Genomic DNA, 57,311 nt, shown 5'->3' on the forward strand with positions numbered 1-57,311 from the left:
TGACATTCGATTTCAATCCAAAGGAATCTCAACCGGCCGACAAACGTCGACCGACGAGGATAATTTGGCATTGACTTAGTGCACGCTGTTGAGTTCTCAAGGATCGGGCGCACCTGACCTCGCGCTTCGCAGCGCTCGCCACAGGGCCTTCCTTCCGGCCACCTGCGCCGGCGCTCCCGAGAGAGTCATCGTCGCGGAGGTGATCCGCTTCCCGCTCCCCCGCGCATCGGAACGGCGAGCCGTTCTGGCTGAGGTGGAGGGGGTCTGTTTCCGCTTGGGGCCCGGGAGGCTTCTCGCTCTCCCGCCCGCTTGGGGCAACGAGTAGATACATTACGGGCGAGCAGGGCATCCGCCAAATCGGAGTCGCCTCGGGCGTGTCGCGCCGCGTTCCCCCTCCAGGGGGTTGCGCCGGCCGGCCCGCGTCGAGACGAGAACGGGCCCGGCGCGCTCGCACCGGGCCCGTATCCGCCACCCGGGTCGTCGGGCGGGCAGCGTCTCAGTAGCGGTAGTGGTCGACCTTGTAGGGGCCGGCGACCTCGACGCCGATGTAGGCGGCCTGGCGCGGCGTGAGCTCGGTCAGCTTCACGCCGAGCGCCTCGAGGTGCAGGCGCGCCACCTTCTCGTCGAGCGCCTTCGGCAGCACGTGCACGCCGAGCGGGTAGGCATCGCGGTTCGTGTGCAGCTCGAGCTGCGCGAGCACCTGGTTGGTGAACGAGGCGCTCATGACGAAGCTCGGGTGGCCCGTCGCGTTGCCGAGGTTCATGAGGCGCCCCTCGCTCAGCACGAGGATCGAGCGGCCGTTCGGCAGGCGCCACTCGTGCACCTGCGGTTTGATCTCGATCTTCTCGGCCCCCGGCAGCGACTCGAGGCCCGCCATGTCGATCTCGTTGTCGAAGTGGCCGACGTTCGCCACGATCGCGAGGTGCTTGAGGCGCTGGAGGTGCTCGACCGTCACGACCGACTCGTTGCCGGTCGCCGTCACGAGGATGTCGATCTGGTCGATGACGTCGTCGAGCCGCGCGACCTGGAAGCCATCCATGGCCGCTTGCAGCGCGTTGATGGGGTCGATCTCGGAGACGATCACCCGCGCGCCCTGGCCGCGCAGAGCATCCGCGCTGCCCTTGCCCACGTCGCCGTAGCCGCACACGAAGACGGTCTTGCCGCCCATGAGCACGTCGGTCGCACGGTTGAGGCCGTCGGGCAGCGAGTGGCGGATTCCGTACTTGTTGTCGAACTTCGACTTCGTCACCGAGTCGTTGACGTTGATCGCCGGGAAGAGGAGCTTACCGTCGCGGTGCAGCTCGTAGAGGCGGTGCACGCCCGTCGTGGTCTCCTCCGTGACGCCGAGGATGCCCTGGCCGATGCGCGTGTAGCGCTGCGGGTCGCTGGCGAGGGATGCCCGGAGCACGTCGAGGATGACGCGCCACTCCGCGCTGTCGCCGGGCTGGGCATCCGGCACCGCGCCCGCCGCCTCGAACTCGGTGCCCTTGTGCACCAGGAGGGTGGCGTCGCCGCCGTCGTCGAGGATCATCGTCGGGCCGTCGTGACCGGTGGAGGACCAGTCGAAGATCTGCTGGGTGGCCCACCAGTACTCCTCGAGCGTCTCGCCCTTCCAGGCGAATACGGGCGTGCCCTCGGGCTTCTCGGGCGTGCCCGTGGCGCCGACGACGACCGCGGCCGCGGCCTCGTCCTGCGTCGAGAAGATGTTGCAGCTCGCCCAGCGCACCTCCGCGCCGAGCGCCCGCAGGGTCTCGATGAGCACCGCCGTCTGCACCGTCATGTGCAGCGAGCCGGCGATGCGCGCGCCCTTGAGCGGCTGGTGCGGCCCGAACTCCTCGCGCAGGGCCATGAGGCCCGGCATCTCGTGCTCGGCGAGGCGCAGCTGGTGGCGCCCGGCCTCGGCGAGCGCGAGGTCGCGGACCTTGAACTGCACGCCGTTGCGCTCGTCGACGGCGAAGGGGGATGCGGGGGCGCTCACGGGCGCGCCGGTCTCGATGGCCATGCGGCCATTCTCGCAGGCCGCGGCGCGTGGGCGCTGGGCGCGAGCCGAGCGATGCGGCTGGCGTAGCGCGGAGCGCGCTACGCGCGGATCAGCGCGAGCACCTCGTCGCGGATCGCCGCCATGACCTCGGGCGTCTGCGCCTCGGCGTTGAGGCGCAGCAGCGGCTCGGTGTTCGAGGGGCGCACGTTGAACCAGAACCAGCCGGCCTCGACGCTGCCCGTGAAGGTGAGGCCGTCGAGCTCGTCGGTCTCGGCGCGACCGGCGAAGGCCTCAACGATGCGCGTGTAGGCCGCGGGCACATCCGACACCGTGGAGTTGATCTCGCCGCTCGCGGCGTACGGGGTGTAGCGCGCGGCGAGAGCCGAGAGCGGGCCGTCGAACGCGCCGAACTGCGACAGCAGGTGCATCGCCGCAAGCATCCCGTTATCGGCGCCCCAGAAGTCGCGGAAGTAGTAGTGCGCCGAGTGCTCGCCGCCGAAGATGGCGCCCGTCTCGCGCATGCGGTCCTTGATGAGCGAGTGGCCGACGTGCGTGCGCACGGCGATGGCGCCCGCCGCCTCGATCGTCTCGGGCACGATGCGCGAGGTGATGAGGTTGTGGATGACGTGGATGTCGCCGGTCTCGCCGGCGGCGCGCACGCGCTCGATCTCGCGCTGCGCCACGATCGCGGCCACGGCGCTCGGCGTGACGGGCTGCCCGAGCTCGTCGACGACGAAGCAGCGGTCGGCGTCGCCGTCGAAGGCGAGCCCCAGGTCAGCGCCGTGCTCGACGACGGCGCGCTGCAGGTCGACGAGGTTCGCCGGCTCGAGCGGGTTGGCCTCGTGGTTCGGGAAGGTGCCGTCGAGCTCGAAGTAGAGCGGGATGACCTCGATGGGGAGCGCGGGCAGGCCGGCTGCGTTGCCGAGGACCGCTGGCACGGTCATCCCTCCCATGCCGTTGCCGGCGTCGACGACCACCCGCAGCGGGCGGATGGCCGAGAGGTCGACGAGCGAGCGCAGGTAGGCGGCGTAATCGGCGAGCACGTCGCGCTCGGTGTAGCCGCCCGGCTCCGCGACGGCCGGGATGGAACCGGCCTCGAGGTAGGCCTGCGCGCGGTCGCGGATGCCCGCGAGTCCGGTGGCGAGGCTGATGCCCTGCGCGCCCGCGCGCGAGAACTTGATGCCGTTGTAGGTCGCGGGGTTGTGGCTCGCCGTGAACATCGCGGCGGGGGCGTCGAAGCGGCCGGAGGCGAAGTACGACTCGTCGGTCGAACACAGCCCGAGGTTGACGACGTGGGCGCCGCGCGCCTGGGCTCCCCGGGCGAAGGCGGCCACGAAGCGCGGCGAGGAGTCGCGCATGTCGTGCCCGACCATGACCTCGATGCCGGCCGCGCCGATCTCGTCGACGAAGCCCGCGCCGAGCGCCTCGACCACCTCGTCGGTGAGCTGGGAGCCGACGAGCCCCCGGACGTCGTAGGCCTTGATGAACGCGCTGAGATCGGGTGCGGAGGTCACGCCTCCACCGTACCGGCGCGGCCGGGCACCGCCGGGCCGTCAGTGCGGGTCAGCCGACCTCGCCGAGCGCCGAGTAGCGCACGACCTGCCAGCCCTGCGGCGCCGACAGGCGCTCGGAGTGCCGCTCGCACAGGTCGTAGCTGTGCGGCTCGGGCCGGGCGCTGAGGGGCCCGAGCACGGCCATCGAGTCGGCGTAGACGTACGTCAGGGTCGCCACGGCGGCCTCGCCGCACGCGACCTTGCTGCACCCTCGAGAGCTCATCATCCACAGCATAGGGCGGGCATAGGCTTGGCCCATGCCGTTCGCCTCGCGTCGCCCGCGCTCGTACGCGAGCCCGCCGGCGCTGCCGAGCGCTCGCTCGCGGGCCCGGCACGGTCGAGACGGCCGCTCCCCCGTGACCGGCCCCGACCTGCCGCTCGTGCACACGCGCCTCGACCAGTTCGAGGCGACCGTGCAGGCGACCGCCGACTACCTGCAGGATCTCTGGCCCGACGAGCTCGCCGACCTGCGCATCGAGGTGCTGCCGATGCCCGATCAGCCGCCGAGCGTCAACGGCGTCGCCCGGTGGCGGGTGCTGCCGCAGCTGAAGCTCGTCGTGCTGTACCGCATCCCCATCGAGCGCATGAGCCGCCTGCACAAGGAGGACGACTGGCACCGTCGGCTCATGGTCGAGTCATGCGTCTTCCGCGCCGTCGGCGAGCTCATCGGCAAGGACCCGTGGGATCTCGCGCCCGACCGCTTCCGGCACTGGTAGCGAGCCCGCGCGGCTCTGCGCCGCGCGCTACGGGTAGACGGTGATGGGGCGCGGGGCGGCGACCGGCGGCAGGATGCGCGAAGAGGCGAGCCCCGCATCCGTGCGATAGGTGACGCTCGCGTGCACCCCTCCGCTCACGGTGAGCACGGGCGCCGAGCCCCCCGGCACGGGCAGGCTCGTGCGCGAGCGGGCGGGCACCTCGACAGTCTGCCCGTCGATCGTGACGGTCGCGCCCTCGTCGGGGGCGACGAGGTGCAGGGTCGCGCCCGAGCCCGGTGCGATGGCGGCGAGGATGTCGCCGTCGGTCTCCGCGAGCGCGGGTGCCGCGCTGAACCAGGCGGTGTCGACGCCGTCGGCCGCGGCGACCGACGTGCGCGCCGCGGCCACGATCGGCGCGGTGGCGTCGACGATGATGCTGTACTCGCCGTCGGCGAGCTCGCTCAGGGCCAGGTCGACGACCGCACCCGCATCGATGCTCGCCGTCAATGCCGCCCCCTCGCCGCCCGCCTCGGGCAGGATGCTCACGGTGATCTCCGCGCCCTCGTCACCGGGCGCGAGCACCCGCAGCACGGGGGCGAAGTCGACTGCGCCGAAGCTCGCCGTGGCCTCGGCGAGCGCCTGCGCGTCGGCGATCGGGGCCGCCGGGATGACGACGCGCTCGGCGGGCGCCGTCACGGGCGTGACGACGTCGAGACCCGCGGGCTCGAGGCCGACGATCGTCGACTGCTGCAGGGTCGCGGCGACGGCACCGCCGCGACTCGACACGCGCACGACGGGCGAGGCCTCGTCGGGTGCGATGCCGGCGAGCGGGATGAGGCGCTGCTCGCCCGGCTCGACGATGATGCCGTTCGTGCCGGGAGTCTCGCGCGCGCCGTCGGTGCCCCACACCGCGAGATCGACGGTCGCCGCGACGACCCCGGGGTTGCTGAGCACGACGGTGCTCGAGCGGCCCGTCGTCGTGCTGCCGCCGACGAGCCAGGCCGTCGGGGCGGGCGGCAGGCACTCGGCGACCGCGAGCCCGCCGAGCTCCGCCTCGTCGAGCGCCTGGCGCTCGGTCGCCGCGACGTCGTCGCTCGGGGCCTCCGCGGGCAGCTCGACCACGGCGGCGCCGCCGTCGACCGCGTCGCTCTCGACCAGGGCACCCTCGACGAGCCCCTCGCCGGCGACGCGCCGATCGGGCTCGCCCACCGCGATGAGCTCGGGGTTCTCGCCGCGCGACAGGCCCAGCACGGGTCCTCCGCAGACGAGCTGCTGCGCCGCCCGGACGGGCGTCACCTCGACGCCCTGCGGCGTCGCCACGACGACCGGGCCGGGCACGAGCAGGGCCGTCGCGAGGAGCGCGGCGGCGCCCGCCGCCCCCGCCAGGAGCAGACCCGTGCGGCGCCCGATGGCGCGGGAGCGGTCAGTCATCGTCGTCCTCCGCGAACGTCGTCGCCGGGTCGTCGATCGTGCCGTGCTCGGCCCGCACCCGCCGGGGGCGGCGCCCCGTCGGCACCGCGAGCAGCAGCGTCAGGGCGAGGATGCCGAGCTGCGCCGCGAGGAACGGCCACGCGGTCGCGGGGCGCGCCGCGATCGCGGCCGGGGTCTCGTCGTCGGCGACGACGCGCCACAGCAGGCCGGCATCCGTGTCGCCGACGGGCACGAGGAGCGGGTCGGCGTCGAGGGACGCCGTGATGGCGGCGCGGACAGCCGCGGGAGCCTCGGAGCCGGTCGTGCGCGACCGCTCGGCGAGCAGCACGAACCGCACGTCTGCCGACTCGAGCAGGGGGGCGGCGTCGGCGCCGCTCGGCACGGCGAGAGTGACGGCGAGGTCAGCGAGATCGGAGGCGGCCAGGTCGGGAGCGAGCTGGTCGGCGGTGGGTCCGCCGAGGCCCGCGCCGCCCGTGCTCGCCGGAACACCGAGGCCGGCGGTGCGCAGGACGGTGCGCTCGTCGATGAGCGCTGCCCCTGAGCCGCGTTCGAGGCGGGCGGCGATGCCCTCCTCGAGCGGCGTGAGCACGAGCGTGGCGATGCCCGGCTCGTCGGCCGCAGCGGCCGCGACGATCGCCGGGAGCCCGCGATCGGGAGCCGGCCGCACCGTCGCCGTGCCCAGCGGCAGCGCGGCGAGCGCCGGAGCGACGGCGAGCGCGGCCGCGACCACGACCGCGAGCGCCGGCACGACGGCTGCGCGGCGCAGGCCGTCGAGCGCGAGCCCGGCGGCGAGCGCGAGCCCGAGCCAGTAGAGGCCGAGCGCGGGAGCGGTGTCGAGGCGCACCGCGACGCCCTCCGCGGTGGCGACGGCGACGTTCGACACGAGCACCGCGGTCAGCAGTCCGCTGGCGGCGAGCACGAGGGGCACGATCGCGCGGCGGCCCTCGCGCAGCCCCAGGGAGGCCAGCACGAGCACGGCGAGCGGGGCGGCGAGCGCCGCGAGCACGACCGGGATGAGCGCGGGCGCGACGTCGGCCGGCAGCAGCGCCGCCACCGGCTCGATCACGCGCCCGAGGTCGGGCCAGCCGAGCACGATGCCGGTCGGGCTCGCCGGCGCCGGCTGCGCCGGGCGGCCGGGATCGGCGAGCAGCCCGAGCGGGGTGCCCCGCAGCACCTGAGCGATCGCGAGGGGCGCGAGCAGGGCGACCGTCGGCACGGCGAGCGTCAGCAGTCGCACGGCGCGGCGCGGGCGGGCGAGCATCCACGCCGCCCAGGTGACGACGAGCGCCGGCAGCAGCGAGGGGGCGGATGCGACGGTCACCGCCGCGAGGAGCCCCGCGGCCGCGGTCGCGCTCCACGATCGCGGCGCGCGCGCGGCGGCGGCGACGAGCCACGGCGCCGCGAGCAGCGCGACGAGCGCCGGCAGCCGCGCGTCGACGAGCGACACGGCCAGCGCCGGCGAGAGGGCGTAGACGACGGCGACCGCCGCAGCTGGGCCACGCCGTTCGACGAGGCTCGCGGTCGCCCACCAGGCGCCGAGGCCCGCCAGCGCGGGGGCGGTGATCCAGAGGATCACGATCGCGAGCGAGGGCTGCCAGAACGTCAGCGACCCGAGGGCGGCCAGCACGAAGGCGAAGGGGTCGGGCGGGGCGGCGCTCGTGGCGAGCACGCCCTGCCAGAGCGTCGGGGCATCCGTGGCGAGGGGGCCGAGCGCACCACCCGCGAGCGCCGGTGCCGTGACCAGGGGCGCCATGAGCGCCGCGCCGATCAGGCCGAGGCCCAGCACGACGAGCGCGCCGCCGGGGAAGAAGTCGGGGCGCGGCCGGGCGTCGGCCTCCCCCGCGCCGAGCTGCGCGTCGCGCGCGATGGCCCGGCGGCGGCGCACCTCATCGGGTCGCATGCGCAGCGCGTCGATCGCCGCCCACCCGACCGAGCGGCCCCGGGCGAGACGACGACGGGCGGCCGGGACGGCGGCGCCGGAGAACGCCACGGCGAGCGCCGCGACGAGCTCGCCCGGGGCGAGCGCCGGGCGCTTGCCGAGCAGGTGACCGAGCGCGCGCATCACTGCGAGCGGCACGAGGGCGAGCCAGTGCAGCGGCACGAGTGCCGCCGGTGCGTAGACGAGGCGGCGATGCAGCTGAGCGGTGCGGCGCCAGCGCGCGACGGTGCGCGGCGCCACCCCGGGGCGGTGCCACTGCGCGGTCGAACCGTGCACGAACACGCGCGCGAGCGGCACGCCGACGACGCGGTGCCCGGCGAGCCGGGCGCGCACGCACAGGTCGAGCGCGGCGTCGACGGTCGGCAGTGCGGGGTCCGTCCCGCCGAGCGCCTCCCAGACGGCGCGGCGCACGAGCAGGCCCGCCTCACCCATCGCCAGCACGTCCTGCAGGCGGTCGTGCTGCGCCTGGTCGAGCTCGCGCTCGGCGATCGCGACCGTCGCGCCGGAGCGCGTCAGGGTCTCGCCGTACTCGGCGATGACGGTCGGTCGCGCGGCAACCATCTGCTTCGGGCCCGCGATCGCGACCGAGGGGGCGATCTCGACGGCGCCCAGCAGACGCTCGAGCGCCCGGGAGTCGGGCGTCGCGTCGTCGCGCAGCAGCCACAGCCACTCCTCGACGCCGCCGTAGGGCGACTCCGTGACCTCGTGCGGCGGCAGGGCCGCGACGGCGCGGGCCACGCCATCGCCGAAGGCGGTCGACGTGGGCGCGGTGACGGCGTGCGTCGGAGCGAGCTCCATGAGCGCGGCCGTCGTCGCGGCATCCCCCGCGGCGTCGACGACGACGAAGCGGTCGGGCCGACGGGACTGCTCGGCGAGGGCGCTCAGCGTCTGTCGCAGCGGCTCGCCCCCGCGACGGGCGACGAGCACCGCGGTCACTCGGGCTTGCATCGGCCCGAGCCTACGTGCCGCTCGGGCTCGGTTCGGCAGACACGCGCGGCGGCGGTCAGGCGGGGCGTCAGGCGCGGCGGCGGAGCTTGCGGCGCTCGCGCTCGGAGAGGCCGCCCCAGATGCCGAAGCGCTCGTCGTTCTTGAGCGCGTAGTCGAGGCACTCGCCGCGCACCTCGCACGAGGTGCAGATCTTCTTGGCGTCGCGCGTCGAGCCGCCCTTCTCGGGGAAGAACGCCTCGGGGTCGGTCTGCGCGCACAGCGCGTCGGCCTGCCAGGCGAGCGCGTCGTCATCCTCGACGAGTCGCGGCTTGCGCACCCCGGGAACGCCGAGGCGGACGGGGTCGACGAACCAGTTCTCGGGAACCGTGTTGCGGTACTCGCTCATCCGTGACGCTCCTTCCCCCGGGTGGCTGCTCCCCTGCCTGCCGCCGGGATGCCCCTAATTACACTCGTGTGATTCCGCCGCGTCAAGTCGCGAATCGTAAAAGGGTCGACCTCGGGTTCAGAGTTGCGACGCGCCGACGGAACGGTTACGGAGGCGGTGCGCTGGAAGCGCTTCCACCAGTCCCCGTTCGGGGGACAGCTGGTTCTGTCCCCCCTCGAGCGACCGTCAGGCGGATGCTCGCCGCGCCTCCCACGCCGAGCGCACCATCTCGGCGAGCGAGTGCCGCATGCGCCACTCGAGGTCGCGCGCCGCGAGCTCGCCGCTCGCCACGATGCGCGGCGGATCCCCGGGACGCCGGGGCCCCACCTCGGGATCGAAGGCGATGCCGGTCTCGGCGGCCATCGCATCCATGATCTGGCGCACGGAGACGCCGTCGCCCGAGCCGAGGTTGTACGAGCGCTCGAGGGGCTCGCCCGCGTCGAGGCGGCGCGCAGCGGCGACGTGGGCGAGCGCGAGGTCGGCGACGTGGATGTAGTCGCGCACGCACGTGCCGTCGGGCGTCGGGTAGTCGGTGCCGTTAATGCGCGGCGCGCGGCCCTCGATGAGGGCCTCGAACACCAGCGGGAAGAGGTTGTGCGGACTCGTGTCGAACACGGCGGGGTCGCCGGAGCCGACGACGTTGAAGTAGCGCAGGCTCGTGTGGCGCAGCCCCGCGGCGACCTCCTGGTCGGCGAGCAGCCACTCGCCGATGAGCTTCGACTCGCCGTAGGGGCTCGCGGGGGCCTTCGGGGTGCCCTCGGTGACGAGGTCGATGTCGACGGCGCCGTAGACGGCCGCGGAGCTCGAGAACACGCAGCGGTCGACACCGTGGCGCTGCATCGCCTCGAGGAGCGTGATCATGCCCGTGACGTTCTGCTCGTACGTGTGCAGCGGCCGCTGGACGCTCACGCCCGCGTACTTGAAGCCCGCGACGTGGATGACGCCCGTGACGCCGTTCTCGACGATCGCGCGGTCGACCGTGGCGGCGTCGAGGATGCTCGCCCGCACGAACGGGACCCCCTCGGGCACGAACCGCTCGTGCCCGCTCGAGAGGTCGTCGAGCACGACGGCCTCGAGGCCCGCGTCGAGGAGGGCACGCACGACGTGCGCGCCGATGTATCCGGCGCCGCCGGTCACCAGCCAGGTCATGCGACCAGGCTAGTGGCCGTCGCGGACGCAGCTCAGTACACCGGCACCGTGCTGGAGTGACGGACGAAGAAGTAACGGCCGTTGTACCAGACGCGGTACCAGACCCGGTTGCTGACCTCCATGCGCAGCGCGATCCGCGCCGGAAGGGTGCCGAGGTAGCCCGTGCCGAGGCCGGAGTACATCGCGGTCGGCGCGGCGGTCACGAGGTTGTAGTCCGAGAAATTGCCTCGCACGTCGATCGGGTGCTCGAGGTGCTCGAACGCCACCTGCGCGAGGGAGCGGATGGCCTCGCGAGTCGAGTTGCGCTCGCCGATGATGGTGATCGCGAACGGCTCGCCCTCGGCGAAGACGATGCCCGCGTCGGCCTGCACCATGCCCGTCGACACCCACAGCTCGCCGACCTTGTTCGAGACCTTGACGCCGTGCTCGACGCCGGAGGGGATACGGGATCGCCACAGCTGGTCGTCCAGGTGCTTGAGCAGCAGATCGGTCGAGGCGGGCTGCAGCAGCTGGCGCTTGTAGAGCAGGACGAGGAGTCGGTTGACGTCGTTCGTCGTCGTGCGCTTCGCCGAGCGATAGATGCCCTGCCCGTCGTAGCCGACGTACCACGTGCTGCGGAACCCCGAGAGGTAGAGCTGCCGGTTGATGGAGTTCTGGCCGAGGAGGGCGAGCAGATCGCCGTGGCAGAGGTTGTCCGACGCCTGGATCATGACGCGGATGCACTCGCCGACGCTCACCCCGGATCGCGTCTTCGTGCTCAGGCTGAGGCTTCCCTGGTCGACTCGCATGAGGGCGACGTAGGCAGCGAACAGCTTGATGACGCTCGCGGGCTCTCGGAGCGTCGTTCCCCCGATCGCGACCGATCGCTCGTGACCCTCGAGCACCTGCACGGTCACGGAGTGCACACCGGGAAGTCGGGTGATCGCCGTCGTGAGCTTCTGCGACAGGATGCGCTTGTCGGCCGCGATGTCGAAGCAGACGGTCAGGGCGGCCACGGGATCGCCCACCACGGCCCGTTCGCCGACGAGGGTGACCGTCGCCCCGGAGAGTCTTCCGCCGGCATCCTGCGCGACGGAGGGCGCGACGCACGTCGGCTCTGCGAAGTAGAGCGGAGCACCCAGAGCGGCGACGTAGGAGATGGAGGCGAGCGCGCCGGCGAACCCGTTCTTCGACGAGAGCGCGACGGCAGCCGGCGACGGGAAGACGCGTTTCGCGATCGCGACGGAGACCGCGGCATGATCGGCGCCGCTCGACCGCACCACGGTGAATCCCGCGCCGGTCAAGGACGAATCGAGCCGGCTCGGCAGCGCCGTGGCGGTGCCCACCATGTGCACGCTCGTGACTCCGAGCGCGCGGAGCAGCGCGATCGTCGCAGGGTCGACGGCAGCGAGCGCGGAGTCGATCGCGATGACGGGAGCGCCGAGCTCCGCGGCCGCGGCGGAGGCGGCGAGCGTATCGGACTGCACCCGACCGGAGACCAGGACGGCGCTCGTGGCAGAGGCGTACGATTCGGCGACGATCGCGCGCGAGGTCGCGTACCGATCTGCTCCTGCCACTCGCCTCACGGGGAATCCGAGTGCGGAGATCGACGACTCCACGCTGGCGCTCACGCCCGTCGCGCCGCCCAGCAGCACGACCTGATCCGGTTCGAGGCGCGTGATCTCGGACGCGACTCGAGGGTCGAGCGCGGACGCGGTCGTCCACAGCAGGGCGCCGCCGACATGGTGGGCTGCGGCACCGGCCGACAGCGCATCCGCGAACATGCCGATGTTGCCGACGAACACCGTGCCGACCCCCACAGGGTAGGTCGCCTGACTGGCGGCGACGGCCGTGCCGATCTGATCCGTGCCCGCGAGCCGATCGACAGCGGCGACGGCGAAGGGCGCGTCGGCGTCTGTCTGCTCCGGCTCCTGGCTCGGGCTCGGCGCCGGAACCGTCGACGGCGCGGGCGGCTCGCTCGGCGCGGGCTCCTCGCTCGGCGCGGGCTCCTCGCTCGGCGCGGGCGGCTCAGTGGGCGCCGGCTCCTCGCTGGGCACGGGCTCGTCGCTCGACGACGGCTCGGGCGAGGGCGTCGCACTCGCCGAGGCGCTCGGCTCGGCGCTGCTGCTCGGTGCGACCGCGGCGTGCGCGGCTGACACCGGAACGATCATCATCAGCGCGGTCGCGATCGCCGTGATCGCGTGGGCTCGAGCCCGGACATCCCCCATGACGTCTCCCCCCGGTGTCGTCCTGCGCAGGATAGCTCACGATCGGCCCGCGGTCAGCGCCCCGCCCTCAGACCGTGTTCGCGATCCCCCGACGCGCCGCCACGAGGCGACCGTCACCGCGGACGACGAGCGGCCCGTCGTCCGAGAGCACCGCCTCGCCCCGCGCGAGCGTGGAGCCGTCCGGCAGCTGCACGGAACCCTCGAGGCACAGGACGAGGGTGGGCCCCTCGCTTCCGATGGCGAGGCCGTCGACCGCGGCTCCGCGGTCGACCGAGACGAGCTGGAACTCCTCGACCGGCGGTGAGAAGAGCGTCACGCCGGGAGCCGGGCGCGAGGGCGCGAGGATCGGAGCCGGCATGCTCCGGGCATCGAGCACGCGGAGCAGCTCGTCGGCATCGATGTGCTTCGGTGTGAGACCGCAGCGCAGCACGTTGTCGCTCGCTCCCATGATCTCGATGCCGAGCCCGCTGAGGTAGGCGTGCAGGTTGCCTGCGGGGAGGAACAGAGCCTCTCCCGGTCGCAGGACGACCGTGTGCAGCAGCGTCGCGACGGCGACCCCGGAGTCTCCCGGATAGTGCGCCGACACGAGCGCGAGCGAGCGGAGCCACGGGGGCGCTTCGGCACTCGCCTGCGATCCAGCCGCCTCCCCGAGCGCCGCGACGACACCGCTCACCTCGTGACCCCCGGCGATGAGCCATGCGACCGTCGGCTTCAGGGCGTCGTCGTCGGTGAGACGGTCCAGCAGCGGGCGCAGGCGGGTGTCCTCGAGCGAGGCGAGGTCGGCCGCCGACTCCTGCGCGGGACGGAATCCGGCGAGCGCGACGAACGGGTCGCTGAGGGCCATGAGCAGCTCGGGCTTCGCAAACGGGTCGCGGTAGCTGCGATGCGGCGCGTCGACGGGGATGCCCGCGGCCGACTCTCGCTCGAAGCCGTCGCGCGCCTGCTTGGGCGAGGGGTGCACCTGCAATGAGAGCGGCTCGCCCGCGGCGAGCACCTTGAGCAGGAACGGCAGGCGACCTTCAGGCAGCGTCTCGCTCGCCCACCGCGCCAGGTCGCGGCCAGGAGCACCATCGTCGACGATGCGCGCCGGCGAGCCCGCGTGCGTGCCCAACCACAGCTCCGCCTCCGGCGACCCGGAGGCGTCTCTGCCGAACAATCGCGAGATCGCCCCCACCTCACCCCACGCGTACGGACGCGGGTCGTTCGTGAGTCGGACGAGCACGGAGTTCCTCACGGATCAGGAGCGAGCATGAGCGCCGATCGCAGAACGAACACCCCCCAGGTCTGGGGCCTCGCCCGGGCGAGCGGCACCGCCCTACTCTAGAGCCGACTCGGGGGGGTTCGATGGCAGGGGCTGCGTTCATCGCGCTGACGACAGCGATCATCATGGCGACGACGAGTGCGCCAGCGGCGGGGGCCGCGGTGGCCGCCGCGGACGAGCGCTCGTGGATCGTCGAGACCGACGCACCCCTGGGCGCCGCGACGCTGGCGGCGCTCGGGATCGAGGCACCGGCGCGCGACGAGGTGCTGAGCGAGGTCGCCGAAGGTTTCGTCGCCGACCTGACCGGCGCGCAGGCGCGATCGCTCGACGCGGTGCCGGGCGTGACCCTGCACGCCGACATCCCCATCGAGCTCGCCGACACGCAATCGGGTGCTCCTTGGCACCTGTCTCGGCTCGATCAGGCGGAGCCACCGGTCGACTCGCGATTCGAGTACCCGGCGAGCGCTGGCAACGGCGTGCGCGTCTACATCGTCGACACGGGAGTGTCGCCGCACCCCGACCTCGGCGCGCGACTCGCCGCCGGCTTCACGACCGTGGCCGACGGCCTCGGCACTGCGGACTGCGACGGTCACGGCTCGCACGTCGCCGGACTCGCCGCGAGCTCGACCTACGGCGTCGCCAAGCTCGCCACGATCGTGCCGGTGCGCGTCTTCGGCTGCAGCGGCCCGGCATCGCTGAGCGACGTGCTCGACGGCCTCGACTGGATCGCCGGCACGCACCCCGCGGGAACGCCGGGCGTCATCAACCTCAGCATCGCGGGCGCGGTCTCGCCGATCCTCGACCAGGCCGTCAACACGCTCGTGGCCGAAGGGTTCGTGGTCGCGGCAGCCGCCGGCAACGGGGGCACCGACCAGGTGGGTGACGATGCGTGCGGCGAGTCGCCGGCTCGCGCCGCCGCTGCCCTCACCGTCGCCGCCGTCGACGCGGCGGATGCTCGAGCCGGGTTCTCGAACTTCGGCTCGTGCGTCGACCTCTTCGCCCCGGGCGTCGGGATCCGGTCGCTGACGGACACGGGCTCGGGCTCGACGATCATGTCGGGCACCTCGATGGCGACCCCGCTCGTCGCAGGAGCGGCCGCCCTCGTGTGGTCGCTCGATCCGACGCAGCTCGGCAGCACCGTGTCCTCGCGCATCATCAGCGGTGCGATGACGGGCACCGTGACGTCGGCGGGTACGGGCAGCCCGAACCGGTTGCTGAACCTGCAGTTCGCCTCGCTCATCGGCATCGCGCCGCCCAGCGCTCCGCAGTCGCTCGCGGTCACCGCCAACGACGGCGCCGTGCTCACGCTGGCCTGGGAGGCTCCGGCCGACGCGGGCGGCGGCGAGATCACCGACTACGCGCTCGAGTACCGCCGCGTGGGGACGACCGCGTGGACTACGGTCGCCGACGGCGTCAGCACCGAGACCTCGTACACCTTCTACGGCCCGAGCGTCGGGGCGAACTTCGAGTTCGCCGTGCAGGCGCGCAACGCCGCTGGCCTTGGCGCCGCTGCATCGACCAACGCGACCGTGCCGAGCCCCGCGCCCTCGGCGCCCACGGGGCTCACCGTGACGGCCAACACGAGCCAGAGGCTGGCGTTCGGCTGGAGCTCCCCCGCGAGCGTCGGGGCCGGGCCGGTGACGGACTACGTGCTGCAGTACAAGCGGTCGACCTCGACGACGTGGACCACCGTGGCCGACGGCGTGAGCACGACGACCTCCTTCGCGTTCGTCAACCCGAGCGCGAACGCGACCTTCGACGTCAAGGTCTTCGCGCGCAACGCCTACGGCACCGGTCCGTCGGCATCGGTGCGCGTGACCACTCCGCCGAAGACGCCCGGGCCTGTCGCCGCCCTCGCCGTCGCGGCGAACACCTACTCAGCGCTCACCTTCGCGTGGGAACCTCCGACCAGAACGGGGGCCGGGCCCATCACGGACTACGTGCTTCAGTACAAGCGGTCGACCTCGACCACGTGGACGACCCTCGCCGATGGCGTCAGCAGCACGCGCCGCAGCTTCACCTTCAGCAACCCGGCCGGCGGGACGACCTTCGACTTCAAGGTGTTCCCGCGCAACGCGTACGGCACCGGCACGTCGACGACGGTGCGCGTGACAACGCTCGTCAAGAAGCCGGGCTCGCCGACCGCTCTCGCCGTGACGGCCAACACGGCCAGTTCTCTCGGGTTCTCCTGGGCTCCGCCGGAGAACCAGGGCGCAGGCCCCATCACCGACTACGTGCTGCAGTTCAAGCGGTCGACGTCGACGACCTGGACGACGATCGCGGACGGCGTGAGTCCCTCCCGCCTCGATTTCGCGTTCGTGAACCCGACGCCCGGTGTGACCTTCGACTTCAAGGTCTTCGCGCGGAACGCCTACGGCACCTCGCCCTCCACGAGCATCCAGGTCACGACACCGAACTAGCGCGGTGCGCCCGACGTCAGGGTCTGCACGACCGAGCTCGCGATCATGACCGCCTCGGCGGTGACGTCGGGGTCGGCGGCACCGACGCTCTCCGGGTCGTCGAAGCTGATGCCCAGCACATCATCGCCGACCACGACGACGAGCTGCACATCCCCATCCTGTCTCGTCTCGGAACGGGAGGAGGTGCGCTCGATCCGCACCCGGCACCGCGATCTCGACGCCGCCCGGGAGGCGCGAGAGCGCCCACGCGGCCGCGGGCACGACGTCGACCACGAGGCGACCCTCCCAGGCGCCTCTCGCCAGCAGATCCCCCCATTCGCAGGTCACGCCCCCTGACCGCTGGAGTGCGATCAGCACGAGGTGCGGAGCGTCGTCCCACCCGACCTCCATCGAGTCGCGAGCCAGCCCGGGAAGCTCGCCAGCAGCGGGCGAGCTGGCAAGGTCGATGTCGGCGCACGACGCGGGGAGGCTCAGCGGACCACCCGGTGACTCGGACGGGACGGACGGTTCCGGGAGCGCCGCGAGCGCACCTCCGATGCTGGCGACGGCCTCGTCGATGACCGGGGCGATGGCCCCCGGGGTGTCGGCGTTGAAGAAGATCTCGGCACCGTAGTGCTCGAGTCCGAGTCGCACGCCGCAGTGCCTCGCGAGCTCGATGTCGTCGAAGCAGTAGCGCGCCTCGACGATGCCGTCGCTCACCGTGGGGGCGACGAAGCCCTCGACCCAGCTCGGTGCGACGTCCGCGAGCACGTGGACGAGGAGCGACACGCCGCCCTCCCCTGCGTCGAAGTCACACGACAGGAGCCCTCCGTTCACGAGAGACGCACTCGACAGGAAGAACTCCCGTTCGGGGGCAACCGTGAGCCCGTCTGCCAGGAGGACCGCCGGCGCGAGATCCGCGCACTGCAGCGGCACCTGCGACGCACCAGCCGGGAGCGCGGACATCGACGGGCTCGGCGCTGGGCTCGCCGGAGGCGACGACGCGGGGGCCGCCTACGGCGCCGCGGGACCGGGCGAGGCGCAGGCGCTCAGCAGCAGGGCGGCGACGATGAGGAGCGGAGCGCAGGATCGCGGCGGACGAGTCATGGCGCGAATCTATGGCCTCCGCGCGCAATGGTGAGTCATCATCGATGACGATTGCGCAACGGATCCGCTGTGCTCGGCCAACAAGGGTGCGCAGCATCCGATGCCACGACTGCCCAGGGGCACACAAACCGGGCCCGGTCGCCGGGCGGAGGATCCTACGCTGAGCCACGACGGCGCATCGCGCCGGACGACCCCGCGACCTGAGCCCGGAGGCAGCATGACCTTCCCCACCCTCGCCAGCGACTTCCTCGGCTTCGAGGCCGATCTCGCCGACCACGAGCGCGAGGCGCTCGTGGCCCTCCGCGAGCACGCCGAGCAGAGCATCCGCCCGCTCGTGAATGAGGCGTGGGAGGCCGCGACCTTCCCGCACGAGATCCTGCCGGGGCTGCACCGGCTGCCGATCTTCGGGCAGCTGTGGGAGGAGACGCGTACGGGCGAGTACTCGGCGCTCTACGGCGGCTGGGCGGCGCTCGAGCTCGCGCGCATCGACGCGAGCATCGCCACCTACGTCGGCGTGCAGAACGGCCTCGCGATGGGGTCGATCGGCGTCAACGGCTCGGCCGAGCAGAAGGCCGAGTGGCTGCCGAAGCTCGCGAGCGGCGAGGTCATCGGCGCGTTCGGGCTCACCGAGCCGCTCTCGGGCAGCGACGCCGCGCAGGGCCTGCGCACGACGGCGACGCCCGACGGAGACGGCTGGGTGCTCAACGGCTCCAAGCGCTGGATCGGCAACGCGACCTTTAGCGACATCACGATCATCTGGGCGAAGTCGACGGAGGACGGCCAGGTGAAGGGCTTCATCGTGCCGACCTCGACCCCCGGCTACACGGCGACGAAGATCGAGCGCAAGCAGTCGCTGCGCATCGTGCAGAACGCCGACATCACCCTCGAGGACGTGCGCGTGGATGCTGCGCTCAAGCTCGAGAAGGCGAACTCGTTCCGCGACACCGCGGCAGTGCTGCGGCTGACGCGCGCCGACGTCGCCTGGGCCGCGGTCGGCACGGCGATCGGCGCCTACGAGGCAGCCGTGGCCTACACGACGGAGCGCGTGCAGTTCGGCAAGACGATCGCGCACCACCAGCTCGTGCAGGATCTGCTGAGCCGCAGCCTCATGAACATCACGGCGTCGATCGCGATGTGCACGCGCGTGTCGCAGATGCAGGACGCGGGCACGCAGCGTGACGAGCACGCCTCGATGGCGAAGGCGTACGCGACGACGGCGATGCGGCAGACCGTCGCGATGTGCCGCGAGGCGCTCGGCGGCAACGGCATCGTGCTCGACTACGACGTGGCGCGCTTCTTCGCCGACGCCGAGGCGCTGTACAGCTACGAGGGCACGCGCGAGATGAACAGCCTCATCGTCGGCCGCGCGATCACGGGGGTCGGCGCGTTCGTGTGACGCTCGGGCCGGCACCGGCGACCCACCTCGCCGGTAGGCTTGCCGACATGTCCTGGCTCCGCGAGCGCCGCGTCGCGCTCGCCGCCGCGACCCTCTTCACGGCCCTCGCCGGCGACTTCTGGCGCTACCTGCTGAGCTGGTACGGCTGGGGCGCGATCGCCGCCGTGCTCGTCGCCCTGTGGATCGCGCTCGCCGTGCGCGAGCGACTGTCGTGGCGCGGCGTGCCGATCGCGCTCGCGCTCTTCGTGGGGCTCGCCGCCACGAGCATCCTCTGGTCGCAGTACCGTCTCGAGACGGCGATCGGCGCCACCCTCACCGCCCTCACGGCGGTCGTCGGCGTGACGCTCGCGCGCACCCTCACGCTCGAGCAGGTGCTGCGCGCCCTCGGCGTCGCCCTGCGCTGGATCATCGGCCTGTCGCTGCTGTTCGAGCTCGCCGTCGCGGCGATCGTCCGGCAGCCGGTGCTACCGCTATGGGTGGCGTACGAGGGCGAGGTGCCGCGCGCCTTCTACTGGTCGCGCGCGGAGCTCTTCGAGGTCTTCGACGGCGGGCGCATCCAGGGCATCGTCGGCAACGCGAACCTGCTGGGGTTCGCCGCGCTGCTCGCGATCATCGTGTTCGCCATCCAGCTCGTCGATCACCGGGTCGGCCAGGCCGCCGGGTGGGGGTGGCTGGGCGCGGCCGTGCTGAGCTTCCTGCTCGCCGGCTCGTCGACGATGGTCGTCGCCGCGGCGGGCGCCGCGATCGTGCTCGGCATCCTGCTGGTCGCGCGCCGTCTCGGCACGCGCGCGCGCATCCGCCTGTACGCGGCGAGCGCCGCCGGCGTGGCCGGTGCCGCCGTGGTCCTCATCGTCGTCCGGGATGCCGTGCTCGGCCTGCTCGGACGCTCGGGCGACCTCACCAACCGCGTCGACATCTGGGCCTCGGTCACCGAGCTCGCCCTCGAACGGCCGTGGTTCGGCTGGGGCTGGGTCAGCTACTGGGCGCCGTGGGTGGAGCCCTTCGACGGCCTCGCGCTCATCAAGGGGGTCGAGTACCTGCAGGCCCACAACGCGTGGCTCGACGTGTGGCTGCAGCTGGGGGTCGTGGGTCTCGCGGTCTTCCTCGTGCTCGTCACCTCGACGCTGCTGCGCACCGTGCCGTGGGCGGTGGATGCTCCGCTCGGCGATGTCGCCGACTCACCCGCGCTTCGCCTGCTGCCGGCGCTGCTCGGCACCGTGCTGCTCGTGCAGAGCCTCGCCGAGTCGCGCTTGCTCATCGAGGCGGGTTGGCTGCTGCTCGTCTGGCTCGCCGTCGCGAGCCGCACGCACGGGCGCGCGCTCGCCGGGATCGGACGATGAGCCCGACGGCCCGCTGGGCGGCGCTGCGCGCGATCACCGCGTCGCCGCGGTTCACGCAGACGCTGACCGAGGTGACGATCGCCGTCGCGCTAACGCTGCACGCGCTGCGGGCGCTCATCGGCTGGCCGGGCTCCCTCGCCGTGCTCGCCGGGCTCGTCGCGCTCGCCGCGCTGTCGCTCGCGAGCCAGCCGGAGCGCGTCGAGTGGCAGGGCGTGCTGCCGATCTCACTGCTCGCCCTCGTCGGATTCATGGTCGTCAGCGCCGTCTGGAGCCAGTACGCCTCGGCGACCGTCGCGGGCATCGCCTACACGCTCGCGTTCGCCTTCCTCGGGCTCTACGTCGCGCTCGTGCGCGACACGATCCAGATCGTGCGCGCCGTCGGCACCGCCCTGCGGTTCGTGCTCGGCGTCTCGCTCGCGCTCGAGGTGCTGAGCGGGGTGCTCATCGACACGCCGCTGACCTTCCTCAGCATCGCGGGCAACCTCGCGCAGGGCGGCCCCATCCAGGGCCTCGCCGGCACGCGCAACTACCTGGCCTTCCTTGCCGCGCTCGCCGCGCTGAGCTTCTGGATCGAGTACCGCACCCGCTCGGTGCCGCGCGGGCTGTCGTACGCCTCGCTCGCGCTCGCGGGGGCGACGATCCTGTTCGCGCGCTCCCCCGTCTCGGGGCTCGTGCTCGCGGCCGTCATCGCGGCCGGGCTCGTGCTCGTGCTGCTGCGGCGCCTGCGGGAGCCGGCGCGCGGCGCGGTGCAGAGCATTCTGCTCATCTCGGCGGTCGTCGCCGCGGGGCTCGTCTGGATCTTCCGCCAGCAGGTGCTCGCGCTCGCCGGCGCGACGGCGGATGCGACGATCCGCACGAGCGTGTGGGCCGACCTGGAGAAGTTCATCGGCCAGTACCCCGCCCAGGGCTGGGGCTGGCTCGGCGCCTGGAACGACGAGCGCTACCCCTTCATCGTCGTGCGCGACGCCGTGGGCAGGCAGCCCGACTCCGCGCTCAACGCCTACGTCGACGTGACCCTGCAGCTCGGCTTCATCGGGCTCGGCCTGCTCGTCGTCGCCGTCGGCCTCGCCTTCGTGCGCGCCTGGCTGGTCGCGACCGAGCGGCGCTCGACCGTGCACGTGTGGCCGGCGCTCGTGCTCGTGCTGCTCGCGACGACCGGGATGACCGAGAGCTACCTGCTCGTCGAGGGCGGCTTCATGCTCTTCGTGGTCTGTGCACTCGTCGCGGCGCGCGAGCGGTCGTGGCGGGGGCGACTGCCGAAGCGATAGCCCGGGCGACGAGAGTCGGCGCTCGTCCTCCCTACAAGGTGTCAGGAAGCAGGGCGCTCGCCAGCACTGGCTCGAGCAGCGTCGCGATGCGCGTGGCGATGTGGTGCTGGTCGCGGTAGACGAGCAGGTTCCCGATGATCGCACCGCACCGCGACTCGTCGCACAGCCACGGCGCGACGGAGAGCGAGCTGCCCCCGGCGGCCTCGACCGCCGCGCGCTGCGAGGCGATCCATGACGCGTCGAGCGCGCTATCACGGTCGGCCGCGCACGCCGCGGCGCTCGTGATGTTGGCCGAGAGGCACAGGGCCGGCGTGCGGGGGAAGCGCGGCGTGTCGTCCACGACGAGGACCTCGCTGCCGCGGGACAGCCGAGGTACGACCGCCTCGATGCCCGCGGCCCAGGCCTGCTCGGTCACCTCCGGCGAGCCGTACTCGTCGTAGTGCGCGAACCCCGAGAGCACGACGAGCTCGGGCGGGGCTGCCTCGAGCTCGGAGACGACGGCGTCGCGCCACTGAGCGCAACCGGTGTCCACGACGCCGTTGTTGAGGATCTCGACGGCGAAGGGCGGGCAGCTCGATTTCGTGTGGCTCACGAGCCGGTAGCCCTCCCGCGTCGCGAACTGCTCGAGTGCGGGGAACCACTGCGCGGCGTGCGAATCGCCGAACAGGACGATCGTTCGACCGGCGTCGACGTCTCCGTAGACGCACGACGCGGGCTCGGATCGGTCGAGACCCAGGTGGCATCCATCGGCGTAGATGCGCGGGAGGTCGCTCGCGGCGTCCGCGAGCGCCGGTTCGAGGTTGACGGGCACGACATCGGTGAAGCCCGGAACGGGCAGCGTCTCCGGTGTCGGGTCGCCCTCCGGCAGCACCGGCGTCTCGACGACGCGATCGGTCGCGAGCGGCTTCGCCGCGATCGCCGCGGCCGCCGCCTGCGTGAGCGCCAGTACGGCCAAGACGCCGATCGCCGCGGCGACGAGGATCCGACGCGCTCCGGCGGCGCTGACGCGGGGAGAACGGAGGATCGGCTGCTCGATCGTGCGGTGCAGTATCCACGCGACAGGGATGGCGGCCCCCGCCAGCAGGAGGGACTGCGCGAGCGGCAGCGGGCTGCCGGTCGGGCTCAGCACGATCGGGAGGATCAGCACCGGCCAGTGCACGAGGTAGAGGACGTAGGAGATGCGACCGAGGAACCGCATGGGCGCCCGATCGAGCACCACGCCGGCTCCCCAGGAGGTCGACGACGGTGCGGCGGCGATCACGAGCACGGTGCCCAGCACGGGCAGCAGCGCGGCCGAACCCGGGAACGCGGTCGTCTCGTCGAAGATCAGAGCGGCGAGCAGGATCATCGCCACGCCCGCCCACGTCGCGGCGCCCGCGACTGCGGCGTGCCACGCTCGCTCATGCAGGCGAGCGGCCGCCACCAGGGCGCCCGCGCCGAGCTCCCAGGCGCGACTCCAGGGCGAGAAGTACGCCCACGGCTCGCTGATGCTCGTGAGGATGACGCTCACGGCCAACGACACGACCGTGAGCGCGAGCACCGCGGCGATGACGAGGCCGCTGCGTCCGCGCAGGACCCGCCACAGCACGAGCAGCAGCAGGGGCCAGGCGAGGTAGAACTGCTCCTCGACGCCGAGCGACCAGTAGTGCAGCAGCGGCGAGGTCGCATCCTCGGCGAGGTAATCGGTGTTGCGGATGGCGAAGAGGAAGTTCGGCACGAAGCCGATCGCGGCGCGGGCATCCACCAGGATCGCGTCGGCCAGTCGAGGCGGCGCCCAGACGGCGACAATCGCCACCGTCGCGAGGATCACGGCCAGCGATGCGGGGAGCAGTCGTCGCGCTCGGCGAGCGTAGAACGCTCCGACCCGCAGGCGCCCGGTCGATGAGATCTCGTGCAGCAGGTGATTCGTGATGAGGAAGCCGGAGAGCACGAAGAAGACGTCGACGCCCACATAGCCACCCGGCAGGAACGGCACGCCGGCGTGGTAGACGAGCACGAGCAGCACGGCGACGGCGCGCATACCCTCGAGATCGGGCCGGAAGCCGAGACGCCGGTAGGCGCGCGGAGCGACGACCGATGAGATCGTCTCGTCGCGCGCGCGCTCCTGCTGCGAAGTGCCTGCCACTGGCCCGAGTCTACTGTGCGGCTCTGATGACCCCGCCCTGGAACGATTGCGTGCACGTGCCGCTCGCGCAGGAGGGATTCGACGTCGGCCAGCCGTAGCGTCCGCCGTTCGACCCCGCAGCCCAGTACGCCGCCCGGATGCCGCCGGAGACCGGGAAGACGCCGGCAGCGCTGCCGTAGATCGTGCCGCGCTGGAACTGCTGGCCGTTGCCTGCGCCGTTCGGTGTCGAGACCGTGACGAAGTCGCCCGCCGGCAGGCCGAAGGCCCCCGCTGGGCCCCCAAGGGCGCGGTACACGACGTCGTGCACGCTGCGCACGGTGCGGACGGTGGTGCCCGACCGGTAGATGGTGCCGCCCTGGAAGGCCTGCTCGCAGGCCGCGCCCGCGCACGACTCCGCCGCGGTCGGCCACCCGAGAACGCCTGCGTAGGAGCCCTGCCGGCCGTACTCCGAGCGCATCGACCCCACGACGGGGATGGGGCCCGCCGGCCCGGCGTAGATCGTGCCGCGCTCGAACGTCTGCCCCGTGCCCGCGCCGCGCGGCGAGCTCAGAGCGATGACCTCGCTGCGCGGGAGGCCCAGCGATCCGGCCACGCCGCCGGTCGAACGGTACAGGTCGTCGAAGCCCGACAACAGGGCGAACGAGCCGGTCGGGCCGGTGAGGACGGCGCCGCCCTGGAACTGCTGCGTGCAGATCGATCCGTCGCACAGTGCCTCAGCCGTCGGCCAGCCCAGGACTCCGCTGTACTTCCCGTGCTGCGTGTACTCAGCCCGCAGGGCGCCCGTCACAGCGAAGGGACCTAGGGGTCCCTCGTAGATCGTGCCGCGCTCGAAGGTCTGCCCGTTGCCGTCGCCGCCGGGCGCGGGGAGCGGGATGCGGTCGCCGCGTGGAAGACCGAGCGTGCCGGCCGTTCCGCCGTTCGCGCGATGCACCTCGAGGTACGAGGCCGACAGCGAGAACGTGCCGAGCGTCGACTGGATGATGCCGCCGGACTGGAAGAGCTGCGAGCACACGCCGTTCGCGCACCGCGCGTCGCTCGTCGGCCAGCCGCGCTCGCCGCCCGGTCCGCCCCGTTCGAGGTACTCGTCGTGGATCGGCCCACTCGCAGCGAAGGCGCCCGCGGGGCTCGCGTAGACCGCGCCCCTCGTGAAGCTCTGCACGGTTCCGCCACCGCTCGCCGCCGTCGCCGCGGCGGGCCCCGTCGGGAGGCCGAGGATCGAGGCGCCGCCCGCAGAGGCCCAGGCGGCGACGCTCGCGGTCGGCACGACGTGCGCCACGGTGCCGACGTCGAAGATGCTGCCGCCCTGGAACGGCTGCGTGCAGGCGCCCGCGGCGCACGAGAGCACCCCGGTCGGCCAGCCGAGCGAACCGCTGTTCGAGCCGGCCGCCCAGTAGGCGGCGCGCACCTCCGCGACGACCGGGAAGGCTCCCGCCGCGCTGCGGTAGATCGTGCCCTTCTGGAAGTGCTGACCGCTGCCGGTGCCGTTCGGGTTGCTCGACACCTGGATGAGGTCGGAGGACGGATAGCCGAGCACGCCCGAGGGCCCGCCGCTCGCGCGGTACGCGGTGTCGATCGCGCCGATGACCGCATCGGCGCCGGTGGCGGCGCTCCAGTAGATCGTGCCACCGGCGTACTGCCGCAGGCAGCCCGTCGAGGTGCTCGTGCAGGTGTCGGCGGCGAGGGGCGCGCCGAGCGGGCCCGAGCTGCCGCCCTCGGCGCTGTACTCGGCCGCGATCGCCGCCTCGGCGGGCAGCAGAGTGGGGTCGCCGAACCAGTCGAAGTAGAAGCGCCAGAAGTTGCGGTTGCCGTACGACGAGCAGGCGTCGCCCGTGCCGTACAGGTTCGACAGCGCCGCGGCGTTCGGCGTGTACGGCGTGTAGTTGTAGAGGCCCGCGGTCGCGGCGTTGCGGATCGTGACGGTGCGCGACCCGCACGTCGGCGGGCTCACGACGAAGGAGTTCGGGTGGTAGTAGATCGACTCGACGCCGATCTGGTGCTTGAAGCTGCCGGGGCTGAGGCGGTAGCGCTGGAACTGGGATGCCGCCGAGTAGACCTGGTTGAAGAACCCGTAGTAGAGCGAGTCGCACGGCGCGGTGTCGGGGCACCCGTAGCCCATCGCGATGCGCAGCCGCGCATCGCTCGGGCCCGTGCTCGTGATGAGGCTCTGCTCCTTCTGCAGCGTCACCATGAGCGCCTTCGCGCTGATGCCGCACGCGCGCTGCACCTTGTAGAGGATGCGCGCCGCCGACTCGTTGACCGCGCCGTCGTAGCGGAGGCACCGGGTGGTCGCCTCGCGCGTCGTGGTCGTCTGGCGGTAGACGTCGAGGCAGTTCGTGTTGGAGCAGGTGCCGCTCTTCGAGGCGAGGAAGGCCTGGATCTCGGCCTCGGTCATGGCGTCGGAGTCGTAGAACTGCGCGTCGTGGATGATGAATCCGGGGTCGAACTGCGAGCCGGAGAGCGCGACGGCCGGGGCAGGTGCGTCCGCGATCGTGAGCCCCGCGAGGACGGTTGCGAGCGCGATGACGATGGCGATCGCGCGCGAGCGCAGGCCGGTCTGCCGGATCACGAGTCCCCCTCTCGCCGAGAGCACGCGCACGGTGCGTCTCGACAACCCCCTTCGAGTGTACGGTTCGCCGCCGCGGAACGGCAGCTCGGTGTGCGCAGCCGCGACGCTCGATGTTCGCTCACCGACGGCCCCCCGGCGCGGCGCCACGCGGTGGCTAGGCTGAGGGCGCTATGCCGCAGACCCACGCCGCCCTCGTCGCCGTCGAATCGCCGATCGCGCGCGACCCGCGCGTTCGCCGCCAGATCGCGTGGTTGCGCGACGCCGGCTTCGTCGTCGATTCGCTCGCGCTCGGCGCGGCACCGCCCGAGCCAGTGCGCGACCACTTCGAGCTCGGCCCCGCGCCTTCGTCCGACCCGGTCGGCACGCTGCGGCGCCACCTGCTGTCGTCTCGGCGCCGCGCCTTCCGAGAGCTCACGCTCTCGCGCTTCCCCGCCGAGGTGCGCCGCCGGGTGCATGACGGCGCCTACGACCTCATCGTGCTCAACGACCGTCACTTCGCGCCGTGGGTCGACGATCCGCGCGACTTCCCGCGCGGATCAGACGGGCGGCGCATCCACCTCGACCTGCACGAGTACTTCGTGCCCTCGCTGCCGGCGTCCTCCGCGTGGAACCTTGTCACGCGCGGCTACTACGCGTGGGCCCGACGCCAGATCGCGCACGAGGCCTTCACGAGCCGCTCAACCGTGAGCAGCGGCATCGCGCGGCTCTACGAGCATGAACTGGGCGTCGCCCCGCTCGCGATCGTGCGCAGCAGTCCACCCTTTGCTGAGTTCGAACCGAGCCCGGTCGACGCCTCGCGCATCCGCCTGATCCACCACGGCTCCGCTCACTGGAATCGCGGCCTCGGCGAGATCGTCGACGCGATGCGGATGCTCGACGAACGGTTCGAGATGACGTTCATGCTGCTGGGCGACCCGAGCGTCGAGGCCGAGCTCGCGCGCCGCACGGCCGACCTCGGAGACCGGGTTCGGGTGGTCCCGCCCGTGGAGACGACCCGGATCACCGAAACGATCCGCGAGTACGACCTCGAGATCATGTTCTTCCCTCCCCGCACGCGCAACCTCGAGCTCGCGCTGCCGAACAAGCTCTTCGAGGCCGTGCAGGCCCGGCTCGGTCTGGTGATCGGCCGCAGCCCGATGATGCAGGAGATCGTCGACCGGTACGGCAACGGCCTCGTCGTCGAGGGCTGGAGCGCCGCCGACCTCGCCGAGGTGCTGCGGTCGCTCACGCCCGAGCGAGTCGCCGCCATGAAAGCGGCATCGAGCACGGCCGCGCTCGAGCTCAACGCCGAGACGGAGCGCGTCGCCTTCCTCGCGAGTGCGCTCGGAACGACGGAGGCGGGCCGATGAGCATGCGCACCGCGCTCGTCGTCGTGCTCTCGCAGGCGCACAACGACCCGCGCGTCCGGCATCAGATCACCTGGCTGCACGAGGCCGGCTGGATCGTCGACACCGTCGGCCTCGGTCCGACGCCCTCCGACGAGGTGCGGCGGCACTTCGAGCTGCAGCCGCAGGCCGACTGGGTGCGCACCCGGCCCGGAGCCGTCATCGCGTACCGCCTGCTGCCCCGACGCCAGATGTTCCGCCGGCTCGCGCTCGACCGCTTCCCCGCCGAGTCGCTGCGGGCGCTGCGCAACGGCGAGTATGACCTGCTCGTGCTCGAGGACTTTGACTTCCTGCCCATCATCGTCGACCCGCGCGCACTCGGCACCCCGGCCGCGCGGGGCACCCATGTGCATCTCGACATGCACGAGTACCGGGGCGAGCCGCGCGTCATGACGGCCTGGAAGCGGCTCACGAGGAGATTCCGGATGTGGCAGCGCACCTTCATCGGGCACCCGCGCATCAACTCACGAAGCACGGTGGCCCGGCGAATCGCTGAACTGTACGCCGAGGAGTTCAGGATCCCGATGCCCGCGATCGTTCGGAGCGCGCCGCCTCTTCACGATCATCAACCAAGTCCGGTCAGCGACGACCAGGTGCGCCTGGTGTTTCACGGGCTCGCGAGCTGGCAGCGGGGATTCGAGCAAATCGTCGACGCTATGCGCCTGCTCGATGAGAGGTTCACGATGACCTTCATGCTCACGGGCAACGAAGCGGTTATCGCAGGACTTCGCAGTCTCGCTTCAGGTCTTGCCGACCGGATACGCATCGTGCCGCCCGTACCGATGCCCGAGATCAGCGCCGAAATCAATCAGTACGACCTCGAGATCATCTTCTTGCCCCCCGTCGGCCCGAACGTCGAGTTCGCTCTGCCCAATAAATTCTTCGAGGCGGTGCAGGGCCGCCTCGGCGTCGTCGTGGGCGAGAGCCCGATGATGGCCGAGCTCGTGCGCGAGCACGGCCTCGGCCCCGTCGTCGACGGCTGGACGGGCGCCGACCTCGCCCGCACGCTCGCCGCCCTCACGAGCGACGACGTCGCGGAGTTCAAGAGGGCGGCCCAGCGCGCGGCCGAGGTGCTCAACGCGGAGCACGAGGGCCGCGTCTTCCTCGACGCGATCGAGGCGAACCGAGCCGGCGCATGAAGGCGACCTGGCGGCTCTACCGCGATGTGACGGCGATCCTGCCGGCGCGCGCGCGCCGCTTCCTGCTGCGGTACTCGGTGCTGCTCGGCCTGCTCTCGGTGCTCGACGCCGCTGCCCTCGCCATCCTCGCCGTCGTGATCGGCCCGATCGTAGCCGGCACCCCGCTGACCCTGCCGATCATCGGCCGAGTCGACACGCTGGGCATGCTGCTGCTGCTCGGCCTGGTGTGCGTCGCGATCATCGCCAAGGGGGTCTTCGCGCTCGCGCTCTCGTGGCGCGCGACCCGCGTCTTCTCGACGTACGAGCTCGAGCTCGGCGCGCGATTGTTCGACAGCTACCTCGCCTCGAGCTGGGTCGAGCGCCTGAAGCGCAACTCGGCCGACATCGTGCGCCTGACCGACAGCAGCGTCTCGACCACGATCTCCGGCTTCGTCCTGCCGACGACGCTGCTCGTGGGCGAGCTGCTGAGCTTCGTGACGGTCGTCGTCGTGCTCGCGATCGCGCAACCGGTGGTCGCCGCGATCGCCCTCGCCTATCTGGGGATGCTCGGCGCCGTGCTCTTCTTCTGGGTCACGCGCCGCGCGCGCGAGGCCGGTCAGGTGGCGCTGCGGTTCTCGCTGCGCAGCACCCGACTGATCACGGAGATGGTCGGTGCCCTGAAGGAGGTCACGCTGCGCGCGAAGGCCGACGAGGCCGCCGCTGTCGTGCGATCGAATCGCGAACGGACGACCCGCGCGCGGGCGAACTCCCAGTTCCTCGCGCAGGTGCCGCGGTACGTGCTCGATTCGGGCATCATCGGCGGCTTCGCGCTCGTCGGCGTCGCCGGATACCTCATGGACGGCCTCACCGGAGCGCTCACGGCGATCGCGCTCTTCGGGCTCGCGGGCTTCCGCATGGCGCCCTCGATCGTGCGGTTCCAGGGCATCGTGTCGCAGGTCTCGGTCAGCACGCCGCACGCTCAGGCCGTGCTCGCCGAGATCCGCCGCTCCGAAGCGGCGACGACGACGCGCGATCGCGAGGAGGCTCCCCTGCCGGAGCATCCCCGCACCCTCCGCTTCGAGGCGGTCGGTTTCCGATACGCCGCCGACGCGCCGGAGGCGGTCCGCGAGGTCTCGCTCGAGATCCCGTTCGGCTCCACCGTCGCCTTCGTCGGCTCGTCGGGTGCGGGCAAGTCAACCATGATCGATCTGCTGCTCGGGCTCATCGAGCCGACCTCGGGACGCATCGAGATCGACGGCGTCGAGCTGTCCGCGGCCCGCGCCGCCTGGCGGCGCCGTGTCGGCTACGTGCCGCAGGACGTCTCGCTGTTCGACGCGACGATCGCCCAGAACGTCGCCCTCACCTGGACCGACGGCTACGACCTGGAGCGCGTGCGCCGAGCTCTCGAGCTCGCGCAGATGCTGGAGACGGTCGAAGCCCGCGAGGGCGGCGTGCACGCGCGCGTCGGCGAGCGGGGGCTCGCGCTTTCGGGCGGCCAGCGGCAGCGGCTCGGCATCGCCCGAGCCCTCTACGCCGACCCGCTCGTACTCGTGATGGACGAGGCGACGAGCGCGCTCGACACGGCGACCGAGGCGGCGGTGACCGATGCGATCCGCACCCTGAGGGGATCGATGACGATCATCACGGTCGCGCACCGCCTGTCGACCGTGCTCGAATCCGACATCATCTTCTTCATGCGCGACGGCGAGGTGGCTGCGCGCGGCACGTTCGACGAGCTCGTGCGCACCGTGCCCGACTTCGCGCACCAGGCGCGGCTCGCAGGGCTCGCGGGTCAGTGACTCGCGGGCGCCGTCAGCGACGGCGCTCGACCAGCGTCTCGACGACGGCGGCGGCGGCGGTGCCGTCGCCGTACGGTGCGGCGTCCGTCTCCGCCGGCGTCGGCCGCTGCACGGCGGCGGCGAGCTGGTCGAGGCGCTCGCTCACCAGCTGATTCCAGCCGAGCTCGACGGTCTCGACCCACTCGGTCTCGGGGCGCACCGTCGTGCACAGCACGCGCAGCAGGAACGCCTCCTTCTGCAGGCCACCGGAGTCGGTCACCACCCCCGCACTGCCCATGACCGCCGCCACGAGCTCCGGGTACGGCAGCGGCTCGATGGGCCGGATCGCCCCGCGTTCGAGCTCGAGCCCGTGCGAGGCCGCGAGCGAGCGCAGCCGCGGGTGCACCGCGAGGAGCACGGGCAGGTCGAGCGACGCGAGCTGATCGAGGATCGCCGCGAGGCGAACGGGATCATCGGTGTTGTCGGGCCGGTGCAGCGTCGCGACGCGGTAGCGGCCGCGCTCGACGCCCTCCGGCAGCGGGGTGCCCGAGGCGAGCACGCGGTCGCGCACCTCGTGCAGGACGTCGGTCATGACATCGCCGACGAGCACGCTGCGGTCGGCGAGTCCCTCGTGCGCCAGATGCCTCATGGCGACGTCGGTCGGCGCGAGCAGCAGATCGGCCGCATGGTCGGTGAGCACGCGATTGTGCTCCTCCGGCATGCGACGGTTGAACGACCGCAGGCCCGCCTCGAGGTGCGCCACAGGGATGTGGAGCTTGACCGCCGCGAGGGCCGCCGCGATCGTCGAGTTGGTGTCGCCGTAGACGAGCACCCAGTCGGGCCTGCTCTGCTCGAACACCGGCTCGAGCCCGGCGAGCATCGCGCCCGTCTGCGCGCCGTGCTTTCCCGAGCCGACCGCGAGGTTGACGTCGGGCTGGGCGATGCCGAGATCCTGGAAGAACACGTCGGACATGCGCTCGTCGTAGTGCTGCCCCGTGTGCACCACGAGGTGCTCCGCGTGACCGGCCATCGCTCGCGCGATGGGGGCGAGCTTCACGAACTGAGGGCGGGCTCCGACGACGCTGATGACACGCATCCGGCCATGCTAGCCGCCGGATCGAGGCGGTCGGGGTGCCCCTAGACTGGCCTGGATGTCCGAGCCGAGCCCCGCCGCCGCCGCCGGCGACCGGCCCCACGTGCTCTACGTCGCGTGGGGCTTCCCGCCGTCGCGCGGCGCCGGCATGTACCGCGCACTCGCGACCGCGAACGCCTTCGCCGCCGAGGGCTGGGAGGTCACTGTGCTCACGGCGACCCGCGACACGTTCGAGCGGCTCACGGGGAGCGACCCCGCCGCGGAGGCGGCCGTCGATCCGGCGGTGCGGGTCGAGCGCATTCCCTTCGACCCTGATCGCGGTGAGGAGGATCTGGCCCGTTGGTCCCGCTCGCGCGTGCTCTCGCCCCTGCTGTGGAACTACCTCCGCTGGCTGCGCTCGTCGGCGGCGTTCCCCGAGGGCGGGTACGGCCATTGGCGCGCTCCTCTCATCAAGGCCGCCGAGCGCATCCACGCCGATCGTCCCGTCGATCTGGTGGTCGGTTCCGCTAATCCGAACGTCGACTTCACACCCGGCGAGCACCTCCATCGGACGCACGGCGTGCCGTATGTCATGGACTACCGGGACGGCTGGTCGCTCGACGTCTACACCGGCGAGCGCGCCGTGTCGCGTCGCAGCCGGGCCGGCCGCATCGAATCGAGGATGCTGGAGAGCGCCGTCGAGGCGTGGTTCGTCAACGAGCCGATCCGTGCGTGGCACGCCCGTGAGCACCCCGAGCTCGAGGGGCGCCTGCACGTCGTCTCCAACGGCTGGGACCCGAAGTTCCTCCGCCTGCGGCCCCGTGAGCGCCTCGGCAGCGACGACGGGCTCACCTTCGCCTATCTCGGCACCATCTACGGCCCGATGCCGCTACGCGAGGCGCTCGAGGGCTGGCGGCTGGCGCGCTCCCGCTCCGAGCTCATCGCCCGGTCTCGGCTCGTCTTCCGCGGTCGACTCGGGCACTTCGCCGAGCCCGACGCCCACGCCGCGGCCCTGCTCGAGCAGTACCACGACGACGGCGTCGCCTACCTCGGCCCCGTGAGCAAAACGGAGGTCGCCTCGGTCTACGACGAGGTCGATGCGCTCCTCCTCATCGTCAGCCGCAGCCCGTTCGTGACGAGCGGGAAGGTCTTCGAGTACGCGGCGACCGGCCTGCCGATCGCGGCCGTGCACCATCCCGAGACCGCCGCGACGAGCGTGCTCGATGGCAGACCGGGGTGGTTCCCGGTCGCCGACCTCACGGCCGAGCAGGTGGCCGAGGCGATCCAGCGCACGGGCGAGCACGCCGCCACGATGACGGGCGCTGAGCTGGAGGCGGCGCGAGCCTGGGCTGCGCCGCTCGCGCGCGACGAGCAGCTGCTGCCGCGCATCCGTGCGCTGCGCGCCCTCGTCGGAGGAGCGCGATGAGCTCCCCTCCGCGCCATGTCGTCGTGCTGTTCGGCTCGAAGGGCTCCGCCTCCCCGGGCTCCTCGCTCGCCGCGGAGACCTCGCGACTGCGCTCGCTGCTGCAGGAGCACCCGCGCGTGACCGTCATCACCCGGGGTCTGGAGCGAGACTTCGCCGGTGCAGACCACCTCGACCTCGCCGCCGACGCGCCGAGCGCCGTCGATCGAGCCCTCGTGGCCGTGGGTGCTGGACGACTGCACGCGCGGCTGCGGTCGTTCCCGCTGGGGCGCCTGCTCAACTCGCTGGGGCCGCTCGACGAGGGCCGGGTGCTCTGGCGCGCGGCGCGGCGCAACGGCGCGGTGCGCGCGGCGCTGAAGGATGCCGACGTCGTGATCGCCGTGGACGCCGCGGCGGTCAAGACGGCGTGGCTGGCCCGCCGCCGTGGCTGGACGCCGGAGGCCTACTACGACCACCGGGCCGCCAGCTTCGGCCTGAGCTTCGGCGTCGACGGATCGACCGTCGCGCCGACCAGCTAGCGGCTGCCCGCGAGGAAGGGCTGGAGCACGCTCGCGGACAGCGTGCCGTCGTGCACGGCGCGCACGAACGCCGGCCCGGCTGCGGCGCGAGCGCGCGCGGCCTCACGGTCGGCGAGGAGCGAGCGGATGCTGCTCTCGAGCCTGCTCGCGCGAACGCTGACGATCGGCAGCTCGCGGCCGGTCGTGTCGCGCACGCTGCGCCGTACCTGATCCGTCACCCAACCGATGACGAGACGGCCCGCCGCGAGCGCCTCGACGGCTGCTACTCCGTAGCCGCCAAGTCGGAACTGGTCGAGCACGACGTCCGCCGAACCGTATGCTTCCCGCATCGCCGAATGTGGCAGACCCCGCAGCCGCCGATACTCGATGAGCCCCTCGTCGTGCAGACGCGACATCGTCTCGTCGATGAGATCGGTGCCCTTGAGCCACCCGGAGCTGGGCGCGTGCACGACGACGGGCCGCTCGCGCTCGAACGGCGCGGCGTCGGTGTGCCACCGCTCGGGCTGGATCACGACGGGCAACCACGTCGCGCGCGGCACATCGAGGAGGAGATCCGGGGTGGAGACGAAGACCGGCAGCTGCAGTCGGTCCAGCAGCGCCGCATTCTGCATGGCCGCTCGCTCGAGCCGGCGCGTCGACGCGTGCTGTGGGTCCGCGAACGGAGAATCGGCTTCGAGCGCCGCGTGCCGGCTCGGCAACCGGATGTCGCTGCCGTGGCACAGCATGGCCACGTGGATGCCCGTCGCCTGCAACCTGCGCACCTGCTGCTCGGTCGTCTCGGTCAGAATGCTGCCGAGCGGCTGCTTCTGCCCCTCGACGATCACGTGCGTCGCGTGCGAGAGCACATGGTCACTCCATCGACGATGCCATGGGCCGGACGCCGCGTAGGCAGCGACGGGGACCTCGTAGTCGGCCATGTGGTGGAAGTCGCTGCGAGTGCGAACCATCGCGTTCTGCGCCACCGTCTGTCCATCGGCTCGTTCGAGTGCGCGACACCACTCGTAAGCCTGCCCGGCGTAGTTGAGCGGCGCCACGATGACTCTCCGGTCACCCTCGAGAGGCGGCGGCTCACCCAATTCCTCAAGGTCGAACCGGTAGGCGGGAGGGAGCACTCGCCCGAGCACGCCCTCCGGCAGGGCGGAGAGCACGTGCCCAGCTGCGCGACGCGCGAGCTCGAGGAGCGCCGGGCGGGTCATCGCGCCCCCTGCGCGGCCCCGGCCACGGCGTTGGCCGCACGGCCTGCGACGGCGGCGAGCGAGACCTGGTGCCGCCCCCAGTCCGCGAGCTGCGCGCGCTCCTCGGCGGTCGCGGGATGCTGGAGAGCGTAGGCGATCGCGGCGCCCACGGCGGAGACGTGGAACTCGACAGCACGGGAACCGGCCGCCGTGGCGGGCGGCATGCTCGCGATGAAGTCGGCGCCCACCCCCTCACCCACGTAGAGGGCCGGCGTGCCGCACGCGAGCGCGGCCAGCAGCTTCGTCGGCAGCGCGTAGTCGTACGACTGACCGGGCCGCAGCGAGACGACGGCGAGCGTCGCGGCGCGGAGGTGGGCGGCGGCCTCGTGCGGCGGGACGGTGTCGATGAGCTCGACGGAGTCACCCACGCCGAGCTCGTCCGCGAGACGGCGCAGGGCGGGCCACGAGGCACCGGCGCCGACGAACCGCAGCCGTGCATCCGGGTGCCGCGCGATGACGGCGGGCCACGCCTCGACGAACACCTCAGCACCCTGCCACTCGCTCGCCGTGCCCGTGTAGACGACGGTGCGCCCGGCGACGGATGCTCGGTCGCCGGTCGGGGCGAAGATCGACGTGTCGACGCCGTTGCCCACGACCTCCACGGTCGCCTTCGGCACGAGCTCGCGCAGGCGCGCGGCGATCGCGTCGTTGACGGTGAGCACGACGGCGGCGCGGCGCATCGCGAAGCGCTCGAGCGCCCGCACCACCGCGACGACGGCGCGCGGGGCGCTCGTCGCGGCAGCGGCGTCCGACCAGCAGTCCGCCGCGTAGTAGGCGAAGGGCAGCCGGCGCACCCCGCAGGCGAGGGCGACCACCGCGCCGGTCGTCGGCGGCGGCTCGGTCACGACGACGGAGGGTCGAGGGGCCGCGAGCAGGCGCAGGAGGACGGGAAGGTCGAAGCTCAGGTACGACAGGTATCCCCGTACGCTCCCGTCCGCCGCCCGTTTCACCGGCCACCGAGAGACCCGGTAGGGGGTCTCCTCGATCGTGAGACCCGCTGGCGGTCTCGTCGTCAGCACGAGCATCCGCCCGCCGGCGCGCGCCCACGTCTCGGCGAGCGCCGCCAACCGGTAGCTCGCCGCCGAGGGCTCGGGCGCGAACAGCCGCGAGACGAGGATCGCGTCGACCATCGTCAGAAGGTGACGGCGGTTCCCGTGCGGGCCGAGGCGAGCATCCCCTCGACGACCGCGAGGGTCCGCAGGCCCTGCTCCATCGTCACGACGTCGGTCTGCTCGCCCAGCACGGCGTCGCGGAAGTGCTCGTGCTCGACCCGCAGCGGCTCGCGCTTGGCGAAGGCGTATCGGATCACGTCGCCCTCGCTGACGCCGCGGAAGCTCGACACGCTCTCCCACTCGAGTGGGATGGTGCCGTTCGCATGGAATGTGAGATCGCCGGTCGCCGTGTCGGCGACGAAGGCCCCGCGCTCGCCCGTGACGATCGTGACCCGCTCCTTCATGGGGCTCAGCCAGTTGACGAGGTGCGAGACGACCGTGCCGTTCGTGAGACGCCCGGTGGCCGTCACCATGTCCTCGTACTCGCGCCCGCTCTTGTGCGCCGTCTGCGCGAAGACCGTGCGGTACTCGCTCTGCGCGACCCAGGCGGTGAGGTCGATGTCGTGGCTCGCGAGGTCCTTGCCCACCCCGACGTCGGCGATGCGCGCCGGGAACGGGCCCTGTCGCCGCGTGGCGATCTGGTAGACGTCGCCGAGGTCGCCCGCCTCGAGGCGACGACGCAGCTCCTGCAGCGCGGGGTTGAAGCGCTCGATGTGGCCGACCGCGCCGACGAGCCCCTTGGCGGCGAACGCGTCGACCATGCGCTGGCCCGCCTCGACCGTGTCGGCGATCGGCTTCTCGACGAGCGTGTGGACCCCTGCCTCCGCGAGCCGGAGCGCAGCATCCTCATGGAATCTCGTCGGGACGGCGACGATCGCGATGTCGATGCCCTCGGCGATGAGAGCGTCGATGTCGGGGAGGATCGGCAGTCGCCCGGCGACTCCGTGCGGGTCGCCCCCGGGGTCGGCGATCGCGACGAGCTCGACGCCGGGGAGCTCGCGCAGGACGCGGGCGTGGTGGCGGCCCATCATGCCGACGCCGAGGAGACCGGCGCGCAGCTCGGCCATCAGGAGCCCGCCTTCGCGACCTTGTTCACGGCCTTGACGATGCGCGCGAGGTCCTTCTTCGTGAGCGACGGGTGGACGGGCAGCGACACCACCTCGGCGGCGGCGCGCTCGGTCTCGGGAAGATCGAGGCCGGGGGCGAACTTCGCGAGGGAGGAGAGGCGGTGGTTCGGGATCGGGTAGTAGACGCCCGAGCCGATGCCGTGCTCCTCGCGCAGCGCCTTCGCGAAGCCGTCGCGGTCGTGCGGCACGCGGATCGTGTACTGGTGGTAGACGTGCACGGCGCCGGGGGCGACCGTCGGGGTGACGACGTTCTTCAGTCGGGCATCCAGGTAGGCGGCGTTCTGCTGGCGCTGCTTCGTCCAGCGGTCGACCTTCGTCAGCTGCACGCGACCGATCGCGGCGTGGATGTCGGTCATGCGGGCGTTGAAGCCGACGACCTCGTTCTCGTACTGCTTCTCCATGCCCTGATTGCGCAGCAGCTTGACGCTACGCACGAGCTCGGGGCTGTCGCAGGCGACCATGCCTCCCTCGCCCGAGGTCATGTTCTTCGTCGGGTAGAGGCTGAACATCGCGAATCGGCCCCAGGTACCGACGGGGCGACCGTCGAGGGAGGCGCCGTGAGCCTGCGCCGCGTCCTCGTAGATGTCGACGCCGTACTTCGTCGCGATCGCCTCGAGCTCGCGCATGCGGGCCGGATGCCCGTACAGGTGCACGGGCATGATGCCCTTCGTGCGGGGCGTGATCGCCGCCTCGACCGCAGCCGGGTCGAGGCCGAAGGTGTCGGGCTCGATGTCGACGAACACGGGGGTCGCGCCGGTCAGCGCGACCGAGTTGCCGGTCGCCGCGAAGGTGAAGGAGGGCACGATGACCTCGTCACCCGGGCCGACGCCCGCGGCGAGCTGACCGAGATGCTGACCCGCGGTGCCGCTGTTGACGGCGACGCAGGCGCGACCCTGCACGAAGTGCGCGCCGAACTCCTGCTCGAACGCGGCCACCTCGGGGCCCTGGGCGACCATGCCCGACTTCATGACGCGCATCACGGCGCGGCGCTCGTCGCGGCCGATGATCGGCTTGGCGGCGGGGATCAGGGGCTTGCTCACGCGTTCGCGTCCTCTCTCAATGCTCCGTCGACCTCGCGGTAGACGTCGCCGGTCTGCGGGCACACCCAGGCGCCATCGCGCTCGACGAGCCGCACGCCCGCTCGCCCCACCCAGCCCAGGCGGCGCGCGGGCACGCCGGCCATCAGGGCGAAGTCGGGGACGTCCTTCGTCACGACGCTGCCCGCGGCGATCGTCGCCCAGCGGCCGATCGTCACCGGGGCGACGCAGACGGCGCGAGCGCCGATCGCAGCCCCCTCGCGGATCGTGACGCCGACCGGGGTCCAGTCGTGCGCCGACTTCGGGGTGCCGTCGGGGTTCACCGCGCGGGGGTAGGTGTCGTTCGTCAGCACGACGGCCGGGCCGATGAACACGCCGGCCTCGAGCTTCGCGGGCTCGTAGACGAGCGCGTAGTTCTGCACCTTGCAGTTGTCGCCCAGCTCGACGCCGGTGCCGATGTAGGCGCCCCGGCCCACCACGCAGTTCTCGCCGAGCCGAGCGTGCTCGCGCACCTGCGCCAGATGCCAGATCGAGGAACCGGATCCGATGGTCGCGGAGTCCGCGACGTCGGCGGACTCGACGATGCGCGCGTCGGACGATGCAGTCACGTCAGGAGGCTCCCGGGGAGGTGGGGACGGGGGTTCGGCGCGGCTCGGGCGCGACGTCCAGGCTATCGCCTTCTGCCAGAATGGCCCGTATGCCCACCGCACCCGAGCCCGGCCCGGCCGGCGCGTCGACCGTCGGCCGCGAGCCGACCGTGTGGGTGGTCATCCCCCTCTTCAACGAGGCCACCGTCGTGGGCCGCGTCATCGAGGAGCTGCTGACGACCTTCCAGCACGTAGTATGCGTCGACGACGGGTCGACCGACGGTTCGGCCGAGGTCGCCGAGGCGGCCGGCGCGAGAGTGATCCGTCACCCGTACAACCTCGGGCAGGGCGCAGCCCTCCAGACCGGCATCTCGTACGCGCGCGAGCAGCCCGGCGCCGAGTACATCATCACCTTCGACGCCGACGGTCAGCACCGCCTCGTCGACGCGCAGGCGATGGTGGCGCTCGCCCGGGCGGAGAAGGCCGCGATCGTATTCGGCTCGCGCTTCCTCGACGACCGCACGAAGCCCGGCGCGCTCAAGAGGCTCGTGCTGAAGACCGCCGTGCTCGTCACGAACCTCACCACCGGGCTGACGCTGACGGATGCCCACAACGGGCTGCGCGTGATCCGCACCGATGCGGCCCGCGCCGTGAACCTCAAGCAGGACCGCATGGCGCACGCGACCGAGATCGTGCTGCAGCTCGGCCGCACCCGGCTGCCGTACCGCGAGTTCCCCGTCGAGGTGCTCTACACCGACTACTCGCGCGCCAAGGGCCAGTCGCTGCTGAACTCGATCAACATCCTCGTCGACCTCGTGATCAACTGACCGGACGGAGGCGATCGACATGTGGTTCCAGCTCCTCCTCGTGCTCGCGCTCGTGGCCATCGCGGCGTACCTGCTGCGGTCGACCCCGAACGCCAAGCACCTGGCGATCCGCCGGCTCGTCGTGTTCCTGGGTCTGGCCGCCGGCATCGTCGTGGTCGTCGCTCCGGGCGTGCTGACGAGCATGGCGCGCGCCGTCGGCATCGGCCGCGGCGCCGACCTGCTCTTCTACACGGCGATCGTCGCGGGCCTCGTCTACGTCGTCAACGAGTACAAGCGCTCGGTGCAGCTGGCTCGTGCCAACACCCAGCTCGCCCGCGAGCTCGCCCTCACTGAGGCGCGCCTGCAGGATCGCATCGCCGAGCTCGAACGAAAGGAACCGTCGTGAAGATCGCCGTCATCGCCCTCGGGAAGATCGGGCTACCGCTCGCCGCGCAGTTCGCCTCGAAGGGGCACGAGGTCGTCGGAGTCGACGTGAACCCGGCGACCGTCGCAGCGGTGAACGCCGGTCTCGAGCCGTTCCCGGGCGAGGCGCACCTCCAGGAGCTGCTGGACGAGCTGGTGCCCGCTGGCCGCCTGCGGGCGACGACCGATTACGCGGATGCTGTTCCCGGTGCCGACGCGGTCGTCCTCGTGGTGCCGCTCTTCGTCGACGAGAACGCGGTTCCCGACTTCGGCTGGATGGACACCGCCACGCGGAGCCTCGCCGAGCACCTCACGCCGGGCACGCTCGTCGCGTACGAGACGACTCTGCCCGTCGGCACGACGCGGACACGCTGGAAGCCGATGCTCGAGCAGGGCTCCGGGCTCGTCGAGGGCCGCGACTTCCACCTGGTCTTCTCCCCCGAGCGCGTGCTCACCGGGCGCGTCTTCGCCGACCTGCGCAAGTACCCCAAGCTCGTCGGCGGCCTCTCGGCCGAGGGCGCCGCGGCTGCCGTCGCGTTCTACGAGGCGGTGCTCGACTTCGACGAGCGCCCCGACCTCGCGAGGGGCAACGGCGTCTGGGACCTCGGCAGCGCCGAGGCGGCCGAGATGGCGAAGCTCGCCGAGACCACCTACCGCGACGTCAACATCGGCCTCGCGAACCAGTTCGCGCAGTACGCGGCGACCGCCGGCATCGACATCTACCAGGTCATCGAGGCGTCGAACTCGCAGCCGTACAGCCACATCCACCAGCCGGGCATCGCGGTCGGGGGCCACTGCATTCCCGTCTACCCGCGCCTCTACCTCTGGAACGACCCGGCCGCGACCGTCGTGCGAGCGGCGCGCGAGGCGAACGCCGGGATGCCCGACTACACCGTCGGCCTCCTGGAGGGCGTGCACGGTGACCTCGCCGGGCAGCGCGTCGTCGTGCTCGGTGCGGCGTACCGCGGCGGCGTCAAGGAGACGGCGTTCTCCGGCGTGTTCCCCGCCGTCGAGGCGCTGCGGGCTCGCGGAGCCGACGTGCTCGTCCACGATCCGCTCTATAGCGACGACGAGCTCGCCCGCTTCGGCTGGACGCCGTACCACGTCGGCGAGCCCGTCGATGCGGCGATCGTGCAGGCCGATCACGCCGGGTACCGCGAGCTGACGCCCGAGGCCCTGCCCGGCATCCGCACGTTCGTCGACGGTCGCCGGGTCTCGAGCGCGGAGCGCTGGCCGGGCGTCACGTACCGCGTGATCGGCATCCCCGGGATCTGATCACGGCCATGCGGGTCGCGATCACCACCGGGCACCTGTCGATCCCACCCACGTACGGCGGTTCGGGGTTCGACGTCAGAGGGCGCTGAGCGGCCTGCCCTCATCGAGTCGCACGACCTCGCCCGCGACGGCGAGCGGACCACCCCGTCGGAGCAGGAGCACGAGGATCGCTCCCCACGCGATCGACGCCGTCACCCAGAGCAGCATCGGGCCCGGCAGGCCGGCCCACCACCATTCGAGTCGCGAGTCCAGGCTGATCGCACGCACGTCGTTGCCGGTCACGTAGCGGCGGATGTTCGTGTAGAGCGAGAGCGACTGGGTACCCCACAGCGCGAGGCCCACGACCCAGCGCTGCGCGAGCGACAGCCGCAGCCACCGGCCCCCCGCGGAGAGCAGCGCAACGCCGGCCAGCACGATGATGATGGGCAGGATGTAGCGCGGCTGCACCTGGGCGCCGACCTGATCACCCCCGCGCGTGAGGGTCCAGGTCGGGATGAGCCAGACCGCGGCGGCCCCAGCGGCGAAGACGAGCGCCTTCCGCACGTCGATGTGCGCGAGACCCGTGAACGCGACCGCGACGTAGACCCCGACGCCCGCGAAGGCCACGACGGCCGGCAGCGGGGTGTCGAACCACCCGAGGCTCCAGAAGCCGAGCGCGCCGGCCCAGAGCGACGGCACGTCCAGCAGGTTCGACAGGGCGAGGCCGAGGCCGAGGCCGCCGGTCGAGCCCGTGCCCCCGGTGGGGCCGCCCGGCACGGTGGGCCCCGATCCGCCGCCGCTCGGCGTGTTCACCCCGCCGAAGCCCTGAGCCGCGCTGCCGAGCTGGCCTGCGGCGAGCGCGAGCACGAGCGCGAGCACGGCGAGGGCGACGGGCAGGATGCTCGCGACCGCGAAGGCCCGCGTGCGTGCTGCCCGCAGGACGAGCACGGCGGCGATGCCGAGCACGGCGTACACGCCCGCATCCGCTCGAGCCCCCGCAGCCATGATCACGCCCACGGCCGCCAGGCCCCCGAGGAGCCAGCGTCGTCGGCCCTCCGAGTCGACGTACCCGAGCAGGGCGATCCACGATGCGCCCACCCCGATGACGGCCCAGGAGCTGGGGTTGACCGAGGGGATCAGGAACATCCCCAGGGGCACCACGCTGACGAGGAACGAGCCGACGGCGGCGACCCGGTGCTGCCGCGGCAGCAGCACGGCGAGCGCCGTGACGAGGGCGACGAAGATCGTCGCGTTGAGCATCCGCATCATCAGCACCGAGGTGTTGACGTCGTCGGTCGCGAGCACCGACATGGTGCCGTAGAAGACGGGCGGGTAGGCGCCGACGAAGTTCCCGCGGGTCGACAGCACGAGCTCGGGGTCGGTGAACGCGCCCTCCTGGCACGTCGCCGCCTCGGTCGAGTCGCGCGAGTAGCAGGGGTCGTTGGTGAAGGCGAGCGGCACGAATCGCGCAGCGGGATCACCCGACTCCTCGCACAGGCTCGTGCGGTCGCCCGCGGCGCACCAGATGCTCGCCAGGTGATAGTCCTCATCGGGCGACGAGCCGACGGGGGACGAGAACGCCCAGCCGCCCAGCACGATGAGCGCGAGGATCGGGAGCACGAGGAGCCGCGCGAGCGCGCGGAGACGGGAGCGGGTCGAGGTCTGCATGCCGAGGGCCAGCGTACCGGCGCGGTGCGCACTCCCCGGCATCCGGCGCTACCGGGCTCCGTGCGGCCGTCGCATAGACTGACCCGACATCCCTCCCACGACGAGAGCACCCCATTGGCCGACCCTGCCGCCTTCCACCGCGCCGAGCGCATCGCGAGCCTTCCGCTCATCGAGGTCGGTCGGCACGGCGGTTTCCTCACCGGCACCGGCCAGGCGATCCGCGACATCTGGCACCGCCGCGAGCTGCTCGGCCTGCTCGTGCGGCGCGAGCTGAAGGCCCGGTACAAGAACAGCTCGCTCGGGCTCGTGTGGAGCCTCATGCGGCCGCTCAGCCAGCTGCTCATCTACTACTTCGCCGTCGGGCAGATCATCGGGCTCGCCCGCGCCATCCCCGACTTCGCGATCTTCGTCTTCGTCGGGCTGACGGCGTGGATGCTCTTCAGCGAGATCGTGTCGAACGCGACCGTCTCGATCATTCACAACCAGGGCCTCGTGAAGAAGGTGTACCTGCCGCGCGAGATCTTCCCGCTCGCGAGCGTGGGCAGCGCGCTGTTCAACTTCGCGGTCCAGTTCCTCATCCTGGTCGCCGCGATGGTCGCCCTGCAACGCGTGCCCCTAACGGGCGAGATCCTGTACGCCGTCGCGGCCTTCATCATGCTCGTGACCTTCGCGACGGCGCTCGGCGTGCTGCTCGCCGGGGTCACGGTCTACGCCCGCGACCTGGAGCACCTCGTGGAGGTCGTGCTGGCGGTGCTGTTCTGGGCGTCGCCCGTGGTGTACTCGTTCGGGTTCGTCCGCGACGTCATCGGCGGCACCGTGCTCGAGCAGATCTACCTCGCCAACCCGATCACGATCGCCGTCATGGGATTCCAGCGCGGACTGTGGATCGCGGGCTCCGATCCGGCGAACGGCATCGTGTGGCCGCCCGACATGGCCTGGCGCATGCTCGCGGTGTTCCTGTTCAGCCTTGTGCTGCTCTGGGTCAGTCAGCGCCTCTTCTCCCGCATTCAGGGCAATTTCGCGCAGGAGCTGTGACGATGACCACCCCCACGATCATCGACGTCTCCGGCGTCTCGAAGCGCTTCGTGCTCCACCAGCACAAGTCGCTCAAGGAGCGCATGGTCGCCTTCGCGACGGCGCGCAAGTACCAGGAGGAGTTCTGGGCGCTGCGCGACGTCGACCTGCAGATCCCGACCGGGTCGACGGTCGGACTCGTCGGGCACAACGGCTCGGGCAAGAGCACGCTGCTGAAGGTCATCGGCGGCATCATCCAACCCACCACGGGACGCGTGCAGCGTCGAGGACGCCTCGCCGCGCTGCTCGAGCTCGGCGCGGGCTTCCACCCCGATCTGACGGGGCGCGAGAACGTCTACCTCAACGCCTCCATCCTGGGCCTCACGAAGGCGGAGACCGACCGGTACTTCGACGAGATCGTCGCGTTCTCCGGCATCGAGAGCTTCATCGACACGCAGGTGAAGTTCTACAGCTCGGGAATGTACGTGCGCCTCGCCTTCGCTGTCTCGGTGCACGTCGATCCCGACCTGCTCCTCGTGGACGAGGTGCTCGCGGTCGGCGACGAGCCGTTCCAGCGGAAGTGCCTCGCGAAGATCGCCGAGTTCCAGCGCGAGGGCCGCACGATCGTCTTCGTGAGCCACTCCTCCGATCAGGTCGCGCAGCTGTGCGACCGGGTCGTGGTGCTCGACCGCGGTCGGATGGTGCACGACGGCTCGCCGGCGGACGGCATCCGAGTCCTGCGCGAGACCTTCGAGGCCGCCCATGCCGCCTCCCCGCGCGTCGAGCACGCCGACGGCACGCTCACGACCGGCGCCCGCATCGACGACGTGCGCGTGACCTCGACGTCGACCGACCTCTCGGGTGACTTCACGCCCGGCGGCGACATCGAGGTCGTCATCGACTACACCGTCGGCGACGTGCCCGCGGGCTGGATCGCCGGCATCGACCTCGAGACGCCCGTCGGTCAGGGCGTCTACCGCGTCAACACCGAGGGGCTCGGCATGGAGCTGCCGACGACGCCCGGCGAGTACTCGCTCGCGATCCGTCTCGGCGGCAGCGCGCTCGGGGCGGGCTCGTACCAGCTGCACGCGAGCCTCGTCACCCCCGAGGGTCGCGACCTCGATCGGCGCCAGCCCGCCGCGAGCTTCTCGGTCTCGACCGAACGAGGCGGGGTGGGCGTCGTGCACTTCAGCACGAGCGCCGAGCTCTCCACGAGCTGACGCCGCCCTGCGCGTCGTCGCCGCAGCAGCCGGGCCGCTATCGGCGGCTGGCCTCGAGCGAGCCGCGGGCGATGGCAGCCTCGTCGTCGAGGTCGACGACGGTCGCAGGGCGGTAGCTCGACCACTTCCGCACCTGGAAGGCCGGATTCGTCAGCAGCCACCGGAGCTTGCGCGCGAGCGAGAAGTCGGTGTCGCGCGCGATGCGCAGCGAGTCGCCGAGGATGCCGCGCACGGTGAGCCGCACCTGCGCGGCGCGCGTCATCGGCAGGATGTCGAAGCCGATGCGCCGCAGGCCGACTGTCTCGTCGAAGATCCGCTTGCCGTACTCGGCGAGCGTCAGATCGTTCGAGTGCTCCACCGCGCCGCCCGGCGCATAGGCCTTGATGAGCCCCGCACGGATCACGTCCTGCCCGAACAGCTGATCCTCCGCGTAGGGCACCTCGCGGTACGGGATGTCGCCGGTCAGCACCCTGCGCCGCGCGGCCGAGTTGACGTCGGAGTAGAAGCCGAGCGACGCGATCGCGCGCTCGTCGATCGCTCCGGGGGGCCGGCGGTAGAGCGTGATGCCGCCGTCGGGCCCGAGGCCCGCGAAGACCCCGCGGATCTCGTACTTCAGCAGCGGGAAGCAGCGCGGCCTCGGCACCTGCTTGCCGACGACGCCGACGACGTCCGGCGACAGCGCGAAGGGAGCGAGCAGGTCGCGCAGCCAGTGCTCGCCGATCGGCACGGCGTCGTGCGTCAGGTAGACCACGAACTCGCCGCGCGCGAGCTCGGCGGCGAGATTGCGGGTGCGCCCGTGCTGGAACTCGCTGTTCGGGATGCGATGGAGCCGGACATCCGGGAACGCCGCGACGATGTCGAGGGTGCGATCGGTCGACCCGGAGTCGATCACGAGGGTCTCGACCTCGCCCTCGACGCCGGTCTGCCTCCCGATGGCCTCGAGGATGCGCTGCAGGTGGTCCTCGCCGTTGTAGGTGAGGATGGCGATCGTCGCCGTGACGCTCATCGTTGCTCCTGAAGCATGTCGGTCCATGTCGCCGCGATGCCCTGCTCGAGGCTCGTCGGCGCGCGGATGCCGAACTCGGCGTCGAAGCGCGACACGTCGAGCACGACGCGGTCGACGAAGGTGGACGGTGTCGGAATCTCGCGCACCGGCACGTCGCGGCCCGTGACCGCCGCGATCGTCTCGAGCACCTCGCGCACCGAGTGACCGCGACCGCTGCCCAGGTTGTACACCTCGTGCTGCGGGTCGACCTCGGCGAGCGGCACGATCATGCGCACGAGGTCGTCGACGTAGATGTAGTCGCGCACCATGGAGCCGTCGCCGTAGCGCGTCACGCTCTCGCCGCGGGCGATCTGGCGCAGCGCGATGGGGATGAGCCCCTGCTTGCGATTGGGGTGCTGGCGGGTGCCGTAGGGGTTCGAGATGCGCAGGCTCGTCGAGTGCAGCCCGTGCTTGACACGGAAGTATCGGAGGTAGTGCTCGATCGCGAGCTTGCCGATGCCGTACGGCGAGACCGGGAGGGCGGGATCGGTCTCCGCGAAGCCCGACCGCTGCTGCGGCCCGTAGATGGCTCCGCCGGTCGAGGCGAAGACGACCCTCCCCACCCCGGCGTCGGCGCACGCGGAGAGCAGCTCGACCGACTGCGTCACGTTCGTGCGGATGTCGAGCGTCGGATCGGCCTCGGCCGTCGCGGGGGAGGTCGTGGCGAGGAAGTGGAAGACGACGTCACGCCCGGCGACGGCGGTTCGGAGATCGCTGCGGCTCAGGAAGTCGCCGGGGAGCTGGACGGCGCGCGACGAGCGGAACGTCGCCGCTCCGGAACTGAAGCGGTCGAACGCGGTGACGGCGTGCCCCGCTTCGTCGAGCGCGTCGACGAGGTGCGAGCCGATAAAGCCGTTGCCGCCGACGACCAGGACGTCAGCCACGCATGCCCCGTTCGAAGGCCTCCAGGAACTGCCGCCCCGAATCCGACCAGTTGACGTCGACGACGGATGCCGACATCGCGAGCGAGCGCTCGACCTGGTCGGGCCGCTCGATCACCTCGACCATGCGTCGTGCGATCGCCCGCGGCGAGAGCGGCACGTACTCGATGAACGGGTTGTCGCTCACCATGCGGTTGTTCGGGCCGTCATTGACGACCGGCGCCACGCCGCTGGACATGAGCTCGAGCGGCAGCAGCGACATGTTCGACAGCGACATCACGAGCCCGGCCGCGCAGCGGTTGTACAGCGCGTTGAGCTCGGTGACGTCGAGCACGGCCTCGTTGCGCACGGGGAACGGCAGCTCCCAGTTCGAGACGTCCCAGCCGGCCAGGTTGATGGTCGCGTCGGGCTTCATGCGCGCGAACTCGGCGAGCGCGAGCACGCCGAGCTCGAAACCGCGGCGGGCGGTCACAGGACGCGCGTAGAAGAACACCTCGCCGCGGCGCTCGCGGTTGGTGACCGAGTAGTGCGTCTTGTCCACGGCGAAGTCGAAGTGATCGGTGCGCATGCCGTACTCCGCGGCGAGCTTGTGGGCGAGCCACCCTCCCGCTGTGATGCCGTGGAAACCGAACCGATAGGTGTTCTCCGCGAGCACCGCCTCCGAGCCCAGGGGGTAGAAGCTCGGCTCGAAATCCTGCACGAAGTAGAACCGCCGGGCGCGGCCGCGGTCGCGGTAGACGGGGTACGCGGTCTCCCACCCGGTTGCGAAGACCGCTTGCGCGCTGTCATGGATGCCCGTGGCCGGGTCGTACTGCAGGAGCTGAGCCTCGACGTCGGCGTAGCCGCTGGAGGCGCGCATCATCGCCCGCACATCGGCGATGCTCACGCTGCCGCTCCTGGCCGAGTAGAAGTACACGGTGCAGCGGTGCCCGGCCTCCTCAGCGAACCGGATGAATCGGAAGAGGTTCTGGTGACCGCCGCTGCCGTCGCCGGGCGGCGACATGATCCACGCGATGTCGACGGGGCCCTCGGAGACCGTGATCGGCACGGGTCGGTGCTCCGCCGGCTCGGTCCAGTCGACCGCCGCAGCATCCTCGCTCGAGACGAGCATGTGCACGCGGTGCTTGCGGACCTTGCTCGCGAGCGTGCGCGCGGCGCGGAGCGCGAACTCGCCCGGCCCCTCGTCGCGCAGCACCCGGAGCGGGCGGAGCACTCGGAACAGCTTGAAGCGTGCCATGCGGGTCCTCTCCGAGGAACGAGCCGATCGCGTCGTCGGGGCAGGATCGTTCACTGTGTCGCGTCGTCGGGGCGCTCGCACCGACCGGGCCAGTCTATTCAGGCGTCGTCGAGGGGGGAGAGGAGCCCCTGCAGGTAGCGGCCGTAGCCGCTCTTCTCGAGGGGCGCCGCGAGCGCCAGCAGCTGCGCGTCGTCGATCCATCCAGCGCGCCAGGCGATCTCCTCGATGCAGCCGATCTTGAACCCCTGGCGGTCCTCGATCACGCGCACGTACTCGGAGGCCTGCATCATCGACTCGAAAGTGCCCGTGTCGAGCCACGCGGTGCCGCGATCGAGCACCTGCACCTGCAGCCGGCCCGCCTTCAGGTAGTGCTCGTTGACGCTCGAGATCTCGAGCTCGCCGCGCGCGCTGGGGGTGATGGTCTTGGCGATCTCGACGACCGCGTTGTCGTAGAAGTAGAGCCCTGGCACCGCGTAGGAGCTCTTCGGCCGAGCGGGCTTCTCCTCGATCGACACCGCCGTCATCGTCTCGTCGAACTCGACCACGCCGTAGGCGCTCGGGTTCGAGACCTGATAGGCGAAGATGAGCCCGCCGTCGATCGAGCCGTGCGCGCGCAGGGACGAGCCGAGGCCGCTGCCGTGGAAGATGTTGTCGCCGAGCACGAGGGCGACCGAGTCGTCGCCGATGAACTGCTCGCCGATCAGGAAGGCCTGCGCGAGCCCGTCGGGGCTCGGCTGCACGGCGTACTCCAGCCGGATGCCGAGGTCGCTGCCGTCGCCGAGCAGCGCGCGGAACTGCTCGTTGTACTCAGGCGTCGTGATGACCAGGATCTCGCGGATGTCGGCCATCATGAGCGTCGACAGCGGGTAGTAGATCATCGGCTTGTCGTAGATCGGCATGAGCTGCTTTGAGATGCCCTTGGTGATGGGCCACAGCCGCGTTCCCGACCCTCCGGCGAGGATGATTCCCTTCACAGCGTTCCCTTCCGGCCCCGGCGACGAGGGCCGCCGGAGACCGGCCGAGTCTAGCAACGGGCCTCCCCCGTAGAATCGCCCGGTGAAGATCATCGTCACCGGCGGCGCCGGATTCATCGGCAGCAACTTCGTGCACCACGCGGTCGCGCACACCTCTTCTAGCTTCACCGTGCTCGACAAGCTCACCTACGCGGGCAACCTCGCCTCGCTCGAGGGTCTGCCGGCCGACCGGGTGCGCGTCGTGCAGGGAGACATCTGCGATGCCGCGCTCGTCGACGAGCTCGTGCGCGACCACGACGCCGTCGTGCACTACGCCGCCGAGAGCCACAACGACAACTCCCTCGACGACCCGCGCCCCTTCGTCGACACCAACATCCTCGGCACCTTCACGCTGCTCGAGGCGGTGCGCCGCCACGACAAGCGCTTCCACCACATCTCGACCGACGAGGTCTACGGCGACCTCGAGCTCGACGACCCGAACCGCTTCACCGAGACGACCCCCTACAACCCGTCGAGCCCCTACTCGTCGACGAAGGCGGGCTCCGATCTGCTGGTGCGCGCGTGGGTCCGATCCTTCGGCGTGCGAGCCACGATCTCCAACTGCTCGAACAACTACGGCCCCTACCAGCACGTGGAGAAGTTCATCCCCCGCCAGATCACGAACGTGCTGCGCGGGGAGCGTCCGAAGCTCTACGGCTCGGGCGAGAACGTGCGCGACTGGATCCACGCCGACGACCACTCGGCGGCGGTGCTCACCATCCTCGAGCGCGGGGTGATCGGTGAGACCTACCTCATCGGCGCCGATGGCGAGAAGAGCAACCGCGAGGTCGTCGAGCTCATCCTGACGACCCTCGGCCAGCCGAGCGACGCCTACGACCACGTGAAGGACCGCTCTGGGCACGATCTGCGCTACGCGATCGACTCGTCCAAGCTGCGCACCGAGCTCGGGTGGGCGCCGCGCTTCGCCGACTTCGAGGCGGGCCTGCGCGCGACCGTCGAGTGGTACCGCAAGCACGAGGAGTGGTGGGCCCCGCAGAAGGACGCGACCGAGGCCCGCTACGCCGCGCAGGGGCAGTGACGGCGTGACGCGCATCCTCATCACGGGCGCGGCGGGGATGCTCGGCCGCGACCTGCAGGCCGCGCTCGCCGACCGAGCGGTCACCGCGCTGTCGCGATCCGAGCTCGACGTCGCCGACGTCGACGCCGCCCGCGAGGCGGTCGCCGGCCATGACGTCGTCATCAACGCCGCGGCGTGGACGCGCGTCGACGACGCGGAGTCGCACGAGCCGGAGGCCCACCGCGTCAATGCGCTCGGCGCGCAGTCGCTGGCCCGGGCCGCCGCGGGCGCGGGCGCGGTGCTCGTGCAGCTCTCGACGGACTACGTCTTCGACGGACGGGCGTCGACGCCCTACCTCGAGGATGCTCCGCTCGCGCCGGTCTCGGCGTACGGCCGCACGAAGGCCGAGGGGGAGCGCCTGGCCCGCGCAGCGCACCCGGAGGGCACCCTCATCGTGCGCACCGCGTGGCTGTACGGCGAGCACGGCCCGAACTTCGCGGCGACGATGCTCGGCCTCGCGACGCAGCGCGACACGCTGTCGGTCGTCGACGACCAGCGCGGGCAGCCGACGTGGACGCGCGACCTCGCCGAGCAGATCGTGCGACTCATCGACTCGGGAGCCCGCTCAGGCGTGCTGCACGGCACCGCCTCGGGCGAGACCACCTGGTTCGGGTTCGCGCGCGCCATCTTCGAGGAGGCCGGCCTCGACCCGGAGCGGGTGCGCCCGACCGATTCGAGCGCGTTCGCGCGCCCTGCGCCCCGACCGGCCTACTCCGTGCTCGCGCACGAGGGCTGGCGCGCACTCGGCCTCGCGCCGATGCGCGACTGGCGCGAGGCGCTCGCCGACGCCTGGCGCTCGGGCGCTATCGCCCTGCCGACCGCGTAGCCGGCTGCACGAGGTCGCGCAGGACATCGATCGCACCGCGGCTGTAGCGGGTGTACCGGCCGGCGAGCGCTCCTGCGAGGACGCCGGGCACTCGCAGCGGCTGCCAGCGCGGCAGGCGCGACCGACGCCGCTCATGCTCGAGCTTGGCGCGCGCGGCGGCCACCGCCTCGGGGCGGCCGCCGATGCGCTCGAGCCGTTCGACGAGCGCCTCCGTGCGAGCGATGAGGCGTGCGGCGCGCTCGTCACGGGGCTCGCGCAGGCGCTCCCATCGCCGCGACCACGTCACCTCGCTGGCGCCGATGACGTTCGCCCCGTGCTGCCGGTAGTCGAGCCAGGGCTCGTCGACCAGGCGCAGCCCGCCCTCGACGGCCGCCATGATCGCGAGCCACTCGTCGTGCACCCAGGCGGCGGGGAAGGGGGCGGCTCGCCGAGCGAGCTCGCGCCGCACGAGCACCGTCGCGCCCGTCACGAGGTTGCGGCGCAGCAACGCAGGGAGGGCTTCGCCGCGCTGCAGCCGCGCACGCTCGTCGCCGGTGGCCTCGAGCGTCGCGAGCAGTCGCGCGCCCGTGTCGCGGCCGTCGGCGTCGACCAGTCGAGCGTCGGTGTGCACGAGCGAGACGCGGGGGTCGTCGAAGAGCGGCAGCAGTCGGGCGAGACGACCGGGCGGCCAGACGTCGTCCTGATCGCTGAGCGCGACGATGTCGCCCGAGCACGCGGCGATCGTGCTGTCGAAGTTGGCGGTCACGCCGAGCGCTCGCTCGCGACGCAGCACCCGCAGCGAGACAGCGGCCGTCGGATGCTCCGCTCGATGGCGGGCGACGGCGCGCTCGACGATCGCCACCGTGTCGTCGGTCGAGGCGTCGTCCCCGACGACGAGCTCCTGCGGCGCCGGCACCTGGTCGAGGATGCTGCGCACCTGCTCGCCGACGAACGCCGCGCCGTTGTGCGTGCAGAGCGCGACCGAGACGCTCGGCGCGCGCGACTCGGCGTCGGCGGGTGACGTGGCCTGGGGCACGGACCCAGCCTAGGAGGGCGCCGCTACGATGGGCACCACCATGACGTCGGCCGAGCCCCGCCCCCTTCCGCGCGTGGGCGTCGTCACCGTCGTCTACCGGTCCAACCACGTGCTCCCCGGGTTCCTGCGCTCGCTGCCCGACGCGATCGGCGAGCCGTTCGCGACGGTGATCGCCGACAACCGCCCCGGTGAGGGCTCGCACGCGCGAGAGCTCGCGGCCGAGCACGGTGCCGAAGTGGTCGAGCTGCCGCACAACCCGGGGTACGGAGGCGCGATCAACGCGGCGGTCTCGAGACTGCCGGGCAGCGTCGAGTGGCTCGTCGTCAGCAACCCCGACGTCGTGCTGCGCCCGGGCGCGATCGCGACGCTCATCGCGGTCGGCGAGCAGGACCCGCGCGTCGGCGCGGTCGGCCCCGCGGTCGAGAACCTCGATGGCACGCTGTACCCCTCGGCGCGAGCCATCCCGTCGCTGCGCACCGGTGTGGGGCACGCGCTGTTCGCCAACCTTTGGAAGTCGAACCCCTGGACGGCCGCGTACCGCGATGGCGCGACGGCGTCGGGTCATCGGCGCGACGTCGGCTGGCTCTCGGGCTCGTGCCTCGTCGTTCGTCGTTCGGCCTTCGAGGCGATCGGCGGATTCGACGACGGGTACTTCATGTACTTCGAGGATGTCGACCTCGGGCATCGTCTCGGCAGAGCGGGCTACCGCAACGTCTACGAGCCCGCCGCGCGCGCGCTGCACACGGGCGCGCACTCCACCGGCACAGAGTCCGCCCGCATGGTGCGCGCGCATCACGACAGCGCCAAGCGGTTCCTGCGCGGCAAGTACCGCCCCTGGTACCTGTGGCCCGTGCGCGCGGTGCTGAGCGCGGGACTCTCGCTGCGCGCAGCGGTGCTGACGCGACGACTGCGCGGCGACTAGCTCCGGGCTGCGCTCCAGCGGCCGTCGAGGGCGCCGACGTGCGCCCTCACGGCGTCGAGCGTCGGCAGCAGGCCGATCCGGCGGGCCTCCTCGAGCGTCGGCGCCTCGAGATCCTTCGGCGACAGCAGCGGCTCGCCGGCCTCGGCGGGGAACTCGAGCCCGATCGTCGGGTCGAGCGGCGTGACGCCGTGCTCGGCCGCGGGATTGAACACCTCGCTCACGAGGTACGTGACCGTCGAGCCGTCCTCGAGCGAGACGAAGGCGTGCCCGAGCCCCTCGCCGACGTAGACCGCCCGGCGATCCACCGTGTCAAGCCGCACCGCATCCCATCTTCCGAAGGTCGGCGAGCCGACTCGGATGTCGACGACGTAGTCGATCACCGCCCCGGCGGTCACGGTGACGTACTTCGCCTGGCTCGGCGGCACGTCGGCGAAGTGGATGCCCCGCACGACGCCGCGACGGGAGACCGAGCCGTTGCCCTGCCTCAGGTCGAGGGGGTGCCCGACGGCCTCGGCGAGCGCGTCGAAGCGGTACCACTCCCAGAAGACGCCGCGGTCGTCGGGGAACTGCCGGGGGGTGACCTCGAACGCGCCCGCGATCGAGAGCTCGCGGATCTGCATCCCGCCAGTCTAGGGGCGGCGCCACCGAGGGGGCTCTGGAGGGCGGCTCGCCGACTGGCCCCCGTTCGGGGGTGGACCACTCGCGCTGGTAGGGTCGCCCGGGGGCGCCCGAGCCCCGACGCTGGAGGTGATGAGCCGTGTCGACGACCGCGCTGCGCGTGATCCTCGACCGCGCGGGCGAAGAGTCGCCCTCCGGCATCGGCCGCTACGCCCTCGAGCTCACCCGGCAGCTCATCGCGACGGCCCCCCGGGGCTGCGAGGTGCTCGGCGTCGTGCCCGCCTCCCCCGAGCCGGAGTACGACCGGCTCGAGCGCGAGCTGCCCGGCCTCGCCGGTCTGCACAAGAGCGCGCTCGACCGCCGCCAGCTCCGCGCCGCGTGGCAGCACGGGTTCACGCGCCTTCCCGGCGGTGGCATGGTGCACTCCCCGAGTCTGCTGGCGCCGCTGCGCCGGCACGACCGGGTCGAGAGCCCTGGCGACCAGATGGTCGTCACCATCCACGACGCTGTGGCGTGGACGCACCCCGAGACGGTGCACCCCGCGCGCGCCTCGTGGATCAGGGCCATGGCGAGGCGAGCGCAACGCTACGCCGACGCCGTGGTCGTGCCGACGCACGCCGTCGCCGAGCAGCTCGGCGAAGTGCTCAACCTCGGCGACAGGGTGCGCGTGATCGCCGGAGCGGTGAGCTCGACGCTCGTGCTCGGCGACGACGCCGACGAACGGGCCGAGCGCCTCGGTCTGCCCGACCGGTACGTGCTCGGGGTCGGTCCCTTCGAACCGCGCAAGGGCACGCGCGAGCTGCTCTGGGCGCTCGCCGACACCGCCGCCCCGAGCATCCCTCTCGTGCTCGCCGGCCCGACGGGCGATGCTGACGTCGACATCGCATCGGTCCGAGCGGATGCCCGACTCGCGCCCGACCGCGTGCTCGCGCTCGGCGCCCTCGACGACGCCGACCTCGCCGTGGTCTACGACCGAGCGGCGGCCCTCGTGGTGCCGAGCCTCGCGGAGGGGTTCCCGCTGCCCGTGCTCGAGGCGATGAGCCTCGGCACGCCGGTCGTGCACTCCGATGCTCCCGCGCTCCTCGAGGTCGCTGCCGATGCGGGCCTGGTGGTGCCGCGCGCCGACTTCGCGGGGTATCCGCGACGCATCGCGGAGGCCCTGCGTCGCGTGCTCGAGGAGCCGCTGCTCGCTGAGGAGCTCGTCGTGCGCGGGCACGACCGGGTCCGCGCCTTCAGCTGGCGCGACTCGGCCGAGAAGACCTGGCAGCTGCACGCCGACCTGTAAGCGGGGCGCGTCACTCCGCGGTCGGGGCGACCGCCTCGGCGACGAGCGAGCGGGACAGGGCGTAGTCGGGCTCGACGTTGTCGATCGTCGGCGGCGTGAGCTCGACGTCGGTGATCGGCAGCTCGCGCGCCTTCACCGCGAGGTCGCTCAGCACGCCGAGCATCGCCTGCGGGATGTCGGTGCGCACCACCTGCGTGCCAGCCTCGGCGATGGCCTGGAACCGGGTGAGCACGGTCGCCGGCTCGACCTGGCGCAGGATCGCCTCCTGGATCTGCCGCTGGTGCGCCATCCGGTCGAAGTCGGTGAGGTTGTAGCGGTTGCGCGCGTACCAGAGCGCGGTGTCGCCGTCCATGCGTTGCTCACCCGCCTCGATGCGACCCACCACGGGGCCGCCGTTGATGCCGAGATCCATGCCGGGCTCGGCCACCGTCACGGTGACGCCGCCCAGCGCATCGATGAGCTGCGCGAAGCCCTGCATGTCGATGAGCACCGTGTACTGCACCTCGAGTCCCGTGACGCCCTCGACGGCGTCCTTCATCGCCTCGATGCCGGGCGTGCTGCCCTCGCGCTCGGCCCTGGGATACAGCTCGGGGTGCTCCTCCGCCCAGGGGTAGAGGTAGCTGATGAGGCAGTCGTCACCGCAGTCGAAACCGTTGGGCCACTCCTCCCACAGCGGCGACCCCTCGGCGAACGGGGCGTTGTAGAGGTTGCGCGGGATGCCGATCATCGTCACCGCGCCCGTGCCGGCGTCGACGCTCGCGAGACTGATCGAGTCGGGGCGCAGGCCGATGCGGTCGGGGCCGGCGTCGCCGCCGAGCAGGAGGATGTTGTAGCGGCCGTCGATGGGCGGCTCGATGAAGCCGCCGGCGAAGACGCTGCCGAGGGTGTCGCGCCCGATGCCGGTCGCCCACGCCGCCCACGCCGAGCCGCCAACCGTGAGCACGAGCGAGAGCGCCACGAATCCGGCCAGCGGCGCACGCGCGCTCGGGGTCGCCCGCACGATGCGAGCGAGCGAGAGGGCGTTGATCGTGGTGGCGAGCCACAGCACCGCGTAGAAGATGAGCCCGAGCTGGGCCACCCACAGCGTGACGACGTTGGTCGCGATCGTCAGGGCCACGGGACGCGCGAGCGCGAACAGCAGCAGGCCGCCGAGCACGACGCCCCACAGCACGAATGTCGCTCCGACGGCGAAGCGCCCCCATTTGCGGTCGCCGGCGAGCAGCTGCGCCGAGCCGGGGACGAGCAGGTTGAGGCCCAGCAGCCACCACGCGCGCTTCGCCATGAGCTCCGGCTGGCGCGTGTCGGGGTGCCGCAGCGGCGAGGTCAGGCTCACCGCTCGCGGGAGGCGACCGCGGTCTTGAGCGCCTCGTTCTTGGTCGCCACGGCCTGCTCGAGGCCGGCGGCGAAGGCGGCCAGCTTCTCGGCGACCCGGGCATCCGTCGCCCCGATCATGCGCGCGGCGAGGATGCCGGCGTTGCGCGCGCCGCCGATCGACACCGTCGCGACCGGGATGCCCGCGGGCATCTGCACGATGCTGAGCAGCGAGTCCATGCCGTCGAGGTACGCCAGCGGCACGGGCACACCGATGACCGGCAGCGTCGTGACCGAGGCGATCATGCCGGGCAGGTGCGCGGCGCCGCCGGCTCCGGCGATGATGGCGCGGATGCCCCGGCCGGCGGCCGCGCGACCGAAGGCGATCATCGCGTCCGGCGTGCGGTGGGCGCTCAGCACCTCGACCTCGCAGGCGATGCCGAACTCGTCGAGGGCCGCGACGGCGTGCCGCATGACCGACCAGTCGGAGTCGGAGCCCATGACGACGGCGATGAGGGGGGCGGACACGTCGTTCATGCTAGGCCTCAGGCGTCGAAGTGGGCGGCCGCGGCGCGCGCCCGGTAGGCGACGTCGTCGAGGTCGTCGCCGATCGCGGTGACGTGGCCGGCCTTGCGGCCCGCGCGCGGGCCCTTCCCGTAGGCGTGCACCTTGACGGCGGGCTGGTGCCCGAGCGCCGCGGCGATGGCCGGCGCGGGCAGCGAGCCGAAGACGTTGATCATGACGCTCCAGTCGGCGAGGGCATCCGTCGCCCCCAGCGGCCAGTCGAGCACAGCGCGCAGGTGCTGCTCGAACTGGCTCGTGACCGAGCCGTCGATCGAGAAGTGGCCGGAGTTGTGGGGGCGCATCGCGAGCTCGTTGACGAGCACGCGGCCGTCGGCGGCGTGGAAGAGCTCGACCGCGAGCACGCCCGTGACGCCGAGCCCGTTCGCGACGGTCGTGGCGATCTCGGCCGCGGCGCGCTCGGCGGCGTCGCCGACGTGCGGGGCGGGGGCGATGACCTCGGCGCAGACTCCCCCGCGCTGCACGGTCTCGACGAGCGGCCACAGGCGCACCTCGCCGCTCGGGCGGCGCGCGGCGAGCTGCGCGAGCTCGCGCTGGAAGACCACGAGCTCCTCCACGAGCACGGGTCCCGCCTCGAGCCAGTCGTCGGCGCCGCGCGCGTCGTCGACGATGCGCACGCCCTTGCCGTCGTAGCCGCCGCGGGGCGTCTTCACGATCGCGCGGCCGCCGTGGTCGGCGAGAAAGCCCGCGAGCGCGTCGGCGCTCTCGACGCGCGCCCAGTCGGGCATCGGCACGCCGAGTTCGCCGAGGCGCTCGCGCATGAGCAGCTTGTCCTGCGCGTAGAGCAGCGCCTCGGGGCCTGGCCGCACGGCGACGCCGGCGTCGACGAGCGCGGCGAGCACCTCCTGCGGCACGTGCTCGTGATCGAAGGTGATGGCGTCGCAGCCGCGGGCGAACTCGAGCACCGTCGCGGCATCCCGATAGTCGCCGACTGCGGTCGCCGCGAGTCGGGCCGACGCGTCGGGAGCCTCCGCGAGCACGCGGATCTCGAT

48 protein-coding genes (1 of these 48 running past the window's edge) are annotated in these 57,311 nt (G+C 72.0%); 19 read left to right on the forward strand and 29 right to left on the reverse strand.

Annotated features, from left to right (window positions below; translation table 11 throughout):
* Positions 1 to 496: 496 nt before the first annotated feature.
* The 3 genes from ahcY to ID804_RS07765 form a co-directional block, all read right to left on the reverse strand.
* Positions 497 to 2,002: an adenosylhomocysteinase gene (ahcY, locus tag ID804_RS07755; protein ID WP_169079736.1), complete on the reverse strand. Its 1,506-nt coding sequence runs from the start codon at positions 2,000 to 2,002 to the stop codon at positions 497 to 499.
* A 77-nt stretch (positions 2,003 to 2,079) separates the two neighbouring features.
* Entirely contained in the window at positions 2,080 to 3,495 is a 1,416-nt protein-coding gene (locus ID804_RS07760; RefSeq protein ID WP_169079734.1) for a phosphomannomutase/phosphoglucomutase, read from the reverse strand.
* Between the two features lie 49 nt (positions 3,496 to 3,544).
* Positions 3,545 to 3,757: a DUF3499 family protein gene (locus ID804_RS07765; protein ID WP_211161161.1), complete on the reverse strand. Its 213-nt coding sequence runs from the start codon at positions 3,755 to 3,757 to the stop codon at positions 3,545 to 3,547.
* Positions 3,758 to 3,791: 34 nt separating this feature from the next.
* On the opposite strand from ID804_RS07765, the gene ID804_RS07770 reads away from it, so the two are divergent.
* Positions 3,792 to 4,250, forward strand: coding sequence for a metallopeptidase family protein (locus tag ID804_RS07770; protein ID WP_169079730.1), 459 nt, complete (start codon positions 3,792 to 3,794; stop codon positions 4,248 to 4,250).
* 27 nt (positions 4,251 to 4,277) lie between these two features.
* Here the strand turns inward: ID804_RS07770 and ID804_RS07775 are convergent, their stop codons facing one another.
* The 6 genes from ID804_RS07775 to manA form a co-directional block, all read right to left on the reverse strand.
* Entirely contained in the window at positions 4,278 to 5,660 is a 1,383-nt protein-coding gene (locus ID804_RS07775) for a DUF5719 family protein (protein WP_169079728.1), read from the reverse strand.
* A complete protein-coding gene (locus ID804_RS07780) occupies positions 5,653 to 8,547 on the reverse strand; it encodes a glycosyltransferase (protein WP_169079726.1) in 2,895 nt (964 codons plus the stop codon). The genes ID804_RS07775 and ID804_RS07780 overlap by 8 nt, the downstream gene beginning before the upstream one ends.
* A 67-nt stretch (positions 8,548 to 8,614) precedes the next feature.
* Positions 8,615 to 8,932, reverse strand: coding sequence for a WhiB family transcriptional regulator (locus tag ID804_RS07785; protein WP_169079724.1), 318 nt, complete (start codon positions 8,930 to 8,932; stop codon positions 8,615 to 8,617).
* Between the two features lie 225 nt (positions 8,933 to 9,157).
* Positions 9,158 to 10,120 (reverse strand): UDP-glucose 4-epimerase GalE, encoded by a 963-nt coding sequence (gene galE, locus ID804_RS07790; protein WP_169079722.1) that lies wholly within the window; start codon positions 10,118 to 10,120, stop codon positions 9,158 to 9,160.
* 32 nt (positions 10,121 to 10,152) lie between these two features.
* Positions 10,153 to 12,258 (reverse strand): serine hydrolase, encoded by a 2,106-nt coding sequence (locus ID804_RS07795; protein WP_169079720.1) that lies wholly within the window; start codon positions 12,256 to 12,258, stop codon positions 10,153 to 10,155.
* Between the two features lie 136 nt (positions 12,259 to 12,394).
* A complete protein-coding gene (manA, locus tag ID804_RS07800; protein ID WP_169079718.1) occupies positions 12,395 to 13,549 on the reverse strand; it encodes a mannose-6-phosphate isomerase, class I in 1,155 nt (384 codons plus the stop codon).
* 122 nt (positions 13,550 to 13,671) lie between these two features.
* On the opposite strand from manA, the gene ID804_RS07805 reads away from it, so the two are divergent.
* Positions 13,672 to 16,008: a fibronectin type III domain-containing protein gene (locus ID804_RS07805; protein WP_169079716.1), complete on the forward strand. Its 2,337-nt coding sequence runs from the start codon at positions 13,672 to 13,674 to the stop codon at positions 16,006 to 16,008.
* On the opposite strand, the gene ID804_RS07810 is transcribed toward ID804_RS07805, so the two are convergent.
* Both ID804_RS07810 and ID804_RS07815 read right to left on the reverse strand, forming a co-directional pair.
* Complete coding sequence (locus ID804_RS07810) at positions 16,005 to 16,157, reverse strand: hypothetical protein (protein WP_169079714.1); 153 nt, start codon at positions 16,155 to 16,157, stop codon at positions 16,005 to 16,007. The two genes, ID804_RS07805 and ID804_RS07810, sit on opposite strands and share 4 nt — an antisense overlap.
* Positions 16,129 to 16,776 (reverse strand): hypothetical protein, encoded by a 648-nt coding sequence (locus ID804_RS07815; protein ID WP_169079712.1) that lies wholly within the window; start codon positions 16,774 to 16,776, stop codon positions 16,129 to 16,131. Before ID804_RS07815 ends, ID804_RS07810 begins: the two co-directional genes overlap by 29 nt.
* Positions 16,777 to 17,311: 535 nt before the next feature.
* Between ID804_RS07815 and ID804_RS07820 the strand changes: the two genes are divergently transcribed.
* From ID804_RS07820 to ID804_RS07830, 3 genes are read left to right on the forward strand one after another with little or no spacing between them, the layout of a single operon-like run.
* Positions 17,312 to 18,490 carry an acyl-CoA dehydrogenase family protein gene (locus ID804_RS07820; protein WP_169079710.1) on the forward strand — a complete coding sequence of 393 codons (1,179 nt, stop codon included), beginning with the start codon at positions 17,312 to 17,314 and terminating at the stop codon, positions 18,488 to 18,490.
* Positions 18,491 to 18,537: 47 nt separating this feature from the next.
* Positions 18,538 to 19,830 (forward strand): O-antigen ligase family protein, encoded by a 1,293-nt coding sequence (locus ID804_RS07825; RefSeq protein ID WP_169079708.1) that lies wholly within the window; start codon positions 18,538 to 18,540, stop codon positions 19,828 to 19,830.
* Positions 19,827 to 21,098 carry an O-antigen ligase family protein gene (locus ID804_RS07830; RefSeq protein WP_169079706.1) on the forward strand — a complete coding sequence of 424 codons (1,272 nt, stop codon included), beginning with the start codon at positions 19,827 to 19,829 and terminating at the stop codon, positions 21,096 to 21,098. Before ID804_RS07825 ends, ID804_RS07830 begins: the two co-directional genes overlap by 4 nt.
* A 31-nt stretch (positions 21,099 to 21,129) precedes the next feature.
* On the opposite strand, the gene ID804_RS07835 is transcribed toward ID804_RS07830, so the two are convergent.
* Together ID804_RS07835 and ID804_RS07840 are read right to left on the reverse strand one after the other, a co-directional pair.
* Positions 21,130 to 23,223, reverse strand: coding sequence for an acyltransferase family protein (locus ID804_RS07835; RefSeq protein ID WP_169079704.1), 2,094 nt, complete (start codon positions 23,221 to 23,223; stop codon positions 21,130 to 21,132).
* Positions 23,224 to 23,233: 10 nt separating this feature from the next.
* Positions 23,234 to 25,789 carry a hypothetical protein gene (locus ID804_RS07840; protein WP_169079702.1) on the reverse strand — a complete coding sequence of 852 codons (2,556 nt, stop codon included), beginning with the start codon at positions 25,787 to 25,789 and terminating at the stop codon, positions 23,234 to 23,236.
* Between the two features lie 170 nt (positions 25,790 to 25,959).
* Here ID804_RS07840 and ID804_RS07845 point away from each other — a divergent pair, with 170 nt between their 5' ends.
* Genes ID804_RS07845 through ID804_RS07855 form a run of 3 tightly spaced genes read left to right on the forward strand, consistent with a single transcriptional unit; the run spans position 25,960 to position 30,091 of the window.
* Positions 25,960 to 27,138, forward strand: coding sequence for a glycosyltransferase (locus tag ID804_RS07845; RefSeq protein ID WP_169079700.1), 1,179 nt, complete (start codon positions 25,960 to 25,962; stop codon positions 27,136 to 27,138).
* A complete protein-coding gene (locus ID804_RS07850) occupies positions 27,135 to 28,313 on the forward strand; it encodes a glycosyltransferase (protein ID WP_169079698.1) in 1,179 nt (392 codons plus the stop codon). Before ID804_RS07845 ends, ID804_RS07850 begins: the two co-directional genes overlap by 4 nt.
* Positions 28,310 to 30,091, forward strand: coding sequence for an ABC transporter ATP-binding protein (locus ID804_RS07855; protein WP_169079695.1), 1,782 nt, complete (start codon positions 28,310 to 28,312; stop codon positions 30,089 to 30,091). Before ID804_RS07850 ends, ID804_RS07855 begins: the two co-directional genes overlap by 4 nt.
* Positions 30,092 to 30,104: 13 nt before the next feature.
* On the opposite strand, the gene wecB is transcribed toward ID804_RS07855, so the two are convergent.
* Positions 30,105 to 31,166: a non-hydrolyzing UDP-N-acetylglucosamine 2-epimerase gene (gene wecB / locus ID804_RS07860; protein ID WP_169079693.1), complete on the reverse strand. Its 1,062-nt coding sequence runs from the start codon at positions 31,164 to 31,166 to the stop codon at positions 30,105 to 30,107.
* Positions 31,167 to 31,221: 55 nt separating this feature from the next.
* Here wecB and ID804_RS07865 point away from each other — a divergent pair, with 55 nt between their 5' ends.
* Positions 31,222 to 32,568 (forward strand): glycosyltransferase family protein, encoded by a 1,347-nt coding sequence (locus tag ID804_RS07865; protein WP_169079691.1) that lies wholly within the window; start codon positions 31,222 to 31,224, stop codon positions 32,566 to 32,568.
* Positions 32,565 to 33,083 carry a hypothetical protein gene (locus ID804_RS07870; protein WP_169079689.1) on the forward strand — a complete coding sequence of 173 codons (519 nt, stop codon included), beginning with the start codon at positions 32,565 to 32,567 and terminating at the stop codon, positions 33,081 to 33,083. The genes ID804_RS07865 and ID804_RS07870 overlap by 4 nt, the downstream gene beginning before the upstream one ends.
* Here ID804_RS07870 and ID804_RS07875 read toward each other — a convergent pair.
* The 5 genes from ID804_RS07875 to ID804_RS07895 all read right to left on the reverse strand — a co-directional run bounded on the left by ID804_RS07875 (position 33,080) and on the right by ID804_RS07895 (position 38,142).
* Positions 33,080 to 34,117, reverse strand: coding sequence for a hypothetical protein (locus ID804_RS07875; protein WP_169079687.1), 1,038 nt, complete (start codon positions 34,115 to 34,117; stop codon positions 33,080 to 33,082). The two genes, ID804_RS07870 and ID804_RS07875, sit on opposite strands and share 4 nt — an antisense overlap.
* 158 nt (positions 34,118 to 34,275) lie before the next feature.
* A complete protein-coding gene (locus tag ID804_RS07880; RefSeq protein WP_169079685.1) occupies positions 34,276 to 35,448 on the reverse strand; it encodes a glycosyltransferase in 1,173 nt (390 codons plus the stop codon).
* A 2-nt stretch (positions 35,449 to 35,450) separates the two neighbouring features.
* On the reverse strand, positions 35,451 to 36,437 hold the full coding sequence (locus ID804_RS07885; protein WP_169079683.1) for a Gfo/Idh/MocA family protein: 987 nt from the start codon (positions 36,435 to 36,437) through the stop codon (positions 35,451 to 35,453).
* Positions 36,437 to 37,537 (reverse strand): DegT/DnrJ/EryC1/StrS family aminotransferase, encoded by a 1,101-nt coding sequence (locus ID804_RS07890; protein WP_169079681.1) that lies wholly within the window; start codon positions 37,535 to 37,537, stop codon positions 36,437 to 36,439. The genes ID804_RS07885 and ID804_RS07890 overlap by 1 nt, the downstream gene beginning before the upstream one ends.
* Entirely contained in the window at positions 37,534 to 38,142 is a 609-nt protein-coding gene (locus tag ID804_RS07895) for an acyltransferase (RefSeq protein WP_169079679.1), read from the reverse strand. The genes ID804_RS07890 and ID804_RS07895 overlap by 4 nt, the downstream gene beginning before the upstream one ends.
* Positions 38,143 to 38,231: 89 nt before the next feature.
* Here ID804_RS07895 and ID804_RS07900 point away from each other — a divergent pair, with 89 nt between their 5' ends.
* Genes ID804_RS07900 through ID804_RS07910 form a run of 3 tightly spaced genes read left to right on the forward strand, consistent with a single transcriptional unit; the run spans position 38,232 to position 40,625 of the window.
* On the forward strand, positions 38,232 to 38,948 hold the full coding sequence (locus tag ID804_RS07900) for a glycosyltransferase family 2 protein (protein ID WP_169079676.1): 717 nt from the start codon (positions 38,232 to 38,234) through the stop codon (positions 38,946 to 38,948).
* Positions 38,949 to 38,967: 19 nt separating this feature from the next.
* A complete protein-coding gene (locus tag ID804_RS07905) occupies positions 38,968 to 39,333 on the forward strand; it encodes a DUF2304 domain-containing protein (protein ID WP_169079674.1) in 366 nt (121 codons plus the stop codon).
* Positions 39,330 to 40,625 (forward strand): nucleotide sugar dehydrogenase, encoded by a 1,296-nt coding sequence (locus ID804_RS07910; protein WP_169079672.1) that lies wholly within the window; start codon positions 39,330 to 39,332, stop codon positions 40,623 to 40,625. The genes ID804_RS07905 and ID804_RS07910 overlap by 4 nt, the downstream gene beginning before the upstream one ends.
* 75 nt (positions 40,626 to 40,700) lie before the next feature.
* On the opposite strand, the gene ID804_RS07915 is transcribed toward ID804_RS07910, so the two are convergent.
* On the reverse strand, positions 40,701 to 42,272 hold the full coding sequence (locus ID804_RS07915; protein ID WP_169079670.1) for a DUF2142 domain-containing protein: 1,572 nt from the start codon (positions 42,270 to 42,272) through the stop codon (positions 40,701 to 40,703).
* Between the two features lie 114 nt (positions 42,273 to 42,386).
* Here ID804_RS07915 and ID804_RS07920 point away from each other — a divergent pair, with 114 nt between their 5' ends.
* A complete protein-coding gene (locus ID804_RS07920; RefSeq protein WP_169079668.1) occupies positions 42,387 to 43,307 on the forward strand; it encodes an ABC transporter permease in 921 nt (306 codons plus the stop codon).
* A 2-nt stretch (positions 43,308 to 43,309) separates the two neighbouring features.
* Entirely contained in the window at positions 43,310 to 44,506 is a 1,197-nt protein-coding gene (locus ID804_RS07925) for an ABC transporter ATP-binding protein (RefSeq protein WP_169079666.1), read from the forward strand.
* 37 nt (positions 44,507 to 44,543) lie between these two features.
* Here the strand turns inward: ID804_RS07925 and ID804_RS07930 are convergent, their stop codons facing one another.
* The 4 genes from ID804_RS07930 to rfbA all read right to left on the reverse strand — a co-directional run bounded on the left by ID804_RS07930 (position 44,544) and on the right by rfbA (position 48,643).
* A complete protein-coding gene (locus tag ID804_RS07930) occupies positions 44,544 to 45,512 on the reverse strand; it encodes a glycosyltransferase family 2 protein (protein ID WP_211161160.1) in 969 nt (322 codons plus the stop codon).
* Positions 45,509 to 46,435, reverse strand: a complete 927-nt coding sequence (locus ID804_RS07935; protein ID WP_169079662.1) for an NAD-dependent epimerase/dehydratase family protein — start codon at positions 46,433 to 46,435, stop codon at positions 45,509 to 45,511. The genes ID804_RS07930 and ID804_RS07935 overlap by 4 nt, the downstream gene beginning before the upstream one ends.
* A complete protein-coding gene (locus tag ID804_RS07940) occupies positions 46,428 to 47,669 on the reverse strand; it encodes a rhamnosyltransferase WsaF family glycosyltransferase (RefSeq protein ID WP_169079660.1) in 1,242 nt (413 codons plus the stop codon). The genes ID804_RS07935 and ID804_RS07940 overlap by 8 nt, the downstream gene beginning before the upstream one ends.
* 98 nt (positions 47,670 to 47,767) lie before the next feature.
* Positions 47,768 to 48,643, reverse strand: a complete 876-nt coding sequence (gene rfbA, locus ID804_RS07945) for a glucose-1-phosphate thymidylyltransferase RfbA (protein ID WP_169079658.1) — start codon at positions 48,641 to 48,643, stop codon at positions 47,768 to 47,770.
* A gap of 82 nt (positions 48,644 to 48,725) precedes the next feature.
* On the opposite strand from rfbA, the gene rfbB reads away from it, so the two are divergent.
* Both rfbB and rfbD read left to right on the forward strand, forming a co-directional pair.
* Positions 48,726 to 49,721 (forward strand): dTDP-glucose 4,6-dehydratase, encoded by a 996-nt coding sequence (gene rfbB / locus ID804_RS07950; RefSeq protein ID WP_169079656.1) that lies wholly within the window; start codon positions 48,726 to 48,728, stop codon positions 49,719 to 49,721.
* A 4-nt stretch (positions 49,722 to 49,725) separates the two neighbouring features.
* Positions 49,726 to 50,586 carry a dTDP-4-dehydrorhamnose reductase gene (rfbD, locus tag ID804_RS07955; protein WP_169079653.1) on the forward strand — a complete coding sequence of 287 codons (861 nt, stop codon included), beginning with the start codon at positions 49,726 to 49,728 and terminating at the stop codon, positions 50,584 to 50,586.
* On the opposite strand, the gene ID804_RS07960 is transcribed toward rfbD, so the two are convergent.
* A complete protein-coding gene (locus tag ID804_RS07960; RefSeq protein ID WP_169079651.1) occupies positions 50,564 to 51,601 on the reverse strand; it encodes a glycosyltransferase in 1,038 nt (345 codons plus the stop codon). The two genes, rfbD and ID804_RS07960, sit on opposite strands and share 23 nt — an antisense overlap.
* 28 nt (positions 51,602 to 51,629) lie before the next feature.
* Between ID804_RS07960 and ID804_RS07965 the strand changes: the two genes are divergently transcribed.
* The gene (locus ID804_RS07965; RefSeq protein WP_223159066.1) at positions 51,630 to 52,523 is read left to right on the forward strand and encodes a glycosyltransferase family 2 protein; all 894 of its coding nucleotides are present in this window, start codon (positions 51,630 to 51,632) and stop codon (positions 52,521 to 52,523) included.
* Here ID804_RS07965 and ID804_RS07970 read toward each other — a convergent pair.
* Positions 52,520 to 53,143, reverse strand: a complete 624-nt coding sequence (locus ID804_RS07970) for a dTDP-4-dehydrorhamnose 3,5-epimerase family protein (protein WP_169079649.1) — start codon at positions 53,141 to 53,143, stop codon at positions 52,520 to 52,522. The two genes, ID804_RS07965 and ID804_RS07970, sit on opposite strands and share 4 nt — an antisense overlap.
* Positions 53,144 to 53,280: 137 nt before the next feature.
* On the opposite strand from ID804_RS07970, the gene ID804_RS07975 reads away from it, so the two are divergent.
* A complete protein-coding gene (locus ID804_RS07975; RefSeq protein ID WP_169079647.1) occupies positions 53,281 to 54,426 on the forward strand; it encodes a glycosyltransferase family 4 protein in 1,146 nt (381 codons plus the stop codon).
* 10 nt (positions 54,427 to 54,436) lie between these two features.
* Here the strand turns inward: ID804_RS07975 and ID804_RS07980 are convergent, their stop codons facing one another.
* The 3 genes in view from ID804_RS07980 to ID804_RS07990 are tightly spaced (at most 8 nt apart) and all read right to left on the reverse strand, a layout consistent with a single transcriptional unit that may run on beyond the window.
* Complete coding sequence (locus ID804_RS07980) at positions 54,437 to 55,759, reverse strand: LCP family protein (RefSeq protein WP_169079645.1); 1,323 nt, start codon at positions 55,757 to 55,759, stop codon at positions 54,437 to 54,439.
* Positions 55,756 to 56,274: a 5-(carboxyamino)imidazole ribonucleotide mutase gene (purE, locus tag ID804_RS07985; RefSeq protein WP_169079643.1), complete on the reverse strand. Its 519-nt coding sequence runs from the start codon at positions 56,272 to 56,274 to the stop codon at positions 55,756 to 55,758. Before purE ends, ID804_RS07980 begins: the two co-directional genes overlap by 4 nt.
* Positions 56,275 to 56,282: 8 nt before the next feature.
* A protein-coding gene (locus tag ID804_RS07990) for a 5-(carboxyamino)imidazole ribonucleotide synthase (RefSeq protein WP_169079642.1) crosses the window boundary here: on the reverse strand, positions 56,283 to 57,311 show its 3' portion. Its footprint extends 72 nt past the window's final position; the window shows 1,029 of its 1,101 coding nt (coding positions 73–1,101); the start codon falls outside the window, past its right edge; the stop codon is at positions 56,283 to 56,285.

The sequence above is a fragment of the Microcella alkalica genome, from assembly GCF_014595885.1.
Classification (GTDB): domain Bacteria; phylum Actinomycetota; class Actinomycetes; order Actinomycetales; family Microbacteriaceae; genus Microcella; species Microcella alkaliphila_B.

What these genes read in the sequence shown, in the direction of transcription:
- ahcY (WP_169079736.1), bottom strand. Translation starts at nt 2,002, where the DNA reads ATGGCCATCGAGACCGGCGCGCCCGTGAGCGCCCCCGCATCCCCCTTC.
- ID804_RS07765 (WP_211161161.1), bottom strand. Translation starts at nt 3,757, where the DNA reads ATGAGCTCTCGAGGGTGCAGCAAGGTCGCGTGCGGCGAGGCCGCCGTG.
- ID804_RS07770 (WP_169079730.1), top strand. Translation starts at nt 3,792, where the DNA reads ATGCCGTTCGCCTCGCGTCGCCCGCGCTCGTACGCGAGCCCGCCGGCG.
- ID804_RS07775 (WP_169079728.1), bottom strand. Translation starts at nt 5,660, where the DNA reads ATGACTGACCGCTCCCGCGCCATCGGGCGCCGCACGGGTCTGCTCCTG.
- ID804_RS07780 (WP_169079726.1), bottom strand. Translation starts at nt 8,547, where the DNA reads ATGCAAGCCCGAGTGACCGCGGTGCTCGTCGCCCGTCGCGGGGGCGAG.
- ID804_RS07785 (WP_169079724.1), bottom strand. Translation starts at nt 8,932, where the DNA reads ATGAGCGAGTACCGCAACACGGTTCCCGAGAACTGGTTCGTCGACCCC.
- galE (WP_169079722.1), bottom strand. Translation starts at nt 10,120, where the DNA reads ATGACCTGGCTGGTGACCGGCGGCGCCGGATACATCGGCGCGCACGTC.
- ID804_RS07805 (WP_169079716.1), top strand. Translation starts at nt 13,672, where the DNA reads ATGGCAGGGGCTGCGTTCATCGCGCTGACGACAGCGATCATCATGGCG.
- ID804_RS07820 (WP_169079710.1), top strand. Translation starts at nt 17,312, where the DNA reads ATGACCTTCCCCACCCTCGCCAGCGACTTCCTCGGCTTCGAGGCCGAT.
- ID804_RS07825 (WP_169079708.1), top strand. Translation starts at nt 18,538, where the DNA reads ATGTCCTGGCTCCGCGAGCGCCGCGTCGCGCTCGCCGCCGCGACCCTC.
- ID804_RS07830 (WP_169079706.1), top strand. Translation starts at nt 19,827, where the DNA reads ATGAGCCCGACGGCCCGCTGGGCGGCGCTGCGCGCGATCACCGCGTCG.
- ID804_RS07845 (WP_169079700.1), top strand. Translation starts at nt 25,960, where the DNA reads ATGCCGCAGACCCACGCCGCCCTCGTCGCCGTCGAATCGCCGATCGCG.
- ID804_RS07850 (WP_169079698.1), top strand. Translation starts at nt 27,135, where the DNA reads ATGAGCATGCGCACCGCGCTCGTCGTCGTGCTCTCGCAGGCGCACAAC.
- ID804_RS07855 (WP_169079695.1), top strand. Translation starts at nt 28,310, where the DNA reads ATGAAGGCGACCTGGCGGCTCTACCGCGATGTGACGGCGATCCTGCCG.
- wecB (WP_169079693.1), bottom strand. Translation starts at nt 31,166, where the DNA reads ATGCGTGTCATCAGCGTCGTCGGAGCCCGCCCTCAGTTCGTGAAGCTC.
- ID804_RS07865 (WP_169079691.1), top strand. Translation starts at nt 31,222, where the DNA reads ATGTCCGAGCCGAGCCCCGCCGCCGCCGCCGGCGACCGGCCCCACGTG.
- ID804_RS07870 (WP_169079689.1), top strand. Translation starts at nt 32,565, where the DNA reads ATGAGCTCCCCTCCGCGCCATGTCGTCGTGCTGTTCGGCTCGAAGGGC.
- ID804_RS07880 (WP_169079685.1), bottom strand. Translation starts at nt 35,448, where the DNA reads ATGGTCGACGCGATCCTCGTCTCGCGGCTGTTCGCGCCCGAGCCCTCG.
- ID804_RS07885 (WP_169079683.1), bottom strand. Translation starts at nt 36,437, where the DNA reads ATGGCCGAGCTGCGCGCCGGTCTCCTCGGCGTCGGCATGATGGGCCGC.
- ID804_RS07900 (WP_169079676.1), top strand. Translation starts at nt 38,232, where the DNA reads ATGCCCACCGCACCCGAGCCCGGCCCGGCCGGCGCGTCGACCGTCGGC.
- ID804_RS07905 (WP_169079674.1), top strand. Translation starts at nt 38,968, where the DNA reads ATGTGGTTCCAGCTCCTCCTCGTGCTCGCGCTCGTGGCCATCGCGGCG.
- ID804_RS07915 (WP_169079670.1), bottom strand. Translation starts at nt 42,272, where the DNA reads ATGCAGACCTCGACCCGCTCCCGTCTCCGCGCGCTCGCGCGGCTCCTC.
- ID804_RS07925 (WP_169079666.1), top strand. Translation starts at nt 43,310, where the DNA reads ATGACCACCCCCACGATCATCGACGTCTCCGGCGTCTCGAAGCGCTTC.
- ID804_RS07930 (WP_211161160.1), bottom strand. Translation starts at nt 45,512, where the DNA reads ATGAGCGTCACGGCGACGATCGCCATCCTCACCTACAACGGCGAGGAC.
- ID804_RS07940 (WP_169079660.1), bottom strand. Translation starts at nt 47,669, where the DNA reads ATGGCACGCTTCAAGCTGTTCCGAGTGCTCCGCCCGCTCCGGGTGCTG.
- ID804_RS07965 (WP_223159066.1), top strand. Translation starts at nt 51,630, where the DNA reads ATGGGCACCACCATGACGTCGGCCGAGCCCCGCCCCCTTCCGCGCGTG.
- ID804_RS07970 (WP_169079649.1), bottom strand. Translation starts at nt 53,143, where the DNA reads ATGCAGATCCGCGAGCTCTCGATCGCGGGCGCGTTCGAGGTCACCCCC.
- purE (WP_169079643.1), bottom strand. Translation starts at nt 56,274, where the DNA reads ATGAACGACGTGTCCGCCCCCCTCATCGCCGTCGTCATGGGCTCCGAC.